At 60.4% G+C, this 57,671-nt stretch carries 42 protein-coding genes, 3 pseudogenes and 1 other annotated feature (2 of these 46 running past the window's edge); of the genes and pseudogenes, 3 read left to right on the forward strand and 42 right to left on the reverse strand.

The window, feature by feature from the left end; translation table 11 throughout:
- The 22 genes and pseudogenes from rpoC to JW799_RS04160 form a co-directional block, all read right to left on the reverse strand.
- A protein-coding gene (rpoC, locus tag JW799_RS04060) for a DNA-directed RNA polymerase subunit beta' (RefSeq protein ID WP_205432801.1) crosses the window boundary here: on the reverse strand, positions 1-2,748 show its 5' portion. The gene continues 843 nt to the left of window position 1, outside the view; only the first 2,748 of its 3,591 coding nucleotides appear in the window; its start codon is at positions 2,746-2,748; the stop codon falls past the left edge of the window.
- Positions 2,749-2,892: 144 nt separating this feature from the next.
- Positions 2,893-6,437: pseudogene (rpoB, locus tag JW799_RS04065) on the reverse strand (DNA-directed RNA polymerase subunit beta).
- 531 nt (positions 6,438-6,968) lie between these two features.
- The gene (locus tag JW799_RS04070; RefSeq protein WP_205428741.1) at positions 6,969-9,338 is read right to left on the reverse strand and encodes an S-layer homology domain-containing protein; all 2,370 of its coding nucleotides are present in this window, start codon (positions 9,336-9,338) and stop codon (positions 6,969-6,971) included.
- A 309-nt stretch (positions 9,339-9,647) separates the two neighbouring features.
- Positions 9,648-10,256: a class I SAM-dependent methyltransferase gene (locus JW799_RS04075; protein WP_080832036.1), complete on the reverse strand. Its 609-nt coding sequence runs from the start codon at positions 10,254-10,256 to the stop codon at positions 9,648-9,650.
- 112 nt (positions 10,257-10,368) lie between these two features.
- Positions 10,369-10,737: a 50S ribosomal protein L7/L12 gene (gene rplL / locus JW799_RS04080; RefSeq protein WP_080831996.1), complete on the reverse strand. Its 369-nt coding sequence runs from the start codon at positions 10,735-10,737 to the stop codon at positions 10,369-10,371.
- Between the two features lie 95 nt (positions 10,738-10,832).
- Positions 10,833-11,336: a 50S ribosomal protein L10 gene (gene rplJ / locus JW799_RS04085; RefSeq protein WP_080831997.1), complete on the reverse strand. Its 504-nt coding sequence runs from the start codon at positions 11,334-11,336 to the stop codon at positions 10,833-10,835.
- A 55-nt stretch (positions 11,337-11,391) separates the two neighbouring features.
- Positions 11,392-11,569, reverse strand: a sequence feature (ribosomal protein L10 leader region).
- 58 nt (positions 11,570-11,627) lie between these two features.
- Positions 11,628-12,320 carry a 50S ribosomal protein L1 gene (rplA, locus tag JW799_RS04090; protein ID WP_080831998.1) on the reverse strand — a complete coding sequence of 231 codons (693 nt, stop codon included), beginning with the start codon at positions 12,318-12,320 and terminating at the stop codon, positions 11,628-11,630.
- Between the two features lie 163 nt (positions 12,321-12,483).
- Entirely contained in the window at positions 12,484-12,909 is a 426-nt protein-coding gene (rplK, locus tag JW799_RS04095) for a 50S ribosomal protein L11 (RefSeq protein ID WP_080831999.1), read from the reverse strand.
- Positions 12,910-12,989: 80 nt separating this feature from the next.
- Positions 12,990-13,523, reverse strand: a complete 534-nt coding sequence (gene nusG, locus JW799_RS04100) for a transcription termination/antitermination protein NusG (protein WP_080832000.1) — start codon at positions 13,521-13,523, stop codon at positions 12,990-12,992.
- A 23-nt stretch (positions 13,524-13,546) separates the two neighbouring features.
- The gene (gene secE / locus JW799_RS04105; RefSeq protein WP_080832001.1) at positions 13,547-13,756 is read right to left on the reverse strand and encodes a preprotein translocase subunit SecE; all 210 of its coding nucleotides are present in this window, start codon (positions 13,754-13,756) and stop codon (positions 13,547-13,549) included.
- 18 nt (positions 13,757-13,774) lie between these two features.
- Positions 13,775-13,924, reverse strand: coding sequence for a 50S ribosomal protein L33 (gene rpmG / locus JW799_RS04110; protein ID WP_080832002.1), 150 nt, complete (start codon positions 13,922-13,924; stop codon positions 13,775-13,777).
- Positions 13,925-14,270: 346 nt separating this feature from the next.
- On the reverse strand, positions 14,271-14,921 hold the full coding sequence (sigH, locus tag JW799_RS04115; protein ID WP_080832003.1) for an RNA polymerase sporulation sigma factor SigH: 651 nt from the start codon (positions 14,919-14,921) through the stop codon (positions 14,271-14,273).
- A 236-nt stretch (positions 14,922-15,157) separates the two neighbouring features.
- Positions 15,158-16,504, reverse strand: coding sequence for an ISLre2-like element ISTco1 family transposase (locus tag JW799_RS04120; RefSeq protein WP_080836672.1), 1,347 nt, complete (start codon positions 16,502-16,504; stop codon positions 15,158-15,160).
- Between the two features lie 160 nt (positions 16,505-16,664).
- Positions 16,665-17,213: an NYN domain-containing protein gene (locus JW799_RS04125; RefSeq protein WP_205428742.1), complete on the reverse strand. Its 549-nt coding sequence runs from the start codon at positions 17,211-17,213 to the stop codon at positions 16,665-16,667.
- A complete protein-coding gene (gene rlmB, locus JW799_RS04130) occupies positions 17,200-17,994 on the reverse strand; it encodes a 23S rRNA (guanosine(2251)-2'-O)-methyltransferase RlmB (RefSeq protein ID WP_240353501.1) in 795 nt (264 codons plus the stop codon). Before rlmB ends, JW799_RS04125 begins: the two co-directional genes overlap by 14 nt.
- Before the next feature lie 254 nt (positions 17,995-18,248).
- Positions 18,249-18,710 (reverse strand): Mini-ribonuclease 3, encoded by a 462-nt coding sequence (locus tag JW799_RS04135; RefSeq protein WP_080832006.1) that lies wholly within the window; start codon positions 18,708-18,710, stop codon positions 18,249-18,251.
- On the reverse strand, positions 18,707-20,119 hold the full coding sequence (cysS, locus tag JW799_RS28255; protein ID WP_338026340.1) for a cysteine--tRNA ligase: 1,413 nt from the start codon (positions 20,117-20,119) through the stop codon (positions 18,707-18,709). The genes JW799_RS04135 and cysS overlap by 4 nt, the downstream gene beginning before the upstream one ends.
- Positions 20,120-20,506: 387 nt before the next feature.
- Positions 20,507-21,013: pseudogene (gene cysE / locus JW799_RS28260) on the reverse strand (serine O-acetyltransferase); the annotation flags it as partial.
- Positions 21,014-21,932: 919 nt separating this feature from the next.
- Complete coding sequence (gltX, locus tag JW799_RS04145) at positions 21,933-23,396, reverse strand: glutamate--tRNA ligase (RefSeq protein ID WP_080832008.1); 1,464 nt, start codon at positions 23,394-23,396, stop codon at positions 21,933-21,935.
- Between the two features lie 367 nt (positions 23,397-23,763).
- Positions 23,764-24,246, reverse strand: a complete 483-nt coding sequence (gene ispF, locus JW799_RS04150; RefSeq protein WP_080832009.1) for a 2-C-methyl-D-erythritol 2,4-cyclodiphosphate synthase — start codon at positions 24,244-24,246, stop codon at positions 23,764-23,766.
- Entirely contained in the window at positions 24,243-24,941 is a 699-nt protein-coding gene (gene ispD, locus JW799_RS04155) for a 2-C-methyl-D-erythritol 4-phosphate cytidylyltransferase (RefSeq protein ID WP_205428745.1), read from the reverse strand. Before ispD ends, ispF begins: the two co-directional genes overlap by 4 nt.
- Positions 24,942-25,127: 186 nt before the next feature.
- Entirely contained in the window at positions 25,128-26,219 is a 1,092-nt protein-coding gene (locus tag JW799_RS04160; protein WP_080832011.1) for a PIN/TRAM domain-containing protein, read from the reverse strand.
- 219 nt (positions 26,220-26,438) lie between these two features.
- On the opposite strand from JW799_RS04160, the gene JW799_RS04165 reads away from it, so the two are divergent.
- The 3 genes from JW799_RS04165 (at position 26,439) to JW799_RS29945 (ending at position 28,434) form a co-directional block, all read left to right on the forward strand.
- Positions 26,439-26,834, forward strand: a complete 396-nt coding sequence (locus JW799_RS04165) for a nucleoside triphosphate pyrophosphohydrolase family protein (protein ID WP_080832012.1) — start codon at positions 26,439-26,441, stop codon at positions 26,832-26,834.
- A gap of 86 nt (positions 26,835-26,920) precedes the next feature.
- Positions 26,921-28,228 carry a hypothetical protein gene (locus tag JW799_RS28265; RefSeq protein WP_240353139.1) on the forward strand — a complete coding sequence of 436 codons (1,308 nt, stop codon included), beginning with the start codon at positions 26,921-26,923 and terminating at the stop codon, positions 28,226-28,228.
- The gene (locus tag JW799_RS29945) at positions 28,180-28,434 is read left to right on the forward strand and encodes a copper amine oxidase N-terminal domain-containing protein (RefSeq protein WP_420830674.1); all 255 of its coding nucleotides are present in this window, start codon (positions 28,180-28,182) and stop codon (positions 28,432-28,434) included. The genes JW799_RS28265 and JW799_RS29945 overlap by 49 nt, the downstream gene beginning before the upstream one ends.
- Before the next feature lie 44 nt (positions 28,435-28,478).
- Here the strand turns inward: JW799_RS29945 and pssA are convergent, their stop codons facing one another.
- The 20 genes and pseudogenes from pssA to JW799_RS04270 form a co-directional block, all read right to left on the reverse strand.
- Positions 28,479-29,225 carry a CDP-diacylglycerol--serine O-phosphatidyltransferase gene (gene pssA / locus JW799_RS04175; protein WP_205428747.1) on the reverse strand — a complete coding sequence of 249 codons (747 nt, stop codon included), beginning with the start codon at positions 29,223-29,225 and terminating at the stop codon, positions 28,479-28,481.
- A 116-nt stretch (positions 29,226-29,341) separates the two neighbouring features.
- A complete protein-coding gene (disA, locus tag JW799_RS04180; RefSeq protein WP_080832015.1) occupies positions 29,342-30,433 on the reverse strand; it encodes a DNA integrity scanning diadenylate cyclase DisA in 1,092 nt (363 codons plus the stop codon).
- A gap of 16 nt (positions 30,434-30,449) precedes the next feature.
- Positions 30,450-31,817 (reverse strand): DNA repair protein RadA, encoded by a 1,368-nt coding sequence (gene radA, locus JW799_RS04185; protein ID WP_080832016.1) that lies wholly within the window; start codon positions 31,815-31,817, stop codon positions 30,450-30,452.
- 328 nt (positions 31,818-32,145) lie between these two features.
- The gene (locus JW799_RS04190) at positions 32,146-32,334 is read right to left on the reverse strand and encodes a hypothetical protein (protein ID WP_080832017.1); all 189 of its coding nucleotides are present in this window, start codon (positions 32,332-32,334) and stop codon (positions 32,146-32,148) included.
- A gap of 1,250 nt (positions 32,335-33,584) precedes the next feature.
- Positions 33,585-36,029: an ATP-dependent protease ATP-binding subunit ClpC gene (gene clpC / locus JW799_RS04195; protein WP_080832019.1), complete on the reverse strand. Its 2,445-nt coding sequence runs from the start codon at positions 36,027-36,029 to the stop codon at positions 33,585-33,587.
- A gap of 38 nt (positions 36,030-36,067) precedes the next feature.
- Positions 36,068-37,129, reverse strand: coding sequence for a protein arginine kinase (locus JW799_RS04200; protein ID WP_420830597.1), 1,062 nt, complete (start codon positions 37,127-37,129; stop codon positions 36,068-36,070).
- An 18-nt stretch (positions 37,130-37,147) separates the two neighbouring features.
- Positions 37,148-37,654 (reverse strand): protein-arginine kinase activator protein McsA, encoded by a 507-nt coding sequence (locus JW799_RS04205; RefSeq protein ID WP_080832020.1) that lies wholly within the window; start codon positions 37,652-37,654, stop codon positions 37,148-37,150.
- A gap of 32 nt (positions 37,655-37,686) precedes the next feature.
- Positions 37,687-38,148 (reverse strand): CtsR family transcriptional regulator, encoded by a 462-nt coding sequence (locus JW799_RS04210; RefSeq protein WP_080832038.1) that lies wholly within the window; start codon positions 38,146-38,148, stop codon positions 37,687-37,689.
- A gap of 156 nt (positions 38,149-38,304) precedes the next feature.
- Positions 38,305-38,586, reverse strand: a complete 282-nt coding sequence (locus tag JW799_RS28275; protein ID WP_240353141.1) for a sterol carrier protein domain-containing protein — start codon at positions 38,584-38,586, stop codon at positions 38,305-38,307.
- Between the two features lie 71 nt (positions 38,587-38,657).
- A pseudogene (locus tag JW799_RS04220) lies at positions 38,658-39,479 on the reverse strand (GNAT family N-acetyltransferase); the annotation flags it as partial.
- A 125-nt stretch (positions 39,480-39,604) separates the two neighbouring features.
- Entirely contained in the window at positions 39,605-40,357 is a 753-nt protein-coding gene (gene tatC, locus JW799_RS04225) for a twin-arginine translocase subunit TatC (RefSeq protein ID WP_205428751.1), read from the reverse strand.
- Positions 40,350-40,595, reverse strand: a complete 246-nt coding sequence (tatA, locus tag JW799_RS04230; protein ID WP_205428753.1) for a twin-arginine translocase TatA/TatE family subunit — start codon at positions 40,593-40,595, stop codon at positions 40,350-40,352. The genes tatC and tatA overlap by 8 nt, the downstream gene beginning before the upstream one ends.
- 34 nt (positions 40,596-40,629) lie before the next feature.
- Positions 40,630-42,255 (reverse strand): PhoX family protein, encoded by a 1,626-nt coding sequence (locus JW799_RS04235; RefSeq protein WP_080832039.1) that lies wholly within the window; start codon positions 42,253-42,255, stop codon positions 40,630-40,632.
- Positions 42,256-42,364: 109 nt separating this feature from the next.
- The gene (locus JW799_RS04240) at positions 42,365-42,997 is read right to left on the reverse strand and encodes a cohesin domain-containing protein (RefSeq protein WP_205428755.1); all 633 of its coding nucleotides are present in this window, start codon (positions 42,995-42,997) and stop codon (positions 42,365-42,367) included.
- Positions 42,998-43,075: 78 nt separating this feature from the next.
- Positions 43,076-48,418, reverse strand: a complete 5,343-nt coding sequence (locus JW799_RS04245; RefSeq protein ID WP_205428757.1) for a CARDB domain-containing protein — start codon at positions 48,416-48,418, stop codon at positions 43,076-43,078.
- Positions 48,419-48,445: 27 nt separating this feature from the next.
- Complete coding sequence (locus JW799_RS04250; protein WP_338026341.1) at positions 48,446-49,936, reverse strand: sugar-binding protein; 1,491 nt, start codon at positions 49,934-49,936, stop codon at positions 48,446-48,448.
- Between the two features lie 212 nt (positions 49,937-50,148).
- Entirely contained in the window at positions 50,149-54,846 is a 4,698-nt protein-coding gene (locus JW799_RS04255) for a 3-keto-alpha-glucoside-1,2-lyase-like domain-containing protein (RefSeq protein WP_205428759.1), read from the reverse strand.
- A gap of 96 nt (positions 54,847-54,942) precedes the next feature.
- Complete coding sequence (locus JW799_RS04260; protein WP_240353142.1) at positions 54,943-55,830, reverse strand: carbohydrate ABC transporter permease; 888 nt, start codon at positions 55,828-55,830, stop codon at positions 54,943-54,945.
- Positions 55,831-55,882: 52 nt separating this feature from the next.
- A complete protein-coding gene (locus tag JW799_RS04265; protein WP_240353143.1) occupies positions 55,883-56,743 on the reverse strand; it encodes a carbohydrate ABC transporter permease in 861 nt (286 codons plus the stop codon).
- Positions 56,744-56,822: 79 nt separating this feature from the next.
- Positions 56,823-57,671, reverse strand: the 3' portion of a protein-coding gene (locus JW799_RS04270) for an ABC transporter substrate-binding protein (protein WP_139787044.1). 597 nt of this gene lie beyond the right edge of the window; the window shows 849 of its 1,446 coding nt (coding positions 598-1,446); its start codon lies off the right edge, out of view; it ends in the stop codon at positions 56,823-56,825.

A 57,671-nucleotide genomic window follows, 5' to 3' on the forward strand; every position in this document is an offset into this window, starting at 1 on the left:
GGCGGCGATGATGCCGACCGCTTCGCCGATCTCGACTTTTTTGCCGGTTGCCAGGTTCCGGCCGTAGCACATTTTGCAGACGCCGTGACGGGCGCGGCAGCTGAGCACGGAACGGATTTGCAGCTTCGTGACGCCCGCGGACACGATTTCCTCGGCTTTGACCGAGTCGATCAAATCGTTGCGGCCGACGATAATTTCGCCGGTTTCCGGATGGCGCACCGTCTCGAACGCGTAGCGGCCTTCGATGCGGTCGTACAGATCCTCGATGATCTCCTTGCCGTCCTCGATCCGCGACACGACGATGCCTTTGTCCGTGCCGCAATCTTCCTCGCGAACGATTACGTCCTGCGCGACGTCGACGAGACGGCGGGTCAAGTAACCCGAGTCGGCGGTCCGCAGCGCCGTATCGGCAAGACCTTTACGCGCGCCGTGCGTCGAGATGAAGTACTCGAGGACGGTCAGGCCTTCGCGGAAGTTCGATTTGATCGGAAGCTCGAAGATGCGGCCCGACGGCGTCGCCATAAGGCCCCGCATCCCGCCGAGCTGCGTGATCTGCGATTTGTTGCCCCGCGCCTTGGAGTCGACCATGAGCATGATGGAGTTGTAACGGTCCATCGATTTCATGAGGACGTCCGTAATTTCGTCCTTCGTCTTCGACCAGATGTCGATGACGCGGTCGTAGCGTTCTTCGTCGGTAATCAAGCCGCGGCGGTACTGGTTCGTAATGACCTTGACCTTTTCCTCGGATTGCTCGAGAATTTTCGCCTTTTCCTGCGGAACGATAACGTCGGCGACGCCGACCGTAATCCCCGCGCGCGTGGAGTAGGTAAACCCGAGCTGCTTGATGTCGTCGAGAATGACCGACGTCTTCATCGTGTGGTACTGGTTGAAGCACTCGCCGATGATGTTGCCCAAATATTCTTTGCCGACGGCGCCCGGCGTGCCAAGCTCGGCCATGAACTTGTCGACGTCCGCGCCTTTGTCGTAGATGAAATATTTATCCGGCGTGCCTTTCAGCAGATTTTCCTTCGTCGCTTCGTTGATGTACGGGAACGACGACGGGAAAATTTCGTTGAAAATGATTTTGCCGATCGTCGTCACGAGCAATGCGTCCTGCTGCTCCGGCGTGAACGACTCTTTCTTGAGCGCCTTGGCCGGAATGACGACGCGCGCATGCAGGTCCGCGACGCCGCGCTGGTAAGCGGACACCGCTTCGTTGACGTCGGCGAGGCGCAGGCCGGAGCCTTTCGCTTCCTTGTTGTCCATCGTCAGGTAGTAGCAGCCGAGGACCATGTCCTGCGACGGCGTAACGACCGGCTTGCCGTCCTTCGGGTTCAGGATGTTTCCGGACGCCAGCATGAGCAGGCGGGCTTCCGCTTGCGCTTCGGCGGACAGCGGAACGTGAACGGCCATCTGGTCGCCGTCGAAGTCGGCGTTGTACGCCGTACAGACGAGCGGGTGCAGCTTGATGGCGCGGCCTTCGACGAGCGTCGGCTCGAACGCCTGGATGCCGAGACGGTGAAGCGTCGGCGCGCGGTTCAGCAGAACCGGGTGCTCCTTGATCACTTCTTCGAGCACGTCCCACACTTCGGGGCTGACGCGCTCGACTTTCCGTTTCGCGCTCTTGATGTTGTGCGCCTGGCCTTTAAGCACAAGCTCCTTCATGACGAAAGGCTTGAACAGCTCCAGCGCCATTTCCTTCGGCAGGCCGCATTGGTACATTTTCAGGCTCGGGCCGACGACGATAACGGAACGGCCGGAATAGTCGACGCGTTTGCCGAGCAGGTTCTGACGGAAACGGCCTTGCTTGCCCTTCAGCATATGGCTGAGGGATTTGAGCGGACGGTTGCCCGGGCCCGTGACCGGACGGCCGCGGCGGCCGTTGTCGATCAGCGCGTCGACGGCTTCCTGGAGCATCCGCTTCTCGTTTTGGACGATGATGTCCGGAGCGCCCAGGTCGAGCAGCCGCTTCAGCCGGTTGTTCCGGTTGATCACGCGGCGGTACAGGTCGTTCAGGTCGCTCGTCGCGAAGCGGCCGCCGTCCAGCTGAACCATCGGGCGCAGCTCCGGCGGAATGACCGGAAGCACGTCCAGGATCATCCAGTCCGGAAGGTTGCCGGAATTGCGGAACGCCTCGATCACTTCCAGGCGCTTGATCGCGCGGTTGCGGCGCTGGCCTTGGGCCGTGCGCAGCTCTTCCTTGAGCATTTCCAGCTCGCGGTCGAGATCGATATCCTGAAGCAGCTTTTTGACCGCTTCGGCTCCCATTCCCGCTTGGAACGCATAGCCGTACTTCTCGCGGTAGCTGCGGTATTCTTTTTCGGACAAAAGCTGTTTTTTCTCCAGCGGCGTGTCGCCCGGGTCGGTCACGACGTAGGATGCGAAGTAGATGATCTCTTCAAGCGAACGGGGCGACATGTCGAGCGCCAGCCCCATCCGGCTCGGGATCCCTTTGAAGTACCAAATGTGCGAAACCGGCGCGGCCAGCTCGATATGGCCCATCCGTTCGCGGCGCACTTTGGCGCGCGTCACTTCGACGCCGCAGCGGTCGCAGACGACGCCTTTGTAGCGGACGCGCTTGTATTTGCCGCAATGGCATTCCCAATCCTTGGTCGGCCCGAAAATCTTCTCGCAGAACAGGCCTTCCTTCTCCGGCTTCAGCGTCCGGTAGTTGATCGTTTCCGGCTTTTTCACTTCGCCTCTCGACCAGGACCGAATTTTGTCCGGGGAAGCCAAGCCAATTTTCATAAACTCGAAATTGTTGACGTCTAACAAGGAGCAAGCCCTCCTTCATGGTTGCTGCGATTTTCGAAACAAATGGCAGGGCGGACGGTTGTCTGCCCTTACAAGCGGCAGAAGAACGGCGGCTGGCGCCGTTCCCCGTTCAGCCTGTCAATCTACGCCGACTTCGGAACCTTCGAGATTGAGATTGAGCTTGTCGCCGGTCGCATCGTCTTCGTCGTCGATTTCCTTCATCTCGATCTCCTGCTCGTCCCCGGACAAAATCTTCACGTCCATGCCGAGGCTTTGCAGCTCCTTGATCAAGACCTTGAACGATTCCGGAACGCCCGGTTCCGGCACGTTCTCGCCTTTGACGATCGACTCGTACGTCTTCACCCGGCCGACCACGTCGTCGGATTTGACGGTCAAAATTTCCTGCAGCGTATAGGCGGCGCCGTAGGCTTCCAGCGCCCATACTTCCATTTCCCCGAACCGCTGGCCGCCGAACTGGGCTTTGCCGCCGAGCGGCTGCTGCGTAACGAGCGAGTACGGGCCGGTCGAACGGGCATGGATCTTGTCGTCGACCATGTGGGCCAGCTTGATCATGTACATGACGCCGACCGTGACTTCGCGTTCGAACGGTTCGCCCGAGCGGCCGTCGTACAGGATCGTTTTGCCGTTGCGCTGCATGCCGGCTTCTTCCATCGTATCGAAAACGTCGGATTCGTGCGCGCCGTCGAATACCGGCGTCGCGGCGCGAATGCCGAGACTTTTGCATGCCATGCCGAGGTGGACTTCCAGCACCTGGCCGATGTTCATCCGCGACGGGACGCCCAGCGGGTTCAAGACGACTTGAACCGGCGTTCCGTCCGGCATGAACGGCATATCTTCTTCCGGCAGGATGCGGGCGATAACCCTTTGTTGCCGTGGCGTCCGGCCATCTTGTCGCCTTCGGAGATTTTCCGTTTTTGCGCGATATAGACGCGCACGAGCTGATTGACGCCCGGCGGCAATTCGTCGCCGTTCTCGCGAGTGAACACCTTCACGTCGACGACGATGCCGTCGGTGCCGTGAGGCACGCGCAAGCTCGTGTCGCGCACTTCGCGCGCCTTCTCGCCGAAAATCGCGTGCAGCAGACGCTCTTCCGCCGTCAGCTCGGTCACGCCCTTCGGCGTTACCTTGCCGACGAGAATGTCTCCGGCGCCGATTTCCGCGCCGACGCGGATGATGCCGCGCTCGTCAAGGTTGCGCAGCGCGTCTTCCCCGACGTTCGGGATGTCGCGCGTGATTTCTTCCGGTCCGAGCTTCGTGTCCCGCGCTTCCGACTCGTACTCCTCGATGTGGATCGAAGTGTAGACGTCTTCGCGCACGAGCCGTTCGGACAGCAGGATCGCATCCTCGTAGTTGTAGCCTTCCCACGTCATGAAGGCGACGACGACGTTGCGGCCGAGCGCCAATTCCCCGGTATCCGTGGACGGGCCGTCCGCCAGGATGTCGCCTTTTTTGACGATTTCGCCTTTGCGGCAAATCGGGCGCTGGTTGATGCAAGTTCCCTGGTTGGAACGCATAAACTTTTGCAGTTTGTATTTGACGAGATCGCCTTTCACTTCCTTGCCGTCGACGATCTCGGTGCGGCGCAGCCAAATTTCGTTGGCCGTGACGCGCTCGATGACGCCGTCGTACTTGGAGACGACGCACACGCCCGAATCCTTGGCGGCTTTATGCTCCATGCCGGTGCCGACGAGCGGCGCGTCCGGCACGAGCAGCGGAACCGCCTGGCGCTGCATGTTCGAACCCATGAGCGCGCGGTTGGAGTCGTCGTTCTCGAGGAACGGGATCATCGCCGTCGCGACGGATACGACCTGCTTCGGCGATACGTCCATGAAGTCGACGCGATCGCTCGGCATCGTCAGGATGTTGTCCGCCTGCTTGTTGTAGCGGACGATGACCATGTCGTCGGCGAATTTGCCTTCCTCGGTCAGCGCGGCGTTCGCCTGGGCGATGATGTAGTTGTCTTCCTCGTCCGCCGTCATATAGACGACTTCGTCCGTCACGACGCCGGTCGTGTGGTCGACCTTGCGGTACGGAGCTTCGATAAAGCCGTACTCGTTAATGCGGGCGAACGTCGACAGCGAGTTGATCAAGCCGATGTTCGGACCTTCCGGCGTTTCGATCGGACACATCCGCCCGTAGTGGGAAGGATGCACGTCCCGCACTTCGAAGCCGGCGCGTTCCCGCGTCAAGCCGCCGGGACCGAGCGCGGACAGGCGGCGCTTGTGCGTCAATTCCGCAAGCGGGTTCGTCTGGTCCATAAACTGCGACAGCTGCGAGGAGCCGAAAAACTCCTTGATCGCCGCGATGACCGGGCGAATGTTGATGAGCGCCTGCGGGGTGATCGCGTTCTGGTCCTGGATCGACATCCGCTCGCGAACGACGCGCTCCATCCGGGACAGGCCGATCCGGAACTGGTTCTGCAGCAGCTCGCCGACGGAACGCAGACGACGGTTGCCCAGGTGGTCGATGTCGTCCGTGCTGCCGATATCGTGCAGCAAGTTGATGAAATAGCTGATCGAGGCAATAATATCCGCAGGCGTGATGTTCTTCACCGACTTGTCGATGATGCCGTTGGAAATCACCTTCACGACTTTGCCTTCTTCGACGTTCGAGTACACGCTGACGCTTTGGAGCGGAATGTCCTCCGCCTCCTGGACGCCGCCCGTTACGCGGTACGTCTTGAACCCGACGTTCTTCTCCAGCATGGGCATGATGGAATCGAGCAGGCGGCGGTCGATGACCTTGCCGGCTTCCGCGATAATTTCGCCCGTGGAAGGATCGACCAGCGTCTCGGCGAGGCGTTGGTTGAACAGACGGTTTTTGATGTGGAGCTTTTTGTTGATTTTGTAGCGGCCGACGTTGGCCAGATCGTAACGCTTCGGATCGAAAAAGCGGGCGATGAGCAAATTGCGCGCGTTCTCGAGCGTCGGCGGCTCGCCGGGGCGAAGGCGCTCGTAAATTTCGATAAGCGCTTTTTCCGTCGAGTCGGTGTTGTCTTTTTCAAGGGTGTTGCGAATATATTCGTCGTGGCCGAGCAAATCCAGAATTTCGGCGTCCGACCCGAAGCCGAGCGAACGGAGAAGGACGGTTACCGGAATTTTGCGGGTGCGGTCGATCCGGACGTAAATGATGTCCTTCGCGTCCGTTTCCAGCTCAAGCCAAGCGCCGCGGTTCGGAATGACCGTCGCGGTAAACGTCTTTTTCCCGTTTTTGTCCACTTTCGTGCTGTAGTAGACGCTCGGGGAGCGCACCAATTGGCTGACGATGACCCGTTCCGCGCCATTGATAATGAACGTGCCGGTTTCGGTCATGAGCGGAAAATCGCCCATGAACACTTCCTGCTCCTTCACTTCGCCGGTTTCTTTGTTAAGCAGCCGGACTTTGACGCGCAGCGGGGCCGCGTACGTCACGTCGCGCTCTTTGGACTCATCGACGGAATACTTCGGTTCTCCGAGACTGTAATCGATAAACTCCAGCACGAGATTGCCCGTGAAGTCCTGAATCGGCGAAATGTCCTGAAAGATCTCGCGCAAACCGTCGTCCAGAAACTTCTGGTACGATTGCATTTGAATCTCGATCAGGTTCGGAACCTCCAACACTTCCTTGATGCGGGCATAGCTGCGCCGCTCTCGGCGACCATATTGAACAAGATGTCCTGCCAATTTACCTCACCCCTTCGTTCTACTTAAACACAAGCGAGAACGAGATCCTCTCTCCAGCACTAGCAGAGGCAGCCGACTCGCGGGCGTATGACACTCTAGGCGCAAAAGGTCCGCACGAGCAAAAGCCCGATAGACATAAATAAAGAAAAGCCCTTATGCGCCGATTGGCGGCACAATGGCGTCTCTATCCAGTCATTTGCCCAAAACAAACTCATTATACGCCTATCGGCATAAACTTATTCCCAAAACGCGATTAGGACTTGACATTTTAGTCTGCTAAAGACATTAAGCCCATCCTAATACTGACATTTTTTAATGATATCACATTGAAAATGAGGAGTCAAATCTTTTTTGATTTGAATAAAAGGGGGACCCGGACAAGGACAGTATACCAAATTTCGCGAACCCGTTTCAAAAAACCGTTTCGTTCGCAAGAGAAAGACCGGCAGGAAAGAATTCGCCTGCCGGTCTTATGGAAACGGCCGGGAGCTGCGACGTACTCGAGCCCGCCGGCAGCGCCTTCCTTGAATATCAGTTTCCGTTTGCGCCGGCCAGAACCGCCGCGGCCAGAAGCAGCCCGACCGCTTCAGCCCTCGTCGCTTCGCGGTTCGGGCTGAACAGATTGCCGCCGGTCCCCCCGACGAGTCCCGCTTCGTAGGCCGCCGCGACGTATGGCCGCGCCCATTGCGGGATCCGGTCGTCGTCCGCAAAGCCGGGACTTGCGGCCGGATCGGTCGGCAGCCCGAGCGCGCGAACCGCCATCACCGTCATCTCGACCCGGGTCAGCGTCCCGTTCGGCCGGAACGTTTTGTCGGCATAGCCGGTCACGATGCCTTTGGCCGCTGCCTGCGCCACATAGCTTCTTGCCCAGGACGGAATTTCGTCCGCGAAATCGGGCGATGACGATTCGCCTTCCAGCTTGAACGCCCTGCCCAGCATCGCCGTGAACTCGATGCGGGTCGCCGGCGCGTCGGGCCGGAATTCGCCGTCCGGATAGCCGTCGACGATGCCCAAGTACGCCGCTTGACGAATCGAAGCCTCCGCCCAGTGCCCTGCCGTATCGGAGAATTCGATTGCCGGAGACTCCCCGCCGGACGGCTCGCCGCTGCCGGACGAACCTTCTTCGCCGTCGTCCGGCGCGCTTCCGCCGTCGGTTTGTTCTTCGCCGTTCGCGCCGTTCCCGCCGGAGCCGTTCGAACCGTTCGAAGGCAACGGGATGACGACGCCCTGGCCGGGAAGCGGTCCGCCAAGCAAGTCCGTAATGCGCCCTTCCGTTTCGCTATTGACCGTGCCGAGCCGGCTCAAGTAATCGACGAACACCTCGTAGTCGACCAGGTTCAGCTCGTACAGCCGCCCGTCTTCCTTGGCCGCGGCCATCGAACGGTAGAAGTCGCCGCCTCCGGCGAGAAAGGAATTCGTCGCCACGATATAATAAGCGTTCGGATCGATATCCGAATAGCTGCCGTCCGCGCCTTCGATCTGCACCTTGACGATGCGCGAACCTTCCTGCTTCACTTCGCCCGTAACCGAATCGACGATTTCCGGCTGCCTCGCGGAATCGTAATAGAAACGCATGCCCGCTACCTGCGGAAAGCGGCCCTCCCCGGATTCGGCGCCGCTTACCCCGTTCTCCAACGCGGCCGCGATCTCCCGTCCGGTCATTTTCAATGCGGTCAGATTGTTGCCGAACGGCATGACCGTAAGCACCTCGCCGAGCGTAATGTCTCCCTCGTCGATCGAAGCGCGAATGCCGCCCGCGTTCTGAATCGTCACATAGCCCGCCGCATCCGGCGCCTGCACGATGCTTTTGACTTTGTCCAGCATGCCGTCCGCGATGAGGTTGCCGAGGTTGGTCTCCCCCTTCCGGACCGTTTCGCGCGATCCGTCGAGCGCGGCTTCCGATTTGCCGACGACCGTTTTCCGCAGTTCATCGAGCGGCGCCGCAAATTCCTGCAGCTTGGCCGCAGCTTCCGCATCGTCCTCGTACCCGTCGACGGCGAGCAGCTTTCCGCTCCAGGCTTTCAGCACGCCCCGTTCGTCGAACGTGACATCGAGCTGGCCCAGGTTGTCGCCGTATTCGCCCGTTTGCACGATCAGCGTCGGCTCGCCGTCCGCATTGTAAACGACCGGCTCTTCAAGCTTCGTATGGGAGTGGCCGCCGACGATGACGTCGATGCCGCTCACCTGCCGAGCCAGCTTCTCGTCCTCGGTATAGCCGAGATGGGACAGGACGACGATTTTGTCGACTCCCGCCTCCTTCAGCTTAGTCACGGCCGTCTCCGCGCTCGCTTTATAATCTTCGAAAACGATCGTATCCCCCGGAGAGGAAAGCGAAACCGTATCCGGAGTCGTCAGGCCGAAAATGCCGATGCGTTCCCCGCCCACTTCCTTGACGATGGACGAATAGACCGCTCCCGTAACGCTCGCCGCGCCAATCTCTCCTTTGAACAGGCCGCCGACTTCGGCGTTCGCGCTAAAATCGATGTTGGAGCTGACGAACGGGAAATTCGCCGCCTCGATAAAATCGGCAAGCGCTCCCGGCCCTTTGTCGAACTCGTGATTCCCGAACGTCATGGCATCGTAGCCCATCAAGTTCATGAACCAGACGTCGGCCAGTCCATTGAATTGGTTAAAATAAAGCGTACCGGAAAAAACGTCGCCCGCATCGACCAGAATCGTGTTTTCCGTTCGGGCTTGCTTCGCCGCCGTTACCCGTTTGGGAGCGGTGTCGAGGTGCGCGTGCGTGTCGTTGGTGTGCAAAATGCGCAGCTCGAAATCCGGCGAAGCGGCGGATGCGGGGGCTGCCCCTCCGAGTCCCGCGATCGACACCGCCGACAGCAACAGCATGGACGAGGCCGTCAACAGCGACAAAAGCTTTCTTTTCCCCTCAAATCGAATCAAACCTTTCTCCTCCCCCGAAGCGACGACATGGCCGCAAGTATCTGAAGCGCCGATTTACAGACCTACTATAAGACAAGCGCAAAATAGTTTAAACCGAATTGTGTTAACGGTTTGTATATGGGGCGTTAATTCGGACGTCAGGTTTTCGGGGCACATACGGCCATGAAGGCGAAATTTTCAGGCACAAAAAAAGCCCTCCGCCGGCATCGCTGCCCCGAAAAGCTTCCTGTCCCCATCCCCGATCGAAAAAGCCGCTATTGACGGCGGCTTGCGGCGATTCGCGTTCCCCGTTCGCGCGCCGCCGCAAGTTCAGCCCGGAACCGTCGCCCGGTAAATCCGATAGCCTTTGTCCTTCCCCATCTCTTCGACGGCGTCCTCGCCGAACGTCTCTTCCAGCTTCGCTCTCGCCGAAGGAGCCCCCTGCTTGTTGCGGATGACGATCCACAGCGAACCTCCGGGACGGAGAAGATCTTTCGCTTCCGCCAAAATTCGATGGACGACCGCCTTTCCCGCGCGGATGGGCGGATTGGACAAAATGACGTCGAAACGCGAGCCTTCTACCGCCGAGTACAGATCGCTCTGCAAAACGGTGACGTTGGCGATTCCGTTCAAGGCCGCGTTCTCGCGGGCAAGCGCCACGGCGCGCTCGTTGACATCCACCATCGTGACATGTCCTCGCGGCGCAAGGCGGGCGGCCGCAAGGCCGATCGGGCCATAGCCGCAGCCTACGTCGAGCACGCTCGCGTTTTCCGGGATGTCCAAAAAATCGATCAGCACTCGGCTCCCGTAATCCACCTCGCCTCGCGAAAACACGCCGGCATCGGAGACGAAACGGAAAGGAAACCCTCTAAGCTCCTCCCGAAGGGTTCGCCGGTCGCTGGCGGCCGTCGGCCGCTCCGTGTAATAGTGATCGCTCATGGGCAAGTCAAGCTCCTCGTCCTCCAACGTAAACGATGATTAGTTTGCCTCCTCATCGCGAACAAAACCCCTCGAAGATCATCTTCAAGGGGTTTGCTTCTATGCCGCAAAATTACTTGACTTCGACTTTTGCGCCTGCTTCTTCGAGCTTGGCTTTGATCGATTCGGCTTCTTCCTTGGCGACCTTTTCTTTGATCGGCTTCGGAGCGTTGTCGACAACGTCTTTCGCTTCTTTCAGGCCGAGACCCGTAATTTCGCGAACGACTTTGATGACGTTGATTTTGGAAGCGCCGGCTTCGACCAGCACGACGTCGAATTCGGATTGCTCTGCCGCTTCGGCAGCCGCGCCGCCGCCGCCGCCGACGACTGCAACCGGAGCAGCCGCCGTTACGCCGAATTCTTCTTCGATTGCTTTGACCAGATCGTTCAGTTCCAGAACGCTAAGGCCTTTAATGGCCTCAATGATAGACTCTTTGCTCATGGATATACCCTCCATTAATTTTAAATTGATTTCTGTGCGGTGCAAAATTCGCGCTTATGCCGGGAGAACTCCGCCCTCAGGCGGCTTCCTGCGGATTAGGCGCTCGCTTCGTTCTTCTCGGCGACGGCTTTGACCGCCAGCGCGAAGTTGCGGATCGGAGCTTGCAGGACGCTGAGCAGCATGGACAGCAAGCCTTCGCGGGACGGCAGGTCGGCCAGCGCCTTCACTTGCGCCGCGTCGATGTAACGGCCTTCCACGACGCCGCCCTTCAGTTGCAGCGCATCGTTTTTCTTCGCGAAACCGTTCAAAATGCGAGCTGCGGCAACGAGGTCGTCTTTGCTGAACGCGACGGCCGTAGGGCCCGTCAGGACGGCGTCCAGTTCGGACAGCTCGGCGCTGGCCGCGGCACGGCTGACGAGGGAGTTTTTCAAAACTTGGAACTCGACGCCGGCTTCGCGCAGCTGTTTGCGCAGCTCGGTTACTTGAGCCACGTTCAGGCCGCGGTAATCGACGACGACCGTGCTCGCGCTTTCGCGCAGCTTCGTCGCGATCGCTTCCACTTCCTGGGCTTTCGCTTCGATGATTTTTGCATTTGCCATTTCGCACACACCTCCTGGTTCTTGATTCCACCGTATCGTTCCCGCCGCGCCTGGCAGAAGCATTAAAAATGCCTCCGCAGACGCTGCGGAGGCATGACGTGTTCGTTCGCCTTCCCTTCGTCTTCCGGCATCATGCCGGAAGCGCGAAAAGTCGGCCAAACTCTATTCACACACCTCGGTAGGAAATTAAGCCTCGCGGCACCTACGGTCTACGGTATCCATATTCAACTTTAACCCTGCCAGCTTAACATGAACGCATGGCGGATGTCAATCGCCGTTTAATGGGAACGATTAACGGTAAGCCGCAACGTTCACGCGCGCGCCCGGTCCCATCGTCGAAGAAATCGAGATGTTCTTCAGGTACACGCCTTTGGCAGCCGCCGGCTTCGCGCGGTTCAGCGCGTCGATCAGGGCTTTCAGGTTTTCGTTCAGCTTTTCGGCGTCGAACGATACCTTGCCGATCGGAGCGTGAATTTGTCCGGCTTTGTCCAGACGGTATTCGATTTTACCGGCCTTGATCTCTTGCACGGCTTTCGTTACGTCGTTCGTAACCGTGCCGGCTTTCGGGTTCGGCATGAGGCCTTTGCCCCCGAGAATACGGCCGAGCTTGCCGACTTCGCTCATCATGTCCGGAGTCGCGACGCAGACGTCGAACTCGAACCAACCCTGCTGGATTTTGTTGATGAGGTCTTGATCGCCGACATAATCGGCGCCGGCAGCTTCCGCTTCCTTCAGCTTGTCGCCTTTGGCGAATACGAGAACGCGTTTCGTTTTGCCCGTGCCGTGAGGCAGGACAACGACGCCGCGGACGTTTTGGTCTTGCTTTCTCGGGTCTACGCCGAGACGCACGGCTACTTCGACGGATTCGTCGAATTTGGCCGATGCCGCTTTTTTCACGAGTTCGATCGCTTCGAGCGCCTCGTAAGTGGCGTCGCGATCGATCAGCTTGGCGGCTTCTGCATACTTCTTGCCTACTTTAGCCATTATGTTCTCCTCCTTCTGTGGTATTAACGGAAATGTCCTCCCACACGCGAGCCTTGCCGGCCCGCTAACCGCCATCCGTTTTCCGATCCGTCGGGACCGGCGGACGAGGCTGCTTCCGGATTTGCATCCGGAGCTTCCGGGCGCAACAACGTTCCGTCCGGAATCAGTCTTCGATCGTAACGCCCATGCTGCGGGCGGTACCTTCGACCATACGCATGGCCGCTTCGACGGAAGCCGCGTTCAGATCCTGCATTTTTTGCTCGGCGATCTCGCGTACTTTGGCCCGTTTGACGGTTGCGACTTTCTTTTTGTTCGGTTCGCCGGAGCCTTTTTCGATCCCTGCGGCTACGCGCAGCAATACGGCGGCCGGAGGCGTCTTCGTTTCGAACGTGAAGGAACGGTCCTCGAACACGGTAATGACAACCGGGATGATCAGACCGGCTTGATCTGCCGTACGAGCGTTGAACTCTTTGCAGAACGCCATGATGTTCACGCCGGCTTGACCCAATGCCGGACCGATCGGCGGCGCCGGGTTCGCTTTCCCTGCCGGCACTTGCAGCTTGACCAGTTTAATGACTTTTTTCGCCATGATGCACACCTCCTTGCCCCAAAATGCGGTGAAACGGAGCCGTCGGCCCCTCCCGCTCTTACAGAAACCTACAGAGATAGTTATATCTTCTCCACCTGAGTATAATCCAGCTCAAGCGGGGTTTCCCGGCCAAACATGTTGACGTGCACTTTCAGCTTGCTCTTGTCGTGGAGAATTTCTTCCACCGAGCCGACAAAATTCGCGAAAGGCCCGACCTTGACCCGTACGTTCTCTTTCAATTCGAAATCGATGACCGGCTTCGGCTCTTCCATGCCCATGTGCTGCAAAATTTGCTCCGCTTCCTCGGGCAGGAGGGGCGTCGGCTTCGATCCCGAACCGGTAGATCCGACAAACCCGGTAACGCCGGGCGTGTTGCGGACCACGTACCAAGAGTCGTCGGTTTGAATCATTTCAACGAGGACGTAGCCGGGATACACCTTGCGCATCACCGTCTTCTTCTTGCCGTCCTTGTTGACGATCTCTTCTTCCATCGGCACGAGCACGCGGAAAATTTTGTCCTGCATGCCCATCGACTCCACGCGTCTCTCCAGGTTGGTTTTCACCTTGTTCTCATACCCGGAGTACGTATGGACAACATACCATCTTTTCTCCATCGATGTCACCTTAGGGTCCGGCGTCAAATGACGAGATCGACGAGCTGCGAAATGATAATATCCAATACCCAGAAGTAGAGAGTCACCAGAACCACGGTCACCATAACGACGATCGTGTAGCTGACGAGTTCCTTACGTTTGGGCCAGCGGACTTTTTTCAGTTCACCCCAGGCATCGCCGAAAAACGCAAAAAAGGACCCGAAGCTCTGTTTCATTTTGGCCAGGAAAGTCACGTCCAAACCTCCTAGAACTTACCGCGTTTCGCGATGAACGTGATGTTCATTGCAAAACTTGCAGTACTTTTTCAGCTCGATGCGTTCGGAATGCGTCCGCTTGTTCTTGCTGGTCGTATAATTGCGTTGCTTGCAGTTCGTGCAAGCCATCGTAACCACTACCCGCATGTGTTCCACCTCCCGGGTTGCCAACCTCATAAACATATTGAATCCGGGCGATCCTCCCGCTTCGCCGCCCTACGACAACGAAACCTGGCGTTTCATCCCGAATCCGGACCTGCGCACAGAACTCCACCTTAAGGTTACTAAAATACTTTATCACAGGGCCTATTCGATGTCAACGAAAAGGTTCCGCGCTTTGCTGGCAGCAACGCGACTCCGGCCACAGAGCTCATTACCATTCTACCAATATTTCGCCCGCTTTAACCGCGTCTCGCGAGAATCGCCGCTCCGCGGCCCGCCGACAATAAAAGCCGCCGGCAGAAAAGCTTCTGCCGACGGCGCTTATGTATGGTCAGTTCCCGAAATCCCTCACTTCGAGATATCGCTCCAGCTTGCGCTTCACCCGCTGCAGCGCGTTGTCGATCGACTTGACGTGCCGGTCGAGATCGACGGCGATTTCCTGGTAGGACCGGCCGTCCAGATAAAGCATGAGCACCTTGCGCTCCAGGTCGCTTAAAATTTCGGACATCTTGTCCTCAAGCCCGAAAAACTCTTCCTGGTTGATGATGAGCTCCTCGGGATCGCACACTCTCGAGCCGCAGATGACGTCGAGCAGCGTCCGGTCGGAATCCTCGTCGTAGATCGGTTTGTCCAGGGAAACGTAGGAATTGAGCGGAATATGCTTCTGACGGGTCGCCGTCTTGATCGCCGTAATGATCTGGCGGGTGACGCACAATTCGGCAAACGCCTTGAAGGACGCCAGCTTGTCGCCTCTGAAATCCCGGATCGACTTGTACAGGCCGATCATGCCCTCCTGTACGATGTCCTCCCGTTCCGCGCCGATCAAAAAGTAGGAGCGAGCCTTCGCGCGGACAAAATTGCGGTATTTATGGATCAAGTACTCGAGCGCTTCGGAATTTCCTTCATGAACGGCTTCTACGATGTCCTCGTCGGCCTTGAAGTCATATTCGTGTGTTGCCAGCTCGTTTACGTCTAAGCTCACGAATCATCCCTCCGACCGTCAAGGCGAGTTGATCTAGCAAGTAAACTACCAATCTTATACCAATATACTTGATGAAACCAATAGCGTCAACCGATCAAACCCGATTGTCAGTGTCAAGCTAGCGTGGGCAGTCATTTAAGATGCCTGGAACGCGAACCCCGAAGGAACCTCTTCCTTGTAAGCGCTTTGCTTCGTTCTTTCATCAAACACAAGTGATTTGTCAGAATTTTTTGCCGTTATCCGCGAAGTGCTTTGAGTGCCATACCCGTTGTGCTGCTTTGCTTCGGTCCTTGCAGCATGCGAATCATTCCAGCGATACAACCCTTGACCGGTTGCGTCACGTTCTTGAGCAATTGCCGCATGTTTATCGACTGCTGCGGCGTTGCCTGCTTACTCGCTTGTCCTTCAACCGTTCTTACCACCGTGCCCGCTTCTTGAATCCTCATCATCGTCCTCAGCATCGCCCTGACGCCTCGCTCACTCCAACTGTACCCGCCACGCTTCGTCCGCTTGGCGAATATACGCATCTGCGATTCCGCGCTTCCCATCGGGCGCATACCGCTTGTGTCGATCCCCTTCGCCTGGAGTGTTTTTCGGTAGTCGTCCAAATGCTTCTCATGCCGCTTTAGAAATCTTTTATACGGCTTCCAATCCTTCCGGTTCTCTTCCGCTATCTCTTGCTCCGACACGCCTTCCAGGACCGCCATAAGCGCGGCTGCATCCTGTTTGGCCAAAGACCGTCTCACGGTCTCCCACACCTGCGGCAAATGACCAACAAAGCGTTTCAAATCACGCGCCACATGAAAGCGGTCCAGCATGTACAGACATTGGTGAAAGTAGGATGTACATTCCCCGATCCACGCCGCGCCGTCTCCGTTCACCACAAGCCACGTGTTCTCGTCGATTTCGTAACGCTCCACCAGAAAGTCCCCGAACCCTTCCCAGAAGTCGCCGCCGCTCGTATGCAGGTAATGCTGTTTGTTCTTCAGCTGTACCCGCTTGCCGTTCTTCTCCCAGCCTTCGTGTACGACTGCAATTGCGTTCTCCATCCCGCGCTTTTTGCTCCGCTGCAGCTTCGTGTACAGCCCATCCACTTCCACGAACAGCACGCGGGCAGCGCGCCGTTTCACCGCTGGCATCGGCTGTTGCGCACGCTCCATCAGTTTTTCCCTGATCGCTTGGTGGCTCAGCACATTGTAGCCCAAAAGCTGCTCCAGCCTCTTTGCGCTGTCCCGGTACGACGGTCCTTGGCTTGCGAATGCGATTGCTGTCTCTTCCAAATGCGGACTGACTTTCCCGCGCCCTTCGAATTGCAACAGCTGATCCAGCAGATACACGTGTTTGCCGCTTCTACGGTCACAGTACAATCTCCGCTTAAAGCGCACATTCCCGAACACTGTGTTGACGCTTGTTTCACGCTCGTCCTTTACTCGATAACGCTCTCGGTCCCGTTGCTCCAGGATCTGCTGATCCAGCGCCTCCAGTACCTGCTTCATCGCACGAGCGAATTCCTCCTGCATTTTCCGGAAAATCCATTGCTCAATCTCTTTCATCGTCGGCATTGTTGTGGTAAAGTGGCTCACAGGAGCTTCCTCCTTCTTGGTGTGTTGTGCGCAAACATCACTTTACCAAGGGAGAAGCTCTTTTTCTATATCCGCTTTTTCCAATTCCTACACCCACAGAGATTTTACACTATCAACCCGATTTGACAAGGGTTCCCGGGTTTCGACACGAATCCTTTCCCTATTCCTCGCCGTCCTCCTCCGAAAACGTTCCCCCCCGCCGCAACCGCTCGAGGCGAAGCTGAACGTCCGGACGGAGCACGCCCGCGAGCGGGTTCCGCTTCGGCGGAGGCTCGCGGCGGATGGCGGACTCGATCTCCCTGCGCCCTTCTTCGATGGCGAGCCGAAGCTCCCGGGCGGTCACGCGGAACGCCCCGCGGCCGAAGGCGACGGTCTGCTCCACCTGGTCCGAGGTGGCGACGTACACGTTGCGCCGCACCGACTTCATGTCTCCGACGAGCCGTTCGATGCATTCGTCCGCCGTTTCCTTCTCCCGGGTGAACAAGACCTGCAGCCGGTGCTGGCGAAAGGCGGCGCCGGCTCCGGGAACCCGGAACGCGTCGAAGACGACCGTAATCTTGACCCCGGAATAGCTTTGATATTCCGCCAGCAAATCGAGCAGGCGATCGCGCGCGTCTTCCAGCCGCTCCAGCTTCAGCTTCTCCAGCTCCGGCCAGGCCCCGATCATATTGTAGCCGTCGACGATCAGAACGTCTTCACGATTGAGCATGCCCGCCCTCCGAAGCTTGAGGGCCGGAATGGCGCTGACGCACCGCTTCGTACAAAATGACGCCGGCGGCGACGGACGCGTTGAGCGAATTGATCTTTCCGAACATCGGCAAGGAGATCAGGAAATCGCACTTTTCCCGCACGAGGCGGGATATTCCCTTGCCTTCGTTGCCGATGACGATGGCGAGCGGGCCTTTCAGATTCGCCCGGTACACCTCCTGGGCGGCCGAGACGTCCGTTCCGGCGATCCACACGCCGGCTTCCTTCAGCCGGTCGATCGTCTGCGCCAGATTGGCCACCCTCGCCACCGGAACGTGCTCGACCGCCCCGGCCGACGTTTTCGCCACGACGGCCGTCAGGCTGGCGCTGCGCCGCTTCGGCACGATGACGCCGTGCGCCCCCGTGCAGTCCGCCGTGCGCAGGATCGAGCCGAGGTTGTGAGGGTCCTCCACCTCGTCCAGCAGCACGAGCAGCGGCGATTCGCCCCGTTCCGCCGCCAGGGCGAGCATGTCCTCCACGTCGGCGTAGGACATGGCGGCCGCCTGCGCGACTACCCCCTGGTGCGCCATGTCGGGCGCCAGGCCGTCCAGCTTGCGCTTGTCCGCGAACTGCACGACGACGCCCCTGGCCTTGGCCTCGTCGATAATCGGCTGCACCGCATGCCGCTGGGCCTGGTTGGACAGCCATATTTTGTTGAGGGACCGTCCGGCCTTCAGCGCTTCGAGCACGGGATGCTTGCCGGCCAGATATTCCCCGGACGCCTCGTCCTCCCGGTCCGCCAAAAGCTCGCGCTCCTCGCCTTCCCTTTCCGCCTGGTATCGTCGCTGCGGCTGGCGGTCCCGCCGGTCCGCCCGTTCGCGGTCCGGTTGCCCGGCCTGCCCGCGATCGCGCTGCTGCGCGCTTGCGGCCGGACGGCCCCGCTCCGGCCCGCCGGCGAATTCGGCTCTCCCGCGGTTGTCCCCGGGACGCCCGCCCCCGTTCGGCTTCCGCGAAGCTCCCGGGGCCCCCGGAGATCGCGTGCGGTTGCGATTGTTCATCAAGTTTTCATCCTTTCCTGCACGCTCGTCGTCGGTTCGTCTTCGAACGCCAGATCGATCAACTGCTCCAGCCGCTCGCGGCAGCCTTTGTAGTACAAATAGCCGACCAGGCACTCCAGCGCGGTGGCGTGCCGGTAATCGTCGGGATCGGCATTGCGCGGGGGCTGCCCGGACTTCGCGTTCCTCCCCCTCCGCACGACGTCCGCCTCGTCCTCGGTCAGCAGCGGCTGCCAGCGGCGAAGCAGCCTTGCCTGCGCGGCCGCCGACACATGGCGGGTCGCCGCCCGGTGCAGCTCGTGCGGCTTGCGCGTGACGGCGGCCACCAGGCGCTGGCGGACGTACAGCTCGAATACCGCGTCGCCGATATAGGCGAGCGCGATCGGCGACAGCTGGCCGACCGGCACGTCGCGCGGAAGCTCGGGGGCGACGACGGCGGCTTCGCGATTCGTCCCCTCCGTCATTTGCGCTTCCAGCGGATGCCTTGCGGCGTGTCTTCGAGCAGAATGCCTTCCGCGGCCAGCAGGTCGCGAATTTCGTCGGCGCGCGCGAAGTTGCGCGATTTGCGCGCTTCCGTGCGCTCGGCGATCAGCTTTTCGATCTCCTCGTCCAGCAGCTCGTCGGCCTTTTCGGGAGGCAGCAGGCCGAGGATGTCGTCAAACTCGCCGAACAGCTGCGCGAACAGCCGCAAGTCGTCGGCGTTCGCCTTCTCCCGCTGCAGGTAGGCGTTCGCCTCCGTAACGAGCTGGAACCATGCCGTCACCGCGTCGGCCGTGTTGAAGTCGTCGTTCATTTTCGCCTGGAATTGCTCGGCCAGCTCCACGAGCCGCTTTTGCAGCTGTTCGTCGGCGGGCGCGCCGCTTGCGCTTTTTTCTTCTCCGGAAAGCCGGATTTTGACGTTGTCGCGGGAAGTCGCGAGCCGGCCGACGCTGTTTTCCGCCTGGCGGATCGTTTCCTCGCTGAAGTTGAGCGGGCTGCGGTAATGTGTCGTAAGCACGACGTAGCGAACGGCCTGCGGCGTCGTCCGTTTGACCATTTCGCGCGCGTTGATGCCGTTGCCGAGCGATTTCGACATTTTCTCGTTGTTGATGTTGACGAACCCGTTGTGCATCCAGTAGCGGGCGAGCGGCCGTTCGGTCAGCGCTTCGGATTGCGCGATTTCGCATTCGTGGTGCGGAAACTGCAGATCGTGGCCGCCGCCGTGAATGTCCAGCGTGTCGCCGGCGAATTTGCGCGCCATCGCGGAGCATTCGATGTGCCAGCCCGGCCGACCTTCGCCCCAGGGACTCGGCCATTTGATTTCGCCGGGCTTCGCTCCCTTCCACAGGACGAAATCCTGCGGATTTTCCTTGCGGGCGTCCACCTCGACGCGAATGCCGTACTGCAGATCTTCGAGGCGCTTGTGCGAAAGCTTCCCGTAATCCGGGAATTTCGACGTCCGGTAATAGACGTCTCCGCCGCTTTCATAGGCATAGCCTTTCTCCACGAGCTCTCCGATAAACGCGACGATTTCCTCCATGTTGTCCGTTACCCGCGGGTTCAGCGTCGCCGGACGGACGCCGAGCGCTTCCCGGTCTTCGTGGTAGCCGGCGATGAACCGCTCCGCGAGCTCGGGAACCGAGACGCCGAGCTCTTGCGCCTTGCGGATCATTTTATCGTCAACGTCGGTAAAGTTGACGATATAGTTTACGTTATACCCGATCGACTCCAAAAATCGGCGCACGACGTCGAAAAAAATGACCGGACGCGCGTTGCCGAGGTGAATATAGTCGTAGACGGTCGGCCCGCATACATACATGTTGACTTGTCCGGGATGAAGCGGCTCGAACTTTTCCTTTTCCCGGGTTAAGCTGTTATAGATCGTCAGGCTCACGTAAGTCTGCTCCTTTTCGGTTGTTAATCTTGCACGCCCGCCGCGGCGGGCTTTCGTTCCGATCGTTCGTCGGTTTGGCCCCGCCGGCAGGCTTCGCGCCGCTCTCCTGGGAGTCGCGCCTGCGCTCCCCGGGCGCGGGGCCGTTTCCCTCGGGCTCTCGTCCGTTCTCCACGGGCGCGTTCTCCACGGGCTCGCGACCGTTCTCCACGGGCCCGCCCCTCCGGATTCCCGCTTGCCCTCCGTCCGCCCGGGCCGCCCTTTCAGCCGTTCGATTTCGGCTCTGAGCTCGTCGATTTCCTTCTGCATCGAGCGGAACGTTTCGACGATCGGGTCGGGAAGGTTGTTGTGATCCAGCCGGTCCTTGACGCGTTCTCCGTTGCGCTTCACCACCCGGCCCGGAATGCCGACGACGGTGCTGTCGGCCGGCACCGGGCGCAGCACGACGGAATTGGCCCCGATGTTGGAGTTGTCTCCGACCGTGAACGATCCGAGCACTTTGGCGCCGGACGCGATGACGACGCGGTTGCCGATCGTCGGGTGGCGCTTGCCCTTCTCCTTGCCGGTCCCGCCGAGCGTCACGCCCTGGTAAATGACGACCTCGTCGCCGATTTCGCACGTTTCGCCGATCACGACCCCCATGCCGTGGTCGATGAAAAGCTTTTTCCCGATTTTGGCGCCGGGGTGAATTTCAATGCCGGTAAAAAAACGGCTGACCTGCGAAATGATCCGGGCGACCGTGAACCAACGCTTGCGGAAAAACACGTGCGCAATCCGATGCGCCCAAATTGCATGCAGGCCGGAATACGTAAACACGACCTCGAACTTGCTGCGGGCGGCGGGATCGTTTTCGAAGACCGCCTCGATGTCCGAACGTATCGTACTCCAAAATCCCATAGCTGACCCAACCTCCCCATCTCAAGGGAACCTGATAATATTCGCGAGCTTCGTTGGATTTTGTCCAATCAAAAGCGGTCATTTCCCGTTTCTCGCCGTCTACGTTGGATTTCATCCCATCAAGCGGCGTCTTTTCAAGAAAATCGCCCGGAATCGCCGTTTCCCGTTGGTCAAAATCCAATGTAGAAAGTTTTTTTCGCGTTATACGCTCCGCTCGTTGGATAAAATCCAGCGTACCCAGGCCCCGACCGAACGAAGGCCCGACAAGCGGCAAGGCTCCTCTTCCAAACGGAGAACGCCATATAAAAAGCCTCCGCAGCGCAAGGCTGCAGAGGCGTCGGTTACGCGGTTCCACTCTGCTTGGGCTTTCCGGCGGCCGTCCTGCGCGGCGCGAAAAACCCTTCTCGTCGGCTCTTAACGGGCTCCCCCCGGCACCGCTTACCCGACCCTATGGGCACAGCCGGCTTGCCCGCTCACGGTTCACGCTGTCGTGTCACTCGCGTCGTTCCGTTATTGGCGTTCATTCCGGCCGAACCGATATCCGTCGCTCGGCGGCGCGGCTCCCAGGCGCATTTCGGTTTCGTCGGAACGGGGCGCTTCCAGCCTTGGCAGCCCTCTCTGGTCGTTCCTGGCGCGAAACGTACTCTCCTGTTCGTCGCTGTTCCTGCTATTGTATGGACGCAGCTCGGTCGCCGCTATCGTCTTCGTTACCGCAAGTATACCCCTTACACCCATTCGTGACAAGGCATCAATTGCGGACGCGGCGGACGGGCCTCGCCCGGTCAGCGCGTTGCGCGTTGCACCCTTGCGGCGCCGCATCCGCGGACGCGGGCGGTTCGGCTGCCGTTCGGACGCGGCTTCGGTTTCGGGTGACCGAGCTCCCGGGCTCCCGCCCTCGCCATCGCCCGCGGCTCGCAGCTTACTTCAACGCTTCTTCCAGCCGCTTCAGCACTTTTTCGCGGCCGAGCAGCCAGATGCTGCCGTTCAGGTCGGGGCCGTGCGTCTGGCCGGTCAGCGCGACGCGAATCGGCATGAACAGTCCTTTGCCCTTGACGCCGGTCTCCTTCTGCACCGCCTTGATCGCCGCCTTGATGCCGTCGACCGTAAACCCTTCTTCGCCGAGCTCGGCAACCCGGGCCGAAAACGCCCGAAGCACGCCGGGCACGGTCTCCTCCGCCAGCACGGCCGCCCCTTCGTCGTCCGGCTCCGGCCGATCGAGGAAAAACAAATCCGAAAGCGGCACGATTTCCGCCCCGTACCGCAAATGATCGCGAAACAGCTCGACCAGCGCCGTCGCCCACGCGAGCTCGGCGCTTCCGGGCGACTCCGGCAGCCGGCCGGCTTTTTTCAGATGGGGCACGCACAGCTCGACGACCCGTTCCAAAGAAGCAGCCTTCAAGTAATGCTGGCTCAGCCAGTTCAGCTTGACGGTGTCGAAGACGGCCGGACTTTTGGACAGCCGGTTCGCGTCGAAAATTTCAATCAAGCGTTCGCGGCCGAAAATTTCTTCTTCGCCCTCCGGCGACCAGCCGAGCAGCGCGATGAAGTTCAGCAGCGCTTCCGGCATATAGCCGAGGCTGTCGTATTGCTCGATAAACTGCACGATCGATTCGTCGCGTTTCGAGAGCTTTTTGCGGTGCTCGTTGACGATGAGCGTCATATGGCCGAACACGGGCGGCGTCCAGCCGAACGCTTCGTAGATCATCAGTTGGCGAGGGGTGTTCGTAATGTGGTCCTCTCCGCGCAGCACGTGGGTGATCGCCATCCGATGGTCGTCGGCCGCGACCGCGAAGTTGTACGTCGGAATGCCGTCCTTCTTGACGATGACGAAATCCCCGAAATCCTCGGAACGAAACGTGATTTCCCCTTTGACCATATCGTCGAACGTGTACGACTTCCCTTGCGGCACCGCGAAACGGACGCTCGGCACGCGGCCCTCCGCTTCCAGGCGAGCCCGGTCCTCCGCCGTCAAATGGCGGCATTTGCCCGAATATTTCGGCGTCTCGCCGCGGGCCGCCTGCTCTTCCCGCTCCCGCTCCAGCTCTTCTTCGGTACAGTAGCAATAGTAAGCCAGTCCGCGGTCGACCAGCTCCCGCCACAGCTCGAGGTAAATGTCGAGCCGTTCGGTTTGCCGATACGGGCCGTATGCGCCCCCGCGGTCGACGCTTTCGTCCCAGTCGACGCCCAGCCATTTCAAATACGTCAGCTGGTTTTCCTCGCCGCCCGCCACGTTGCGCTTGACGTCGGTATCTTCGATGCGGATGATGAAATCGCCGCCGTGGTGCCGGGCGAATAAGTAATTGAAAATGGCGGTTCGCGCGTTGCCGATATGCAGATGCCCGGTCGGACTGGGCGCATAGCGGACGCGTACTTTGTCGGTCATCGCCTACTCCTCCTTCTGTCGAACGCGCCGCCTTGACTTGCGGGGACGGCGTCTTCGAACCTGTTCATGTCAGTTGTCGTTCGTGTTTACGGGACGTCTCGGGCCGTTTTTTCGCCAAAACGCCGCGTCCGCCGCAAAATAACGGCCGTTTGCGACCGTTAATCATCGGTTTCCGCCCGATTCGAGGGCTGTCCGATCGATTAAAGGCCTAAGCAGACCGTTATTTTGCAAAATGGAAAGCCTTTGCTGAAATAACGGTCGTTTCGGGCCGTTATCGTCCTCTCGGAAACTCCCGCATCGCCATCGCGGCGGGATCTTGCTCGACCAGCGGCAGCCCCGCGGCGCGGCTTATCGCGGCGCGGCAAAATCACGTCGCGTCGCGCACGAGGCAGACGATCGCCTGCGCCGCGATGCCTTCGCCCCGGCCGGTGAAGCCGAGCCGCTCCGACGTCGTCGCCTTGACGTTCACCTGCGAGACGTCGCATTCCAGCGCGCGGGCGATCACCCCGACCATCGCCGGAATATGCGGCGCCATCTTCGGCGCCTGCGCGATGATGGTAGCGTCCGCGTTGCCGAGCTTATACCCCCGCTCGCGGGCGAGCTCCCACACGCGCTCGAGCAGCTTGACGCTGTCCGCGTCCTTGTACGCCGGATCCGTATCCGGAAAATGCTTGCCGATATCCCCGAGCGCCAGCGCCCCGAGCACGGCGTCGCTTATCGCGTGCAGCAGCACGTCCGCGTCGGAATGTCCGAGCAGCCCTTTCTCGAACGGAATGGAGACGCCGCCGATGATGCACGGCCGTCCTTCCGTCAATTGGTGCACGTCAAAGCCTTGCCCCACTCTGATCATAAGTCCGTTTCCTCCCGCCGACGCCTTTCAAGCAGAAGTTCCGCCACCGGCAGGTCCTCGGGCGTCGTTATTTTCAAATTGAGGTAGTCCCCTTCGACGATCGCGACCTTGCGCCCCCGACGCTCCAGCAGCATCGCGTCGTCCGTGGCCGGCGATCCGTCGCCCCGCGCGAGCCGATGTGCTTCGAGCAACTCCTCGCGGACGAACGCCTGGGGCGTCTGCACCGCCCAGAGCAGGCGCCTCTCCGGCGTGGAGGCGATAAAGCCCTCCTCGTCCGCCACCTTGATCGTATCCTTCACCCGCACGGCCAGCGCCGCCGCTCCGTGCCGCTCCGCCTCCCGGCAGCAGGCTTCGATCTGCTCCGGCGTCACGAGCGGGCGCGCCGCGTCGTGCACGAGCGCCCCTTCCGCCGAAAGCGCCGTCAGGCCCGCGTACACGCTGTCCTGCCGCTCCGCCCCGCCCGGCACGACGGCGCTCACCTTGCGCGCGCCCGCCTCGCGGACGACGCTTGCGGCGCGCTCCTCCTCGCCCGGCGCGACGACGAGCACGATCTCCGCCACCGACGGCGAGCGCTCGAACGCGTCCAGCGTATGCGCCAGCACCGGCTTGCCGGACAGCGGCAAATACGGCTTGTTGTCGCCGGCCCGCATGCGCGTTCCCCGGCCGGCCGCGACAATGACCGCTCCCCACTTCATCGCCTTGCTCCTCTCCCGTTAAACCAAGTAAAAACGACTTCGCCGTCCTCAAGGACAAACAACGTCGTTTTTATCGGAGGCGATTCGGAACAGGCCAAGCGCGAAACCCGGCCTTTCCGAACCGCGAAAACAAAAAGCGAGACAAACAAGCGCTTGTCTCGCCCGCATGGTTATTATCATACCTTGTCAAAGCGCTTTTTCCAATAGCTTCGGCTTCGCAAAAATCATCCGTCCGGCCGACGTCTGAAGCACGCTCGTCACCAGCACTTCCATCGTCGTGCCGATGAAATCGCGGCCGCCTTCCACGACGATCATCGTGCCGTCGTCCAAGTACGCGACGCCCTGTCCGTGCTCCTTGCCGTCCTTGATCACCTGCACGACGATTTCCTCGCCCGGCAGCACGACCGGCTTGACCGCGTTGGCCAAATCGTTGATGTTGAGCACCGAAACGCCCTGCAGCTCGCACACCTTGTTCAAATTGAAGTCGTTGGTGACGACCTTGCCCCGCATCGCCTTCGCGAGCTTCACCAGCTTGCTGTCCACTTCGCCGGGCTCGTCGTTCACGTCCTCGTGAATGAGCACCTTGACGTCGAGTTCTTTCTGGATTTTGTTCAAAATGTCGAGCCCGCGGCGGCCGCGGTTGCGCTTGAGCAAATCCGAGGAATCGGCGATATGCTGCAGCTCCTCGAGCACGAATTCGGGGATGACCAGCGTGCCTTCGATGAACCCCGTCTTGCAGATGTCGGCAATGCGTCCGTCGATGATAACGCTCGTATCCAAAATTTTATGCTCCTCGTACCGCGGCTCCTCCGCCTGAACCGCGGGAACGGCGGCGCGGGAAGCCATCCACGCTCCCAGCTCGTCCCGCTTACGGACGGCCAGCCGCGTTCCCGCATAGGCAAGCAGCAGCGCCGCCAATGCGGCAAGCACGCTCCCGACGTGCGGAAGGTCCGTCAGCAGCGGAAACAGCAGCGCCGAAACGGCAAGCCCCGCTCCTCCGCCCGCGGCTCCGAGCGCAAGCGTCGGCGCGGGGTATTCCGACAGCTTGTCGACGCTCCGGGACAGCAGGGCGAGCAGCGGCCCAGCCAACGCCGAGGCCGCGAGCAGCCCGATCATCGCGCCGATGGCGCCGCCAAGCATGTCGGAGCCTCCCGAAGCCGGCGAACCCGTTCCCGGGCTCGTCCAGGCCAATCCCCCGAAGCCGTTCCATAACGTCCATTGCTTTCCCCACAGGAAGCCGAGCAGCACGCCGGCTGCTTGAATCACTCTTTTCATCATGGCTAAAGATCACTCCTTTGACGTGTGCAGACCATAAAGTTGTCGTCATAAACCCAAAATTTACTATCAGTATGTTCCAAAATCCGGCACGTTAATCTTCGTTCCCGATTTTTTGCCAGCAACTTCCTCGATTCTGAGCGTTTCTTCTTTTGAAATGCCGGACTCTCTGCTCTATAATGGGGAGGGAAAAGTAAAAATACGGTAACCGAGGTGGATCGGATGAGCGCACCAACGCTGCAGGAATTTCAGCAGCAAGTGTCGGAACTCTTGCTGCGTCACCGCAGTCTGCTAGATGTCGTCACGAAGTTGACCCAAGCGAACGCATCGGTCAACCGGTCCGTAGCCAAAGCGATTACGGAATGCGGATGCATCGAATTGAATGCCAGCCATCAAGGCTTCACCGAAGAGATGGAGCTCGATCAAGCCAAGCGGCAATCCAAATCGCATATGGACGGAGAGCTGTGCGAGCATTGCCGGGATGCCGTCCAAGCCGAACTCGGCAAAAATTTGTTCTACATGTCCGCGCTGTGCAACTTGTTGGACGTGAACCTGGATGAAGTCGTCGCCAAAGAATCCGACAAGTGCTCGACGCTCGGTCTGTTCAATCTGACTTAAAAAGGGGAATAACGGCGACTGCGTCCCCGCAAGGCGGACGCGCCCCGTTTTCCTTTTTGCCTTATTAAGGGGAGCTATCCTTGCCATTGCCGATCAAATCGCCGAAACCGTCGTCCGCGCAAGCGCCGCTGCGGCGCCTTGAAGCCGCGGGACGAATCGGAACCCGTTCCAAAGCGGGCAGAAGAATGCTGCTGCAGTTCGCGGCCTTCGCCCTGCTTCTCGCCGCCGTCGTCTGTTTCGCGACCGTTCTCGTCGACCCGCTGCAATTTTACCGCAAGTCCGCGATTTTCCCGCCCGTATTTTCCACGGAGCAGCGCTACCAGAATCCCGGCCTCGCCAAAAACTACGACTACGACACGATCGTAATCGGCACGTCCATGACCGAAAACTTTCTGCCCTCCGTCGTCGACCGGACGCTCGGCGGCAAAACGATGAAGCTGTCGATGAGAGGCTCGACCGCGGACGAGCATTACGCCATCGCGAAGATCGCGCTGGATACTGGACGCGTCAAGAAGGTGCTGTGGGGACTGGATTATTTCTCGCTGAAGGAAAACGATTCGGAGGAAGCGGCGGATTTTCCGGACTATTTGTACGATGACAACGTATGGAACGATTACCGGTACTGGTTCAATTACTCCGTTTACGAAATGTGGTTCGAAGGCATCGCCAGGCAGGCGCTTTTGGGACAAAACCGGGATCTCGAGCTGTTGAACAATTGGAACGACGAAAGCCTGTTCGGCGCCGAGCGGGTCGTGAACAGCTATCGCGCCGCCAAGCAGGAGGAAGCTTACTTCGGCTTGAACGAGGAGCCGGCCGACGTGCTGAAAGCCCGTTTCGACCGATATATTTACGAGCTTGCAAAGAGCTATCCGGAAACGGAGTTTTATTTTTTCTATCCGCCTTACAGCGTGCTGCGGCAGGAAGTATGGAAGGAGACGAACGAAGTCCGCTACCGGAATCAGCTCGAGCTGAGCGTATGGATGTTCGAAAGGCTGGACGAGCTTCCGAACGCGAAAGTATACAACTTCCAGACCGAGACGGACTGGACGTACGATCTGGACTTGTACAAGGACTTGTCCCATTACAAGCAGGACGTCAACACCGCGATCGCCGAAGCGATCGGCCGGGACGATCCGGCATACCGGATGACGAGGGGCAATGCGGCCTCCTTCGCGGAAACGCTGGAGCGCCAGTTGGCGACGCTCGTGTTGACGCCGGACGATCGCGTCCTGAACATGGAAACCGCGTTTGCGGGAGGCACGGCTGCCGATGTCCCCGGTGGTCCGTCCTGTCGGCCCCGGGAGACGACGAACTGTCCGTCCCGGCCAAAGAAGCCGCCCAAGCGATCGGCGCTTCCGTCCTCTGGGACCCGGAAACGAAGACGATCTCGTTAACGCTCGGAAGCCGTATCGCCAAGCTGCAAATCGGCCGGGCCGAGGCGGAAATCGACGGGCAATCGGTCCCGCTCGCTTACGCCCCCTCGGTCGTTGGGGGTACGGCCCTGCTCCCGCTGCGATCGGTCTGCGAAGCGTTGGGCTTGCCCGTCGCGACGGAACGCCCCGACGAGCATACGGTCCGCTTCACGATCGATTTGGGGTAAAACCAAAAACGGCGCTGCCTCTTCCCGGAGGCAGCGCCGTTCGTTTATGCGCTATGCTTGGATCTTCTCGATTCGTCCGCGGAAGCCCGCTTCTTGCGCTGGCGTCTCGGCACGAGCCGGAGCAGACGCTCAACGTTTTTTTTTAGCCCCCAAACCGCGTACAGCAGCAGCAAGGCCAAAATGACCCGCGGAATCGCCGTCGGAAACTGGAACGCCAGCAGCACGGCCGCGAGCACGACGACCGGAACGATCCAGACCGCTTTTTTGGGGAAGCCGACCTTTTTGAAATTCGGATATTTAATGCCGCTGACCATCAAAAACGAAAGCAGCAGCGTGCTGATCAGCAGCAGCGAAACGTGCAATTCCTGATCGAATAGCGCCAGCGTGGCCAGAACGCCGCCGGCGGCCGGTATCGGCAGCCCGATAAAGTATCCGGGAACCCCTTCCATCACGTTGAAGCGAGCCAGCCGGAGCGCGCCGCAAATCGGGAAAATGGCGGTTACGATCCAAGCCAGCGCCGGGTTTACGTCAATGAAGGCGGCTTGGTACATGATAAACGCGGGAGCGACTCCGAACGAAATCACGTCGGACAGGGAATCCAGTTCTTTGCCGAATTCGCTTTGGACGTTGAGAGCTCTTGCCACTCGCCCGTCAACCCCGTCAAGCAGCATCGCGATGATCACCAGCAAGGCGGCGCCTTCCGCCCGGTCGTGAAACGCCAAAATAATGGCAAGCACGCCCAGAAACAGATTGCCGATCGTAAACACGCTGGGTATGGATTTTGCGATCATCGATTTCACCTCGACTTTACCTTAGCTCAGCGAACCGGTTCGCCGGAATTCGATACGGCTATTCAAGCGAACGCGCCGTGCAGAGCAGACGGCGCCATCTAATCATTCTAGTCTGCCTAAATCTGTCTGTCAATAAACACCTGTTCCTGAATTCTTTTGAGCCCTTCCTGAATCGTCCGGGCCCGAACCTCCCCGATGCCGTCCACTTCGTCCAACTCCTCGATCGATGCCAGCAGGATGCGGGACAAGGCGCCGAAACGTTCCACCAGGTTATGTATGATAACGCTCGGAAGCCGGGGGATTTTGCTGAGCATCCGGTAGCCTCGGGGCAGCAGCCCGTCGTCGGACAGCATGTTGAGCGACGGGTATCCGAGCGTGCGGATGAGAATGTTCGTATCGAGCAGTTCGTCGTTCGTCAGCTTTTTGAGCGCGGACTGGATTTCGCGGATTTTGTCTTCGCTCGCGTCGCGGGCGTAATCCTTGAGCAACAGCCGCGCTTCTTCCTCGGCGGTGCCGACCAGTTCTTCCATCTGCATGCTGATGAGGCGCCCTTCATTGCCCAGCTCGAGCACGTAGCGGTTGATTTCCATCTTGATGCGCAGCACCATTTCGGCCCGCTGCACGACATAGGCGACTTCGTGAACCGTCACCAGCTCCTCGAACTCGAGCGCCGACAGGTTCGTCAGCGCCTGGCTGTACACGGCCCTGTATTTCTCCAGCGTTTGAATCGCCTGGTTCGCTTTCGTCAAAATAACGCCCATTTCCTTCAGGGAATAGCGCAGATTGCCTTGATACAGCGTAATGATATTGCGCCGCTGGGAAATCGACACGACGAGCTTGCCCGTCTGCTTGGCCACCCGCTCCGCCGTCCGGTGACGGATGCCGGTTTCGGTCGAAGCGATCGAAGAATTCGGGATCAGCTGCGTATTCGCGTATAAAATCCGTTTGCCGTCCTCGCTCAGGATGATCGCGCCGTCCATTTTGGCCAATTCGTACAAATAGTTCGGGCTGAAGTCGCAGTTGATCGAAAAACCGCCGTCGACGACTTCCATCACTTCGGGACTGTATCCGACGACGATGAGGGCCCCGGTTTTGGCGCGGAGAACGTTTTCGAGTCCTTCCCGAAACGGCGTTCCCGGCGCAACCATCTGAAGCAGCTGGTTCATCGTCTGATGCTGTTGGTGTTCTTTTTCCTTGGTCTCCTTCATCTTCCGCTCGGCTCCCCTATTCCAACGCAGCCTTCAGCGCTTCCGCGACCGTTCGGACTGCGATCAATTCGATACCTGCAGGCGGCTGCCAGCCCTTCATGCTCAGCTCGGGCAAAATGACCCGTTTGAAGCCAAGCTTCACCGCTTCCTTCACTCGCTGCTCCGCCCTCGAAACCGCTCTTACTTCTCCCGTCAGCCCGACCTCGCCGAAAACGACGTCAAACGGCCGGGTGGGCAAATCCTTGAAGCTGGACGCCAGGCTGACGGCCGCGGCCAGATCGGCGGCCGGTTCGTCCAGCTTGACCCCGCCGGCGACGTTCACGTAAGCGTCCTGATTTTGCAAAAACAAGCCCATCCGCTTTTCCAGCACGGCAATGACCAGCGAAATCCGGTGATGATCCAACCCGGACGACATGCGGCGGGGCGACGGAAAATGCGTCGGCGACACGAGCGCCTGCAGCTCCACCAGCACCGGCCGGGTTCCTTCGATGCTGGCGACGACCGTCGAGCCCGCGACGCCCAGCGGACGTTCCGACAGGAACAGCTCCGAAGGGTTCGCCACTTCGCGCAGCCCGTCCTCCGACATATCGAAAATGCCGATTTCGTTCGTCGAGCCGAAGCGGTTTTTGACGGCTCGCAGCAGACGGTAGGAATGATGCCGTTCTCCTTCAAAGTATAACACGCAATCGACCATATGCTCCAAAAGACGCGGACCCGCGATCGCGCCTTCCTTCGTCACGTGGCCGACGAGGACGGTGGCGATTCCGTTGACCTTCGCGATCCGCATAAACTGCGCCGTGCATTCCCGCACCTGCGCCACGCTTCCGGGAGCCGACGGAACGTCGGGGCGGTAGACGGTTTGAATCGAATCGATGACGAGAAAGTCCGGCCGGACCTCCGCGATCGCATCGTCGATCAGGTCGAGATTCGTCTCGCACAGCACGAACAGGTTGCCGTTCAGAGCGCCGAGCCGGTCCGCCCGCAGCTTCGTCTGGCGCACGGATTCTTCTCCCGAAACGTACAGCACCTTGAGCCCCTGCGTCGTCAGCGCGTGCGACGTCTGCAGCAGCAGGGTCGATTTGCCGATGCCGGGATCGCCGCCGACGAGCAGCAGCGAGCCGGGCACGAGTCCGCCGCCGAGCACCCGGTTCAGCTCGCCGAGCCCGGTCGGCACCCGCGGTTCGCGCCCGCTTTCTATATCTATGATGGACTTCGCCTTTTCTTTCGCCCGCGTCAGCTCGCTTCTCGCGACCGGAGCCTTGACGACGGACTCGGCTTCCTCCGTCATCGTGTTCCATGCCCCGCACCCCGGGCATTTGCCCATCCACTTGGGCGATTCCGTGCCGCATTCGTTGCATACGAATTTGATTTTGAGTTTGGCCATGCGAGAGCCCCTTTATCATTTGCAGTTACCAAAAGTGTACCATGTTTTGCATGCCGGATTAAACCCCGGACGCAAGACCCAAAGCTCACGGCCCCGCAATGAGCCTCGTTTCGGGCGCGACCTCCCGCGCGCATGCTTCGGCGATGCCCCGCCGCTGTCTGCCCATTTCACGCCGCTGCCTGCGCCATGCCCGCCGAAGCCCGCGCCATTTTCCCGCCGCCGCCTGCATCATACCCTCCGCCTGCACCACTTCACGCGGCCTTGCGCTATTTCACCCCGCTGCCTCGCCATTATGCTTCAAACCGTGTCTTTTCTAAGCCGAACCGCTTTACCGTGTCCACCACCAGCGCCAAAGAAGCCATAGCACAAGTCCGATAATCAGCACGCCTCCGCCCAAATAAAAAAGCACGAACAAAATCTTGCTGAGCACGAGCAGCAAAACGACGATGCAAACGCCCGAGATGAACAGCACGAGCGGCTGATTCCAGCGGATCGGCTTCCGCGAACGACGATACATTCCCGTTCTCCTTCCTGCGGCAGATTCCGGTTCCGCTGCCTCCGCGGGTGCCGGCGACTGCCAAGCTGATTTTGGCCTAACTTTTACGGGCACTGAAATGCTTGGCGAAATGCAAGGCATGTTTAATCCCGCGCCTCGACGGGAAAACCGCAGTGGCGCCAAGCGCCCGTTTGCCGGTTTGCCGCGCGCAATACTGCAACATATGACTTGGCCCGCCGGTTGGTGAGCGGTCTCCGTTCCCTCGATGCGTTCCCTTTGGTCCCTTCTAGATGTTCTCTTATCCTTCTCTTTCCGATATCCCGTTCGCTCAGTTCCGCCGGAAGAAAGGTTCGAGATCCGCCTTGCGCGCTTGCTCGCATTCCCGACCAACACGACGCGGGCCGCAGTCGCGCGTTCGCACCGTCGGCAACGGAATTCTCAACCCGCACGATGCTGACGAAGGCACTCGCCGTTTGTTCGCTCGGTCTCCTGAGTCACGAATTCCGTACGTTCCGACGACCCAGGCATGCATGCTCTGCTCCCGCGGCAAGTCCGGTTCAGCCGAACCCTTCTACGGCGGCCAGCGCCGTTATTCCCGCGAAATCGAGGTTTTCAAAATGTAACGGAAATTCATTCCGTTATTTGAGCCAAAAGAGACGTTTTCACCCCGTCCCACCTGAAATAAGGGTGCTGCTTCCGTTAGAATTTGAAAGCTGGAGAATAAAGCAAAATATAGTCTCCTGCTTCGTTAAATCGAGCAGGATATTCACGCTTATAACGCCGCTCAAGCCTGCTCCGCATTCAATCCTTACATTGTACGCGCAAAACGAAAAAAAAGATGAAGAATACGGTGATCCGGTGAAAAGCGCGCAAGCCGCTTGTCCTCAACTGCATACGGCTATATGTACTTGGAGGGTCGAGATGAGCCGCCACGACTCAACCGGATCGCTAACGGGCCATGCGGAGGCGCAAAAGTGGGTAATTTTTACTCAACTGCCTACCGCCATATGTACATGACGGGCTGAGATGAGTCGCCACGACTCAACCGGGGCGTTTGCGGGCATGCGGAGGCGGCAAGATGGGTATTTTTACTCAACTGTGTACGGCCATATGTACATGACGGGCTGAGATGAGCCGTCACGACTCAACCGGATCGCTAACGAGCCATGCGGAGGTGCATTTAGCCGTTAGCGCGGCGGCGCCAACCGACAAAAAAAGCCCGCCGGAAGTCCGAAAACTTCCGGCAGGCTAAACCTTTTATCCGCGAACGATCAGGAATTGCTCGTCACTTCGTCCTTCGTGCTGACGACCAGCTCGCCGTCCTTCTCGTCGATGACGAGCGAGTGGCCTTTGCTGATTTTGCCGATCAGCAGCTCTTCGGACAGGCGGTCTTCGATATGCTTCTGAATCGCGCGGCGCAGCGGACGCGCGCCGTATTGCGGATCGAAGCCTTCCTTGGCGAGGAAGCTCGCCGCCGCTTCGGTGAGCTCGAACTGGATTTCCTGCTCTTTGAGGCGTTTGCGCAATTCGTCCGCCATCAGGGTGACGATTTGGGCGATGTGCTTCTCTTCGAGCGGGTGGAAGACGATCGTCTCGTCGATCCGGTTCAGAAACTCCGGACGGAACGACTTCTTCAGCTCGGCCAGCACCTTATCCTTCATGTTCTGATAATCCCGGCCTCCGTCCTGGGCGGCCGTGAAGCCGAGCGTCGAGTTGCGCTTGATCTGGTCGGCGCCGACGTTCGACGTCATGATGATCAGCGTGTTGCGGAAGTCGACGGTGCGGCCTTTGGAATCGGTCAGGCGCCCGTCTTCCAGCACTTGCAGCAGCACGTTGAACACTTCCGGGTGCGCCTTCTCGATTTCGTCCAGCAGGACGACGGAATACGGCTTGCGGCGGACTTTCTCGGTCAGCTGGCCGCCTTCGTCATAGCCGACGTATCCCGGAGGCGCTCCGACGAGGCGGGACGTCGAGTGCTTCTCCATGTACTCCGACATGTCGATGCGGATGACCGCGTTCTCGTCGCCGAACATCGCTTCGGCAAGCGCCCGCGCGAGCTCGGTTTTCCCGACGCCGGTCGGCCCGAGGAAAATGAACGAGCCGATCGGACGTTTCGGATCCTTCAGGCCGGCGCGCGAGCGGCGGACGGCGCGGGCGACGGCTTTGACGGCTTCGTCCTGTCCGATGACGCGATCGTGCAGGATGTCCTCCATCTTCAGCAGGCGCTCGGTTTCTTCCTCCGCCAGCTTGCTCACCGGAATGCCGGTCCAGCTGGCGACGACTTGCGCGATATCTTCCGGCGTCACCTCGGAATCGGTGCGGCCCTGCTTTTCCTTCCATTGGTTCTTCGTCGCGTCGAGCTCCTCGCGAATCTTCTGCTCGGTATCTCGCAGCGCGGCCGCTTTTTCGAATTCCTGGCTTTGCACGGCGGCGTCCTTCTCCTTGCGGATATCCTCGAGACGCTGCTCGAGCTGCTTCAGATTCGGCGGTACCGTGTACGAACGGAGCCGTACCTTCGAGCTCGCTTCGTCGATCAGGTCGATCGCCTTGTCCGGCAGGAACCGGTCGGTAATGTACCGGTCGGACAGCTTGACGGCGGCTTCGATCGATTCGTCCGTGATTTTCACGCGGTGATGCGCTTCGTAGCGATCGCGCAGCCCGTGCAAAATTTGAACCGCTTCGTCCGGAGACGGCTGGTCGACCGTAATCGGCTGGAACCGTCTTTCGAGCGCGGCATCCTTCTCGATATATTTGCGGTATTCGTCCAGCGTCGTCGCGCCGATGCATTGCAGCTCGCCGCGGGCGAGCGCCGGCTTCAGAATGTTGGAGGCGTCGATCGCCCCTTCTGCGCCGCCGGCTCCGATCAGCGTGTGCAGCTCGTCGATGAACAGAATGACGTTGCCGGCCTGGCGGATTTCGTCCATGATCTTTTTCAGCCGGTCCTCGAATTCGCCCCGGTATTTGGTGCCCGCTACGACGGACCCCATATCCAGCGTCATGACGCGTTTGTCGCGAAGCGTTTCCGGAATTTCGTTGTTGACGATCCGCTGCGCAAGGCCTTCGGCGATCGCCGTTTTGCCGACGCCGGGCTCGCCGATCAGCACCGGATTGTTCTTCGTGCGGCGAGACAGCACCTGAATGACGCGTTCGATTTCCTTCGCCCGTCCGATGACCGGGTCGATATTGTTGTCCCGGGCGCTCGCCGTCAAGTCGCGGGCCAGGCCGTCAAGCGTCGGCGTGCTGACGTTGGCGGACGGGCCGTGGTTTTGCGAAACGTTCTCGCTGCTGCCGAGAAGCTGCAGCACTTGCTGGCGGGCCTTGTTCAGGCTGATGCCCAAATTGTTGAGCACGCGGGCCGCGACGCCCTCGCCCTCGCGGATCAAGCCGAGCAAAATATGCTCCGTGCCGACATACGTATGGCCGAGCTTGCGGGCTTCGTCCATCGACAGCTCGATGACCTTTTTGGCGCGGGGCGTATAAGCGATATTGGTCGGCTGCTCCTGGCCGCGCCCGATGAGCGATTCGACTTCGTCCTGAATTTTTTCGAGTCCGAGTCCGAGCGCGATGAGCGCCTTGGCGGCGATGCTTTCTCCTTCGCGAATCAGACCGAGCAGAATATGCTCCGTGCCAATGTTATTGTGTCCCAGGCGCACCGCTTCTTCCTGCGCCAGCGCGAGCACTTTTTGCGCGCGTTCGGTAAATCTTCCGAACATCATAAGACAGCACCTCCCCAATTAATGTAAGAATAGAACATTTACGCCCTGGATGCCAGTTTCGTTCGAATCATTTCCGCCCTGGCGATATCCCGCCGCTCGGGAATGAGCGTATCCCCGTACGCCTGCTGCAAAAATCCCGGCTGCGTGGACACGATCAACTCGTTCAGCGAGGTCGGATCGAGTTCCGGAAGAATGCCGAGATGGACGCCGAGCCGAATGTCGGACAGCCGCTGCGAAGCTTCCTTCGAATCGATGACGGTCGCATGCGTCAAAATGCCGTACGAGCGCTTGACCCGATCTTCCACCCGGATCCGGTTCTCGTTCAACAGCTTGCCGCGGGCGGCTTTTTCGTGGCCGATAATCTGCTTGGCGACGGCGTGCAGGTTCTCGACGATCTCCTGCTCGGACTGGCCGAGCGTGATCTGATTCGAGACCTGGAACAGGTTGCCCGTCGCTTCGCTTCCTTCGCCGTACAGCCCGCGAACCGCGAGACCGACCTGCGTCACCGCCGTCAAAATCCGGTTGATCTGGCCGGTCAGCACGAGCGCCGGCAGATGCATCATGACCGATGCCCGGATGCCGGTGCCGACGTTCGTCGGGCAGCTCGTCAAATAGCCGTGCTTTTCGTCGAAGGCGTAATCGACGCCCTCTTCGAACAAATCGTCGATTTTGCTCGAGAAATCCCACGCCTCCGGAATTTGAAAGCCCGGATACAGGCATTGAATGCGCAGATGGTCTTCCTCGTTCACCATAATGCTGACGTCTTCGGTATTGCTAAGGATAAGCGCGCCGTTCCGGGACTCGTTCGCCAGCATCGGGCTGATCAGATGCTTTTCGACGAGGACGAGCTTCTCCAGTTCGGTGAGCTCGGACAGGCGGATCGTCTGGAAGGAATCGACCCCGTTCAGCCGCCCGCTTTCCGCGATGCCAAGCAGCTGCTCCATCGCCTTCTCGGATTGCTCCGACGTGGCGAACAGCGGAAACGGATAATTCCGCAAATTGCGGGCGATCCGCACCCGGCTGCTGAGCACGACGTCCGTTTCGGGCGCTTTTTTGCTCATCCACGGACTTAGCGCTTGTTGAAAAGGTTGCTTGTTCACGAAGATTCCTCTCCTTCGTCAACCCGAGATTTCGTTCTCGAGCTCCCGGATCCGGTCCCGGAGCTGAGCCGCCGTCTCGAAATCTTCGCGTTCGATTCGAACCTGGATTTCCTTTTTAAGCCGATCGATTTCGCGTTTCGCTTTCACGTGGCCTCCGGCCCGCTTAGGGACTTTGCCGACGTGCACCGTGTTTCCGTGAACCCGCTTCAGCAGCGGATCCAGCCGTTCGGAAAATTGCTTGTAGCAGTGGCTGCACCCGAATTTCCCCATTTTGCTGAATTGGGCGTACGTCATCCCGCACTTTTCGCAACGGGGAACGTCCGGCCGCGATCCGACGTTCGAAGGCTCGAAATCGAGAAGGCCGGACAGCAAATTGTGAATGGAGAAGCCGCTTGCCGTACCCGGAATCATCTCGCCCTTGTCGCGGGCGCATGCTTCGCAAATATGCAGCTCCGACTTTTCTCCATTGTTGATTTTCGTAAAATGAAGCGTTGCCGGCCGTTTGCCGCATTCTTGGCAAACCATGGCTTTTCCTCCTTTCCGGAATGCGCTTCGCCCTACTTCGTGAGCAGAGCGAACAACGCCGCTTTCATGATTCTCGCGCGAAGCTCATCCCGGTACGGAAGCTTGACCGCGAGCGCCTCGCGCGAAACGGCCGCCTTCAGCATGCCCGCCTCGCGCCCGGTCATAAATCCGGCTTCTTCCAGCTGATAAATCAGTCCTTCGGCAGCCGTCTGATCGATCCGATCGCCGATCGTCTGCTGAACGTGCGCCTGAATCGCCTCCAGCGAAGGCAGATCTACGCGCTGAATCCGGATATAGCCGCCGCCGCCGCGCTTGCTCTCGACGTAATACCCCTTTTCCAGGGTAAACCGGGTACTGATGACGTAATTGATTTGCGAAGGAACGCAAGAAAACTTACCCGCCAAATCGCTGCGCTGAATCTCGACCGCGCCATCCGAACTGTTATGAATGATCTGCTTCAAATAATGCTCGATCAGATCGGATATGTTGCGCACCATCAGAACCTCCTTTCCGGAGCGCCTTCTGACTTTGACTTTCTTTGACTATAGACTTATTATAATCGATCTTGTTTTATTTGCCAAGAGGGGGACGAAGCCCCCTCTGATCAGTATGGGAAGGGCGGCATCGCTTTATTCGCGGGGCGAAAGCGATCAGAAGAAATCCGCCAGGTACGGCCGATGTGCCGGCACGCGCCGTTCCAGCAGCTCGATCCGTTCGGCGTCCCCCCGCAGCCGGCCCCAACGCTCCAAATCCGCCGGACGCCGGTTGCCGAGCAGCATCGCGGTCAACGTTTGAATATCGCAAGCGACCCCGTCGGAACGGACGGCCGCCTCCTCCTCGCGGCGCATTCGCGCGGCGCCTTCCGCGTCCCACTCGATGCGAAAAACGCCGTCGTTCCACGGCGCGAATTCGTCGCGGAGCGCAAGCCGCAAGCTTTCGTTCCCGGCCCCGGGGCGAACGGAAGCAAGGAGACGAAGCCTTCCGCATCCACGATTCGCGACATGAAGTAAGGGACCACTTCCTGCTTGAACCGGGGATCGGCGAAAAGGAACGGGCTTTCGTCATCGGCCGGAACCGTCATCGTCACCTTGTCGGCCATCGAATCGTGGTTGGCCGCGAACTGCCAAAGCCCGCGCCGCGCCTCTTCGGTCAGCGCGACCCATTCGTGAACGGCAAACGTTCCGCCGCTCACCTCATAGAGTATGTAGCCTTCCGGCTCGCTGCTTTCGTTTTTCCAGATCGCCGCAAGCCCCGGCTTGGAAAATACCTTCGAGCGCCACCATTCCGGCGAACGCTTCAGCATCCCGACGCGGCCCATGGCGAACCGGTCGTACAGGTCGTTGAAAGCGTCGGCTTCCTTGGCCGCCCTGACGATTTTTCCGGAGACTTCCGAGCGTTTCGGGAGCTGGCTCTGCGCAATGACGTACATCTTTCGTTCGACGGTCATTTCCCAGCCGAATTTACGGTAAAAAGGAAACGAGAACGGATGCAGCATGCTTACCGTTTGGCCTTGTTCGCGCATCGTGACGAGCGCTTGACCGAGCAGCTTCGTTACGCAGCCGTATCTTCTCGCTTCCGGCCAGGTCGCGACGCTGGCGATGCCTCCCATTTTCAACAACGTCCGTCCCGCCCGCATTTCAAACGGAATCAAATGAAGCCCGGACATCAGCTTGCCGTCCTCGCCGAACGCCCCCCAATGCTCCTCCGGCCGAAACGAAGCCTTGTATTCCTTCGCCTCCTCCTCGGACAACCCTTTTTGAAACGCGAATTCGGACAGCGCGATACGCTCCTCCATCTCATTCGCGGTAAGCTGACGAATCTGCATGCGGCATGCCTCCCTTTGGCTCCATCATAACGCATTTCAACGCGGTTCGCACTCGTCGCGCGGAACGGCAAGGGACAAAAAACCGTCTCCCCGCCCGGATTCGGCGAAGAGACGGCTGATGCGGCTTAATCTTGCGGCGCCAGGGAAGACCCGCTATCCGCGTTCGCCAGGCGCAATTGCTTGCGGTAGACGACCTTGGAAATCGTGATGCTGATTTCGTACAGCAAAAACAACGGAACGATGACGATAATGTCCGACATAATGTCCGGCGGCGTGATCGCAACCGCAAGGATGACAAGCGCGAAGTAAGCCATCTTGCGCGCTTTGGCCATTCTCACCGGATTCACGATGCCGAGCTTGGTCAAAAACATGACGATCGCCGGCATCTCGAACAGAAAGCCGAACGGAACCGTCATATGGATCATGAATGTAAAATACTTTTGCGCCGTGTACATCGTCTCGAACGAGCCCGCGGCCATGTTCTGCATAAATTGCAGCACCATCGGGAAGAGGACGAAATAGCCGAACCCGACGCCGGCGACGAACAGCACGCCGATCGCGGGGATGAGCAGCAGCGCCGGCCGCCGCGCCCGGTCCGGCAATGCCGGCTCCACGAACTTCCACGTCTGGTAGGCGGCGACGGGAAGCGTGACGGCGACGGCGATGCAGCCCGCGATCATCATGTATACCCACATGACGTCCGACGGACCGAGCAAAACGAGCGGCCGGTCCATATCTCTTGCGAGCCATTCGTAAATGTCCCGCACGTAAAGGAGCGCCGCCGCCATCGCCACGACAAAGGCGACGAGCGTGCGGATGATGCGAGTCCGCATTTCCTCCAGATGCTCGAGAGCGCTCTGGTCGTTCGGGTTACGCATTCGGCTTGTTCTGCGCCGCGACGGCTTGCGGAGCCGATGTCGAAGCGGCTTGCGAACCCGTTTCCTTGCTGCCGCCTTCGTCCTCGCCGTTTACGAGCCCATTCGTCGCCCCTTTGAATTCGCTGAGCGTCCGGCCGAACGCGCGGCCGAGCTCGGGAAGCTTGGAAGGACCGAAGATGATGAGCGCGATGATCAAAATGAGAATTAAACCGCCGATTCCGATATTGCCGAATGGCATCGCGATCGCTCCTTTTCTTTTTTATCCCGGGGGTTTAGCCCAGCTTGAAGCCGCTGATGGCGACGACCGCGCACCTGGCGATTTTTTCGCCCGGCCGGTGCGGCCACGTGCTCGTAGGCTGGCTCAAATCCTCCGTATTTTCGCCCGGATGCTGGATCGACAGGAACAGCGTTTGCTCGTCGGGCGTGAAGAAAGGACCGGTAAGCTCGCATTCGACCGGACCCGACGCGAATTGCAGCGCGACGCCCTTGTCCGGCCCGCTCGTCGGAATGACGAAAAGCCCGTTGTTCATGAACGATTTGTGCACGCCCTTGTTTTGGCTGCTGCTCGAAATGTCCGTGACGACCCACAGGTTGCCGTTCGAATCGAACGCGAGGTTGTCCGGCGAGCTGAAGCCGGATTGGCGTCCGCCGGCGGCGAAAATCTCGAAGTCGAATTCCAGGGCGCCCAGGTCGTTGCCCGCTTCGAAAATGCGGGTAATGTGGCCGTGAATGTTGCCGTGGCTGTCGTTGTTCGTATGGCAGATGAAAACGGTGTTGTCGAACGGCGAAATCTCGATATCCTCCGGACGGTCCGTCGGCGTGCCGCCGACAAGCTTCGCGGCCTGCTGGCAGTACGTCACGACGTCGCCCTGCGTTTTGAACGTCGCTTTCAGTTCCGGCTCGTCCTCGAACGATTTGGCGACTTCCTCGAGCGTTACCGGGCGCCATTTGCCGGTTTTCAAATCGGCCACGTGCAGCGTTCCGTCTTCGAGCAGCGCCGAATTGGCTCGGCCCTTCGCCTTGTCGAATTTGCCGTTGCTGATGAATTTGTAGACGCAGGCATCCTTCTTGTCATCGCCCATGTAGACGACGACGCGTCCGTCCGCGGCCAGCCCCATCGCCGTATTTTCGTGGTTGAACCGGCCGAGCGCCGTATGCTTTTTCAAAAAGTTTTTGTCGAACGGATCGACTTCGACGACCCATCCGTAGTGCGTTTCCGGCAGGTTGGACGCCGCGGCCGTCTGCTCGAAGTTCTCCTCGCACGAAAGCACCGTATTCCACAGCGTGACGCCGCCGGAGCAGTTCGCGAACGTGCCCGTCGCCGTCGTCGCGCCTTTCAGCGCCTGAGTGCCCTTGGCCGGGCCGGTGATGTCGAATTTCGTATATCCGTTGATGCGGCGTGCGTACTTGGACGTTTTGTCCATTTTCCATACGCCGTTTTCGTCGCGATACACTTCGATAACGGACATGCCTTGGTAATACAGGTTTTTCTGGATTTGATCGGCGGTCATCTTGTCGTCCTTCACCGGGCCGATCTGGAAAATGGTCGTATACTCGTGATTGTTGACGAGAAGCCCGCGAACGTTGGAGCCGTCAATCGGGAAAAAGGCGTTGTAGTCGCAGCCCGACCCGAACTTTTCCCCCGCCGGATTGATCACGTCGTCGAAAGCCGCGACAACGTCGTATTTGAAGTTTTTGGGCAAAATAAGCTGGTCTTCCTTGGAAGGCTGAATCGGATCGAAATAACCGCTGACCCGGTTCGTGTTGAACCCGAACAAATGATTGGCCGTCGCGGATGCGGCGGAAGCTTTGCCGTCCAGCACGCCCAGTCCGGCGGAAGCTGCCGCCAGCGCCGTCGCGCCCGTACCCAGGTAAGAGAGAAACGTTTTCCGGTCCATCGTTTTGCTCAACTTATCCACCCCTAGCCCTTGTAATGACATCCATCAAGTACAAGCATAGGGAGGAAATGTTAAGTCCATATCATCCGAAGGCCGTCGGTTTGTAAATTTAACGTTTTCCTGTTTTTTCCGCCTTGTCTGGCTTGTCGGGTTTGTCCGGTTTATCGGGTTTGTCCGGTTTATCCGGCTTGTCAGGTTTATCCGGCTTGTCAGGTTTATCCGGCTTGCCGGGTTTGTCGATAACGTGCCGAAGGACGAATTCGTCGTTGGCCGCAAGCTCCCTCGGCGCCGCGTCCGTCGCCTTGATGCCGGTCAGCCTGATCGTCGTTTCCCCCTCCTTCAACGCCTTGAATTTCAGCGTCGCCAACGACTCCGTGCCGGTCGCGCCCGAAGGCAGCGTTTTGCGCGTCAACGCCAGCTCGACTTTTCCCTTGCGCGCGTCCGCCTTCCGCACCCAGTCGTTGAACCGCTTGCTTACGGAAATATGGCCGTCGGCTTTCAACTGAAGCGCCTTCGGGTCGTATTCCACGACAAACTGGACCCCGAACAGGTCCTTCGCCTGCCCGGCCGCGACTTCCACTTCGAACGTGTCGCCTTTCTTGTGGCGGTCCGATTTGGGTTTGCCCGCGACGGACAGCGAGAGCCGCAGCTCTTCCTCTTCGGCCCGCGCGATGCCGGGCGCGGCCGGAACGAGCATCCAGACGAGCGCGAGCGCAAGGCCCGCCAACATGAGTTTTCGCAAGTTCGTTTCCTCCTTTTTGTCCCGGGGCGATGACGATGCGGCCGCGCGCGGGCGCAAACCGCATCGGCAAAGCGAAGGTCAGCTTTCCAGCAGCCGATCGGCTATGAAATCCAAGTCCGCGGCGTCGATGACGAGGTCGCGGTTCAAATCGCATGCGGCGTCGTAGCCGGGATCGGTCGCCGTCAACCCGTACCCTCGGGCGACGAGCGCCAGGTCGTCGATTTCGACCTCTCCGTCGCCATTGACGTCCGGATCGATCAGCAGAATGGACGCCTCGACGTCCTCTTCCACCGTAAAGCGCTCCGACGCGCCGTCTACATACTCCGAGCCGCTTCGCAGCGTCAGGACGAACGGTTCGTCCGGCTCGGCGACGAGAAACGTCAGCTGCAGCACCGGGACGTCGCCGTCGATGCCGGACGGGCCGTCCCCTTCGGTCCGGGTCGCGGTCGCGCGAACGAACGAATCGAATTCCTCGTAGGTCGCCTCCGCGTGCTCGCCGAATTGCGGGTGCGGGCGGACGTCCGTCAGCGTCAGCTTCGTCTTGTCGTAGGCGATATCCAGCGCGGCACCGTAAAGGTCGTCCGCATCGGCCGCTTCGACGTTGATCGTCACCGCTCCGTCCGAGATCGAGCCGGGCTCGACCGCGAAATCGAACGTCGTTCGGTCATCGGGACCGGGCTCGTCGCCGAGCGTGCGCACGGACGCCTCATCGATCCACAGCTCCGAATTCCGGTTCATGAAGCCGACCGTACCGGACGGAACCGCCGTATCCGCGACGCCTTCGATGATCGGAACGCCATTGATAAACAAGGAGAACCGGTCGCCGGCCGCCTCGATGGCGTATTCGTTGTACTGGCGAAAATCGAAGCCGGGAAGCTTGCCGGCAATCCGGACGGGCGGATGCAACGTGACGAATCCCGTTTCCGCCGTATATTTCGCGAACGAAACCTGGTCCGCCGCATCGTTGAAGTCGAAATAGTAGTACGCTTGCGGGCTCGCGAACCGGACGAGCGCGCGCAGCTGCTCGCCGGCGCCGCCGTTTGCCGCGCCGCCGGCGTACTTGGCCGTAAATTCGAAACGGTAGTCGCGGGACGTCTGCTCGTAATCCGCCCAGGCCGACGCCTTGGCCGCTTTGCGGACCGGGTTCCCGCTCGTCGCCGTGCTCGTGCCCTTCATGACCATCGAATTTCGCGCCGGATCCGCCTCGTGCGACCACGACCCGACGCTGCCCGCGGCATCCCACTTCGTTGTAACGTCCTGCTCGAAGCCGTCGGAGAACAGCAGGCGGGACGGGCCGTACACCTCGAGCCGCGCGTCGCGTTCGTTGTTCGCCGTCTCCGCTTCGTCCCAGCCCGCCGCGCGAAGCTCGACGCTTACCTCGTACGCCCCCTGTTCGGCGGGACGCCAGGCGCCGGAGGTTACCGTGACCGTTTGGCCCGCCGCCAGCGCTTCCGGATGCCGCACGGTGCTCACCGTCTCCCCGTTCGCCTTAAAAATCGCCTCGAATCCTTCGCCCGGCGTCGCGCTCAAGCCGTCGTTGCGGACCGCGGCCCCGAAGACGATATCCTTGCCCGCCTGCGGATACGACGGCGTCCAGGTCAGACCCGCGGCGGATAGATCCGGCCCGGCCGCCGGACGGAACGTTTGCCAGTTTTCGAAATCGTATACGACCGCCTCCTCGCCGCGGCGGATCGTCAGCAGGCTCCCGCCGACCTCCTGATGCATGAACGGAGAATCGATCAGGGGCCAGGCCGTATAATCGACCGCCTCGCCATTTACGGTCCGCGCCCCGTTATACGTCAGGCTGAGCGTATCTCCCGCCAGCGACGTGTAGGTAAGCGACGGGTTGGCCTGCTCGAGCCCGGAGGCGTCCACCTCCGTGCGCGCGAGCACCGCCTGCGCGAAACGGTCCAGCTCGGCGTCGATCCGCTCCGCTTCGGAAAGCGCCCCGTCCTCCTCGGCGCCGTACGCCGACGGGTCGGCCGTTTCCACGATGACGCCGTTTTTCGTTCCATCGCTTTTCAGCACCGGCACGCGCAGCGAGCCGACGAACGACTCCGTCCAGACGTACGGCTTCAGCGGCTTGACCGCCAGCAGGACGCTGCCGCCGTGGGCAAAAATCCAGCCGCTCGGATCTTCCCGAATTTTTAATAGCGAGTCCGGAAACGGCCCGTTTATGAACTTGAACGGGTCGCCGGAAGGGATGTTGTAGACCGCGACGACCGCCCCGTCCTTTTGCAGCACCTGCTCGTACGGCGTCGCCCCCGATTCGATGCCGCCCCGCTTCGGATGGGTCATGAAAAAGGTGCTGTACGGACCGTCGGACGTCCAGCGGACGAACCAGCGCCGCATTTGATCCGACCAGCCGAGGCTGCCCGCTCCGTCGAACTGGCTGGCGACCCCGTAGTTTTCGGTCATGTAGGTCGTTTTGCGGTAGCCGTGCGGCGGATTGAGCTTGTTGGTCGGATGCTGGTCGTGGCTTTCCTTGTGCACGTACGGCGCGCTCCGGTCGGCCGCGATGTCCGCCAGCAGGCCGGGCAGCCGGTAGGACGAGGACGCGGCGATGACCGAATACATTCCTTCCGGGTAGCCGAACTCGTTCACCCGGAGGCTCGGCGCGCGTTCGCCGCCGAAGTAAAGCCAGGCCATGATCGTCCCGGCGCCTCCGATTTCCGGGCTCATTCCGTTGTAATCGCGCAGCGTCGACGATACCCAGTAGCCGTTCATCCATTCTCCCGCGATGTTCGCCAGCATGGCGTCGAGCGTCATTTTCGCCATTTGCCGCATCTCTTCGTCCTGCGCGAACTCGTAGAGCATGAGCAGGCATTCGACGTACAGCGCGGCGTAGGTCGTCGAATCGTATTCCTTCATGCCGTAGGTGACGAAACGCTTCATCATGCTCCGCAAATCCTGCTCGGCAAACTGCTTCGTCGCCGCTGCCCGGCTCCAGTCCGGCCACGTCTGGGCGACCAGATAGCCCGCGGTCCGGAACTTGATGAAATGGTTTTCCGTGCTGCCGTTCTGGCTGTAGTCGATGGCCGTCAGCTTCGCCTTCACCTTTTCCCGGAGCGCTTCCGGATACAAATGTCCGAATCGCAAGTAGGTGTCGATGTTCGCCGTATAAAAGAACATGGACGCGCCGGCCGGATTGTCGTTGATGCTGTCCACGATGTCCAGCGCCGTTTCGACGTCGACGCCCCGCTCGAACCGCGCCTGGGCGTAAAAAATCGCTTCCTTCACCCACAGCGTGCGGTCCGTCTGCTCGGGCCGCTCCGTCGCGAACGTGTCCAAAATGAGGTCCGCCCGCTTTTCGAAATCCGTTTTTTCCGCTTCGGACTTGCGGACTTTGACCGCCGTATACGCGGTCGTTTCGTTGTTCAGATCGTTGCCCTCCGCCACCGTTTCCCCGATGTCGGCGACGGCCAGCACCGCATGGGTTCCCGGTTCGGCCGTCCACGGCGCCGAAGCCGTGACGGTAACGGTTTGGCCCGGCTCGACGATGCCGGAATGGACGCCCGTGGCGACGAGCGCTACGTTCACGGACGGGTCGACCTTAAATCCCACCGTAAACTCGGCCTGCGCCGTCGCGGCGAGCCCGCGGTTTTCCACCTCGGCGAGGAACGTCACTTCGTCGCCGGGCTCAGGCTCGGCGGGCGACATGGCGACGCCGGCGACGACAAGGTCCGGGAGGTTCACCTGCTCGACGTTCACCTCGTCGAACTCCGCCCGGACCAGTTGGCCGCGGTTCCGCGACGCGACGGTCATGCCGGCTTCGAGCTCTTCGTCCATCTCCTGCCTGCGGACAGCCAGCGGCTCTCCCCACTGCACCCCGTCCGAAGACGCGTAAGCCGAGAACGCGTCGCCCGACCGCTGCAGCTTGACGTAAACCGGTGCCGCAACCGACGATCGCAGCTCGACCGCTTCCGCCGCTCCCCCGCCGCTGCGGCTCTCGAGCCGCAGCGAGCCGCCGGCGAGCAGCCGCACGCCGACGAAATCGCCGCCCGGGCCCGCGCCCTCCCGGAGCATGACGCCGGAGCCGGCCGACGCGCCCGCGTTCGCCAGCGGATGCAGCCGGAGCGATATCGCGGTGTCGCCGGCCGCTTTCCGGTGCACGAACGTAAATTCGTCGGCGCTTCCGGCGATGTCGAAGCCCGAGCTTTCCGCCGCGAACGTTCCGTCCGCATAGACGGCCGACCCTGCCAGGGCGTGGCTGCCGACCTGCGTGTGGGTCCACCCGTCCGGCAGCCTCGTCTCCGCGTCGGCGATGCGGATCGGGTAGACCCGGGCGCCGCTCTCGAACCCTTCGGCATACACCCTGACCTCATGCGGGCCGGCCGACGCGGGCACCCAGGGCGCGGAGACGACGGTCGTCCGCCAGCCGCGCGGCAGGGAGACGTTCGCCGCGGTGCCGGCGACAATTTGGCCTCCGACCTCGAAGCGAACGGTCAGATCGCCCGCGAAGTCTTTTTCGCCCGCGTTCCGGATTTCGGCGTTGAAGAGGACGGAGTCGCCGGCGAACGGGCCGACCGGCTCCCACGTCAGTCCGGCGACCGTCAGGTTCGCCGTTCCCGTTTCGTCGGGATAGGTCGGGTTCCCGTACACTTCGAGCTCGGTCAGCTGGATGCCGTTTGCCGCGTTCGAGTTGGAGCTTCCCGCGATCCGGACGTACCGGACCTTCGCCGGATCGAACGCGATCTCGTGCCGGTTCTTGGGCGTCCGTTCGAACCGGTAGCTCTGCGCGGGCGCAAGGGTCATGAACGCGGTGCCGTCAAGGCTGCCCTCGACGGCCAGCGTCTGGGTTCGCGCGCTCCAGTCCGGGCCGAGCGAGACGGCGACCTTGTCGACGACGTAAGGCGCCTGCAGGTCGACGGTCAGGTGCGCGGGCGCGCCGGCCGCTTCCCATTGGGTGGCGGCGTCGCCGTCGACGGCGTTCGCCGCCACCCGGCCGCTGCCCGTTTTCTCCGAGCTCGCCGTCGCCGGCTTGCCGCGCGCAAGTTCGGCCGCGGGCATCGCCAGCATCCGCGCGAGCTCGGCGGACGACCCGGCGAGCTTCGCCGCGACGCGGTGCTCGTTCGGCGCGGCCGTCCACGCTTGCTCCGCCGCGACGGTTACCGACTGGCCGGGGGCGATCGCCCCGCCGTACACGGCCTGCGCCACCGAAACGCCGTCGACCGTAAAGGCGACCTCCACCGGCGCGGACGTCGCTGCGCCGCCCTGATTTTCCACGACCGCGTAAAACCCGACTTCCTCGCCCACGGCCGGCTCGGCAGGCGTCCAGCCGAGCTCCTTCAGCGCGACCCGGGGGGCGGGCTCCGGTTCGGCCGGAAGCTCCTCCGCGGCCCCCTTCTGCGCCGGCAGCGGCAGTCCGCCCAGCAGCAGCGCCATCGCGAGCGGGAAGGCTATCCATCGTTTGACTCGCATTTCGCCATCCTCCGTTTCCTCAAATGATCAGGACCGCAAATACCGCGAAGCGACATAGGCCAGATCGATAATGTCGATGATGCCGTCCTTGTTCATGTCGTAAACCGCCTTGTACCCCGTCTCTCCTTCGCGCTTCCCGAACGAGCGGGCGATCGTCTCGATCGCTTTCGGATTCGGCTTTCCGCCCGTCACCGCCGCCGTATCGGCAACCGCGACCCGAAGCTCGCCGCCTTGCGGAACGACCGCCGCTTGCCCGCCGCTATTCGAAACGCCGACAGGGCCCGGCACGGCGAAGTCGGCCGCCCCGTCTTCGGAAAGCGCCGCAAACTCCAGCCGGATCAAATCCGCGCTGCCAAAGGCGCCCGGCACGGCGCCCGTCCGGCTTGCCGCGACGCGCACGGTTCCGCCGTCGTCCTCGTACCGCAAATAACCGTCGCCGCCGGGAGCGAACGCCTCCGCCAATTCGGCCCGGTTCAGCCGGAAAAGGCTCGGGTCGTAACGTAACGTCAGCTCGACGGCATACAGATCGTCCGCCTCCTCCGCCGCGACCGTCACGGCGACTTTCTCGCCGACTTCCACGATCGGCTTGTCGGCGGCCAACGCGATGGACGTGCCGGACACCGGATCCGGGTCCTCGGCGGTGTCGGCGAGCGCGAACCGGTCGTAGCCGCCCGGGTTTTTGCCGTCGGCGAGGCCGCGCGTCCATTGGATGAAATTGTCCCGGCCCATCTGAAAGTCCGCGTCGTTGACCGCGTAGTTCATGCCGAGCTTCGTCCCTTCCGCCAGCGCCAGGCCATGGATCAGCCCGCGCGGAATCTTGATCTCGTACGTCGTTTCCTTCGCCTCCTCGTCGCGGGCGATCGCGAACGGCAGCAGCTCCCCGGCGCTTCCGTTCGGATTCGGCGGACGCGAGAAGAAGATGTTCGCGAGCAGCCGGCCGTCGTCATGCCGCGCGAAGCCCCATTCCATGTCGTCCTGGTTGTAGGCAGCCGGGCTGTCGGCCAGCGGATCGATCGCGAATTGCAGCGAATCGTTTTTCCACATGTTCGCGGCGTCCTCCGAGTTTTTGTGAATGTCGTCCGACACCTTCGCCGCCAGGTACAGATGACCGTCGTCCCACATCGCGTACGCCGTCGCGTCCAGGTTGCCGGGGTCGTACACGCCGGTGTTGTTCCGGCCGGCCCCGCGCAGATGAACGGGATACGCCGCCGTCCAGTCGTCCAGCCGGCCGTCGACGGCGACCGTCCCCGTCTTCTCGATCAGGAGAAAATCGAGCGGAACCTGCGCGTCGTCGAAGATGACCCGGCCGCTTGCCGATTCGGTCACCGTAATCCGGTTCGAATATTCGTTGAAGTCGCGGGCTTCGCGGTAGTCCCAGCGGAAGGCGAGCGTGACGGTTTCGTCCTTGCCGAGATCCGCGAACGTATCGCCCGAAACCGGAGCGAGCGGCTCGCCGTCGGGACCGTACACCGTCACCTTGCCGGATTTCGGAGCCGCGGAGCGACCTTGCAGCCGCACTTGAATTTCGTCCAGCTCGGCGATCGGCTTGCCGACCGGCAAAATCCCGGCGGCGATCGCGCTTTCGACGGTCAGCTCGATAGCCGCCTCGTCGACGACGGCGCCGCCGACGACGAGTTCGACCTTCGGTTCGTAGACACCCTCCGGCGCGTCGGCCGGAATCGCGAGCGTATGCTCGAAGCGGTACGTCCCGCCGGGAGCGATCGTCGCCGTCAGCGTCTCCGCCTCCCCCAGCCTTCGGGCGGTACGATCCGCACGGCGGCGCTGACGCTTTCCGCGGTATCGTTGGCGACGGTGCCCGCCAATTCGCTCGCGTAGCCGGCCTCCGCGTTCCGCTTGACCGGCGTCACGTTCAGCCACGCTCCCACATACACGGGAGCGTCCGCCGCCGTCATCCGCAGCGCGACCGCGGCGAACTCGCGGGCGAGCAGCCCGTATGCGTAGCTTGCGGCATCGGCCCCGCGCTCGCGGTTGTTTTCCGCCAGCCTGCCGTAGCGCTCGGCCCGCATGACCGCCGCGTTGCCGACCGGCAGCACGTAGTCGTCCCCCGCCCTCGCCTCAAGAGCGGACCGGGCCGCAGCCACCGCGGCCGCATAGTCCGGAACGGCCGAACCCGCACCCGCACCCGCTCCCTGTTCGCTCTTCGCCTGGATCAAGGCCTGGGCGGCCGCTTCCGCATAATAGTAAAGCGCTTCCATAACGACGAAAGCCTGCTTCCGCTCCGCTTGTCCGGCCTCGATCGCGCTCGCCATGTCGCTCATTAAGCCATACAGGCTGCCGATGCCCTGCTCGAGCCCCGCCGCCTTGTCCGCGAGCGCCGGTTCGCGCATCGCCGTTTCGAGCCGCTGTCCGATGCCTTCCAGCCTTCCGAGCAGCTCCGCCACGGCCGCGGCGTTGTCCGCCGTTTCCAGCTTCGCGATTTTGCCCGCGGCGTCTTCGCGGTAATCGCCCTGCAGCGCAATCGCCGCCTCGTACAGCGCGTCGGCCGAAGCGTTCAAAATAAAGATCGGCGAACCCGATACCGTAACCTCCGCTTGGCCGTTCGTCGCCGCCACCGTCCGGTCGCGTCCCTCGATCGACCGCACGACGACTTCGTCGGTGCCGACGTCGATCGCAAGCTGCGACGTAGCCGGGTTGCTCGCGGGATCGTCCTTGTGATCGACCGACCGCCAGGCGGCGATGATCGGCTTGCCGTCCTTCAGGAAGACGTAGGCTCTGACTTTGCCGTCGGGCACTTCCAGTCGTCCGGCATAGGCCGCTCCGGCCAGCGTCGTCATCAGGTTGTTGACCGCGCCGTACGCCAGCTTGGGCCTGCCGTCCACGTCGGTGATGCCCCAGAAAATTTCGTAATAGTTTTCGTCCGTGCCGTCGTTTTTGAAATTGTAATACTCCCACGCCCTGACCTTCGGCTCCGTCATATAAATCAGAAACGCTCGCGCAATGTAATCCCGCTGCACCTCTTCGCTCACGTTCGGGTAGCCGCCCTTGGCCGTCGGCCAGCCGCCTTCGGTCAGGTAGAAATCTTTCCAGCCCCCGTACGCGTCGATCATGCCGCCGATATCGTCCACGAACGATTCGATGGCGCCGTCCGGCATCGCGTTGTACACGTACGGATGCCAGGAAAACGCGTCCGCGAAGTTGTACGCCCCGAGCTCCAGCTCCCTCGGGAGCACGCTCCGGACGCTCGACGTGTGGCCCCCGGCGATCAGCGCGCTGCCCGGATTCGCTTTTTTCGTTCCGAGATAGAGCCGCTTCCACTGCTGAACGATTTCGTACGGAATGTACGGATCGACAAACAGCTCCGGCTCGTTGGACGTTTCGAAGGTCCGGATCAGCCCCCGGTACCGGTTCGCGCTCTCGTAGGCGAAGCGTTCGAGCAGCCGCAGGCCTTCGTAGGAAGCGGCCGTCGCCGTGTCTTCGATCACGCCGAACACGGGGATACTGTTCAGGCCGAAGCTGGCGATTTTGTTCAAATACGCGTCCGTCTTCGCAAAGTCGAATACGGGCTTGCCGTCTGCGCCGTATTGGCCCGTGAAGCTGTCGGCGATGTTAAGCGTGCTTCGGTGGTGCCTCGCCCCCGTTTTGCGGACGGCGTCCATTATGTCGTCGCGCCAGTTTTCCTTGTAGTGCGTATTGAACCCGAACTTCGACTCGATGTCGGCGTCGATTTCCGGCGTTTCGGGAATTTCCCGGACGACCGCCATCCGCATCGTTTTCGTCGACGCGTCGCTCCGCACGCCGTCCACGTAAAGCTCGACTTCGACGTCGTACGTGCCGATGTCCCCGATGCCCGGCTCGAACGTCAGCTCCTCGTTCAGTTCTCCGTAGGCCGCAAGCTCGTATTCCCGCTCGCCGGACGCGACGAGCTCCCGTTCGCCGTCGGCCCGCCGGACCTTGTAGGCAACCTTGTACGTGTGCGCCTCCGCGCCCCCCGAGACGAAGACGTTCAGCCCCGGCGCCTCGCCCGGTCCGTAAATGCCCGTGTAATTGCCTGCCGGCTCGACGTTGTAGATATGCTCCGGCTCCAGCGGGACGATTTCGAACGAGTCGATCAGCAGCTCGATGCCGTTGACCGTGCCGAATTGGATGTAGCCTTTGTCCATCCGCAGCGTGTCGAAGTCGTCGACGCCGATCACCTTTTCCCCGTCGATGTAAAGCTCGTGGGTGATGCCCGACGCCCGGATTTCGTAGTCGACCCAGCGGTTGTCGAGCGCTTCGTTATACGTGCCCAAATAATAGTTGCCGCCGAGATCGGTTTTGCGCATGATGAAATACCGCCAGTTGTGGGTCCCCCACTCCATCGAATAGTTGTTGTTGTCGTTTTGGGTCCGGTAACGCAACCGCCACACGTTGTAATACTCGTCGCTCGTGCGGACGTATTTGGCCCGGAACTTCAAAATAAAGTTGTCGATGCTGCCGTACGCCGGATTCGACAGCGTGGCGGACGGGTAAACGGTGCCGACCCGGCCGTTCAGGCGCAGCGCCTTGCCTCCTTCCGGAAGCGCCGCGATTTTGGCGTCGCCGCGCACCGTCCAGCCCGCGGGCACGCTGCCGACCGCAAGCGATTCGAAATCGTTCGCGTACGGCTCGAACGCCCCGACGGCTACCGACGCGTCGCCGGACGCCGGATACCGGGCCGCGTTGCCGGCCTCGTCCCGTACCGCGATATGGTAGCCGACGGCGGAGGACCGGTTCGTGCCCGGAATCGTCGCGCGATAGATGCCGTCCGTCCCCCGCGCGGCCGCGACTTCCCGCTCCGGCTCGTCTCCGTACCGGTACCGGACCGCGGCCGTCACCGCCGATCCGGCGTCGCCTCTGACCGTGAAGGCGACCGGAATGTCGGCGTTGTACGGCACAGATGCGACGGGAGAATGTTCGACCGCCAGCGGCCCCGAGGCGGTCAGCTTCACCGGATGGCTCACGGTCAGATCGGCGATTTCCAGATCGACGTTATTCGAACGGAAGCCGATGCCGCCCGACGGATACCGGTTGTTCGAATCCGTTGCCGAAATCAGCCCGGTCCCGTTTACGTAGAGGGCAATCCGGTTCCCCCGCACCTCGATGCGGTAGTCGTTCCAGGCCGAAGCGTCGAACGTCGCGTTCACGTTGGCCGTCAGATTTTGCTGATAAACGGTGTTGTCCCAATAATGTATTTTCAGCAGGACGTCGTTCGTCCCTTCCGACGTTTGCGCCTCGACGGCGTAATAGTCGCCCTGGTCGTTCGCCCGGACGAAAAACTCGCCGCGGCCGTTCGCTTTGCGGGCGAATTTGGCCCGGAACTCGACGTCGTAATCCGTCCACGTCTCGGAGCCAGCCCCCGTCAAATAGTTGCGCGTATTGCCGGCGGTCGCTTTCATGACCCGCTCGTCCCCGTCGTCCGCGACGATCCACTCCTCGGGCGTTTTCGTCCAGTGCTCCGCGGTCCGGGCGGCATCCGCGAAATCGTCGGCATACCCGGTCGATTTCCGGCTCCCGGCCGCATCCGAGGCTTCGATATAATAGTTGAGCGTGTCCTCGTCCCCGGACGGGGGTGCGGGAAGGCGTACGGAATGCGAGTCTCCGCTGCCCTTCGACATTGAAGCGCTTTCAAAATTGCGCTCCTCATCGGCATGTCCGTACCGATAATACACGGTCGCCGTTACGCTTGCAGGCCCGACGATATCCGCGGAAATGTCGATCCCTTGCCCGGCGTCGGCCTCCGTAATCGGCGAGTGATGAATCTGCAATTCCTGAGCCGGCCCGCCCTCGCCCGAAACGGCGACCCGATCGATCTGCAGGCCGACGTTCTGCGAACGGAACCCGATCCCGCCCGACGGATAATGAGAATTCGGATCCGTCGCGGAAATAATCGGTTCCCCGTCCAGCCGAAGCGAAATCGTGCTTCCTTCCACCGTTACCGTATAATCGTGCCACTGCGTCGGATCGTAAGCATGCGTCACGTTCGCGGTCAAATTCCCCTGGTAGACGGTGCCCGCCCAGCGGTGGATCTTGAACGTCGCGGCCGAAGCCCCGTCCTGCGTCAGCTGCGCCTCTACGGAGTAGAAATTGCCGCTGTCGTCGGCCCTGACGAAAAACTCCGCCCGGCCCGTGACGTTGGCGGCGAACCTGGCCCTGACGTTCACTTCGTAATCGGTCCAGCCCGCGGCTTCCTCCAACCGGAGAAACGTTCGCGTGTTCGCGTGGAATCCGTGAAAAAAGCTGACCCCGTCTTCCGTCTTGACGTCCCACTGGCCCGGAACTTCCTTCCAGCGTTCCTGCGCGAGAGCCGGGCTGTCGAAATCATCCTCGAACCAGGTCTCCGAGGCCGCGGCCGCCGGCGCAGGCGACGCCCCCGGGAGCGGCAAACCGCCGAGGGCTGTGACGATCGCGAGCGCCCAGGCCGCGACCCGCATTGCCGTTTTTCGTCTCATTCCTGTTCTCCTCCTTCGTTTTTTGAAATCGCCAAAAAAAGAATCCCCGTACGGCGGCAAAACCGGATGAGGATTCGCAAGGCGCTTCGGGCGCGTTCACCCTTTCACAGAGGACAAATTGACTCCGCGAATAATGTATTTTTGCAAAAAGGCGAACATCAACAGCGGCGGAACCATCACCAGCGTCAAAATCGCGAATTTTACGTTGACCTGAATGTTGTTGGACTCGCCGGAAAGCACGTATTTGTAGACGGCGGTGGCGATCGGGTACTTATCCGGACTGGAAATGACGAGCCCCGCCCAAAACCATTCGTTCCACGCCGCCGTGAATCCGAAGATCAAAATCGTGGCGAGAATCGGATACGACAGCGGCAGCGCCATTTGCAGGAAGCAGCGCAGCTCGGAGGCCCCGTCCATTCGGGCCGCTTCGAACAGCTCCTTGTGTATGCCGTCGAAAAAGCTTTTGAGCAGCAAAATCCAGAAAGCGTTGGCGGCGGACGGCAGCCAGAACGCCCAATACGTATTCAGCAGTCCGAGCTCCTGCAGGTTCAAGTAGTTCGGAATCATGTACGTCGCCGACGGAATCATCAGCGTGCACATGAAAAACAGGGTGAACCCTTTGCGGAACGGGATGTGCAGGTGGGACAGGCTGAACGCGGCCAGGCCGATGCAGACGACCGCGACGAGCGTGCTGCCGGCATAAATGGCGAACGTGTTCAGCATGTACCGGGACAGGTCGATAAATTGAAAGCCTTCTCCCAGGTTGCTCCACACCCACTCCTTCGGCCACAGCGTCGGAGGAAACGTATAGATGTCCTCTCTCGTCTTGAAAGCGTTGAAGATCGTCACCAGGAACGGATAAATCATCGTCGCCGACAAGGCGGCAAGCAGCACGATCATGACCGAGTACCCGGCCCAAACCGTTTTCCGGCGAAAATCGAAGTGGGACAAAATGCCGCGTTCGCGCAGCGATTCCTTGTCCATTACGGTTCCGTCCCCTTTCTTTGCAGCGAGTACAGCACGATGGACAGCAGGGTCAGCGCCACGAACAGCATGACGCCCATGGCCGACGCCTCGCCGAACGCGAACGATTTGAAGGCATCGTTGACGACGAGCAGCATATACGTCGTTGTCGCCTCATTCGGTCCGCCCCGGTCATAGCAAGCTGCGGCTCGTAGGACTGGCTGTTGGAAATGAGCTGCATGATGAGCATCAGCACGAAAATCATCCGGATCGAGGGCAGCGTAATATAGCGAATGCGCTGAAAGACGCCCGCCCCGTCGATTTCCGCCGCCTCGTACAGGTCCTTCGGAATGCTCATGACCGCCGCCAGGTAGATCAGCGCGGTCGCGCCGAAATGGTGCCACGTGTTCATCAGCACGATCGAAAACATCGACATCGATTTGTCGGTGAGCCACATGACCGGATCCAGGCCGAAGACGGACAGGAAATTGTTGAGCGGACCGATCGGCTCGAACAGCCACTTCCAGACGCCGTACAGCGCGACGGCCGGCACGATATTGGGCAAATAGACGATGAGCCTGGCGGTCGACTTGAACCGTCTCAGCTCGGAGATGGCGATCGCCGCCACGGCCGGAACCCAATAGCCGATGGCGAGCCCTAGAAAAATAAACCAGAGCGTATTGCGGATGGCGGTAAAAAAGCTGTCGTCGCGGATCATTTCGATATAGTTTTGAAGGCCGACGAACGTATTGCCTTTGACGAAATTGATGTCATGCAGGCTGTAATAAATCCCCATGACGATCGGTTTCCACAAAAAGACGCAAAAGATTACGATTTCCGGAAGCAGAAAAACGAGTCCCCAGAAATAAAGCTTCGACTTGCTGCGGACCTTTCCTGCGGTCAGCGGCGGGCTTGCCGAATATGCCGATTTCATGCTTCACCTTCCTCGTTCGGGACGTTCCCGGAGGACGCCGAACGCCGCGCGCGGCTTCGGGCGTCCTCCGTCTTTGATGTTACAGCTCCACTTTATCCAGGAACTCGGATTGCAGCTCCTGCGCCCCCTCTTCCAGAAGCTTTTGCAAATCGGCTTTTTCGTTGCTGAAAATTTCCTGGATGACATTCGTCATGATCGCATAAAAATCCTGGGCATGGAACGGCGGCTCCGGCTTCGCGTTGGCATTGTAAATTTCGAGGAACGCCGGATCGAATTCGTAGACGACGCCGGGATATTTGGCGTACAGCTCCTCCATTTTGGCGGCGTACGCGGAATCCGGGCTGTAATACGGCATCAGATCGGGAATGTGCATCTGATTTTTCGCCTGGCGCTCCTGGATTTTCTTTTCCTCCGTTTCGATGCCGCTGTCCTTGAAATAGTCGTACGTGATGAACTTGAACGCCATTTCCTGCTGGGCTTCCGTCTGCTGCGGGTTGATGACGTAGAAGTTGCCCCCGGTAATGGCGTAATTGGGAGAGCCCTTCTCCATGCTCGGAAGCGGGTAGATTTTCGCGTCTTCCGGAGCGAAGCCGCCGTCGTTGATTCCCGTGTTCAGGGAATTGGAATGGAACACGATGCCCAGCCGTCCTTGCTTATACAGGTTCGACAAATCCGGATTTTCCAGATTCCAGTCGCCCGGCAGCACGTTATGCTCCCATCTGAGCTGACGATAAAGCTCCAGCACCTTGAGCGCGGCCGGGGAGTTCAGCGTCGTCGTCACTTTGCCGTCCTTCGTTTCCTCGACGAATTCGCCCGCCTGGTACAGGAAGTTCGTCATATTCCAGCCGGCCGAATTGCCTTTCGCCGCAACGGCGAAGCCGGCGATGCCTTTGGCCGGGTCGTTCACGGCTTTGGCCGCCGCGATCAA

This window comes from Cohnella algarum (genome assembly GCF_016937515.1).
GTDB classification, from domain to species: domain Bacteria; phylum Bacillota; class Bacilli; order Paenibacillales; family Paenibacillaceae; genus Cohnella; species Cohnella algarum.

Bases quoted from the DNA above. Each gene is read 5' to 3' on its own strand.
- JW799_RS04075 (WP_080832036.1), bottom strand. From the start codon at position 10,256: ATGAGCGATCACTATTACACGGAGCGGCCGACGGCCGCCAGCGACCGG.
- rplL (WP_080831996.1), bottom strand. From the start codon at position 10,737: ATGAGCAAAGAGTCTATCATTGAGGCCATTAAAGGCCTTAGCGTTCTG.
- rplJ (WP_080831997.1), bottom strand. From the start codon at position 11,336: ATGGCAAATGCAAAAATCATCGAAGCGAAAGCCCAGGAAGTGGAAGCG.
- rplA (WP_080831998.1), bottom strand. From the start codon at position 12,320: ATGGCTAAAGTAGGCAAGAAGTATGCAGAAGCCGCCAAGCTGATCGAT.
- rplK (WP_080831999.1), bottom strand. From the start codon at position 12,909: ATGGCGAAAAAAGTCATTAAACTGGTCAAGCTGCAAGTGCCGGCAGGG.
- nusG (WP_080832000.1), bottom strand. From the start codon at position 13,523: ATGGAGAAAAGATGGTATGTTGTCCATACGTACTCCGGGTATGAGAAC.
- rpmG (WP_080832002.1), bottom strand. From the start codon at position 13,924: ATGCGGGTAGTGGTTACGATGGCTTGCACGAACTGCAAGCAACGCAAT.
- JW799_RS04125 (WP_205428742.1), bottom strand. From the start codon at position 17,213: ATGCTCAATCGTGAAGACGTTCTGATCGTCGACGGCTACAATATGATC.
- JW799_RS04135 (WP_080832006.1), bottom strand. From the start codon at position 18,710: ATGACGGAGGGGACGAATCGCGAAGCCGCCGTCGTCGCCCCCGAGCTT.
- gltX (WP_080832008.1), bottom strand. From the start codon at position 23,396: ATGACCGACAAAGTACGCGTCCGCTATGCGCCCAGTCCGACCGGGCAT.
- ispF (WP_080832009.1), bottom strand. From the start codon at position 24,246: ATGATCAGAGTGGGGCAAGGCTTTGACGTGCACCAATTGACGGAAGGA.
- ispD (WP_205428745.1), bottom strand. From the start codon at position 24,941: ATGAAGTGGGGAGCGGTCATTGTCGCGGCCGGCCGGGGAACGCGCATG.
- JW799_RS04160 (WP_080832011.1), bottom strand. From the start codon at position 26,219: ATGATGAAAAGAGTGATTCAAGCAGCCGGCGTGCTGCTCGGCTTCCTG.
- JW799_RS04165 (WP_080832012.1), top strand. From the start codon at position 26,439: ATGAGCGCACCAACGCTGCAGGAATTTCAGCAGCAAGTGTCGGAACTC.
- pssA (WP_205428747.1), bottom strand. From the start codon at position 29,225: ATGATCGCAAAATCCATACCCAGCGTGTTTACGATCGGCAATCTGTTT.
- disA (WP_080832015.1), bottom strand. From the start codon at position 30,433: ATGAAGGAGACCAAGGAAAAAGAACACCAACAGCATCAGACGATGAAC.
- radA (WP_080832016.1), bottom strand. From the start codon at position 31,817: ATGGCCAAACTCAAAATCAAATTCGTATGCAACGAATGCGGCACGGAA.
- JW799_RS04190 (WP_080832017.1), bottom strand. From the start codon at position 32,334: ATGTATCGTCGTTCGCGGAAGCCGATCCGCTGGAATCAGCCGCTCGTG.
- clpC (WP_080832019.1), bottom strand. From the start codon at position 36,029: ATGATGTTCGGAAGATTTACCGAACGCGCGCAAAAAGTGCTCGCGCTG.
- JW799_RS04205 (WP_080832020.1), bottom strand. From the start codon at position 37,654: ATGGTTTGCCAAGAATGCGGCAAACGGCCGGCAACGCTTCATTTTACG.
- tatC (WP_205428751.1), bottom strand. From the start codon at position 40,357: ATGCGTAACCCGAACGACCAGAGCGCTCTCGAGCATCTGGAGGAAATG.
- tatA (WP_205428753.1), bottom strand. From the start codon at position 40,595: ATGCCATTCGGCAATATCGGAATCGGCGGTTTAATTCTCATTTTGATC.
- JW799_RS04235 (WP_080832039.1), bottom strand. From the start codon at position 42,255: ATGGACCGGAAAACGTTTCTCTCTTACCTGGGTACGGGCGCGACGGCG.
- JW799_RS04245 (WP_205428757.1), bottom strand. From the start codon at position 48,418: ATGCGAGTCAAACGATGGATAGCCTTCCCGCTCGCGATGGCGCTGCTG.
- JW799_RS04255 (WP_205428759.1), bottom strand. From the start codon at position 54,846: ATGAGACGAAAAACGGCAATGCGGGTCGCGGCCTGGGCGCTCGCGATC.
- JW799_RS04260 (WP_240353142.1), bottom strand. From the start codon at position 55,830: ATGGACAAGGAATCGCTGCGCGAACGCGGCATTTTGTCCCACTTCGAT.
- JW799_RS04265 (WP_240353143.1), bottom strand. From the start codon at position 56,743: ATGAAATCGGCATATTCGGCAAGCCCGCCGCTGACCGCAGGAAAGGTC.